At 68.1% G+C, this 53,735-nt stretch carries 61 protein-coding genes and 2 pseudogenes (1 of these 63 running past the window's edge); 50 read left to right on the top strand and 13 right to left on the bottom strand.

The window, feature by feature from the left end:
* The 30 genes and pseudogenes from ABE505_RS06360 to ABE505_RS06505 form a co-directional block, all read left to right on the top strand.
* A pseudogene (locus tag ABE505_RS06360) lies at window positions 1-109 on the top strand (elongation factor Tu); the annotation flags it as partial.
* 434 nt (window positions 110-543) lie between these two features.
* A complete protein-coding gene (rpsJ, locus tag ABE505_RS06365; protein ID WP_047137645.1) occupies window positions 544-855 on the top strand; it encodes a 30S ribosomal protein S10 in 312 nt (103 codons plus the stop codon).
* A gap of 11 nt (window positions 856-866) precedes the next feature.
* Window positions 867-1,520 carry a 50S ribosomal protein L3 gene (gene rplC / locus ABE505_RS06370; RefSeq protein ID WP_241945547.1) on the top strand — a complete coding sequence of 218 codons (654 nt, stop codon included), beginning with the start codon at window positions 867-869 and terminating at the stop codon, window positions 1,518-1,520.
* Between the two features lie 11 nt (window positions 1,521-1,531).
* A complete protein-coding gene (rplD, locus tag ABE505_RS06375; protein ID WP_346443300.1) occupies window positions 1,532-2,137 on the top strand; it encodes a 50S ribosomal protein L4 in 606 nt (201 codons plus the stop codon).
* Complete coding sequence (gene rplW / locus ABE505_RS06380) at window positions 2,134-2,433, top strand: 50S ribosomal protein L23 (RefSeq protein ID WP_183426252.1); 300 nt, start codon at window positions 2,134-2,136, stop codon at window positions 2,431-2,433. Before rplD ends, rplW begins: the two co-directional genes overlap by 4 nt.
* Window positions 2,434-2,443: 10 nt before the next feature.
* On the top strand, window positions 2,444-3,271 hold the full coding sequence (rplB, locus tag ABE505_RS06385) for a 50S ribosomal protein L2 (RefSeq protein ID WP_047137641.1): 828 nt from the start codon (window positions 2,444-2,446) through the stop codon (window positions 3,269-3,271).
* Window positions 3,272-3,277: 6 nt separating this feature from the next.
* Complete coding sequence (gene rpsS / locus ABE505_RS06390) at window positions 3,278-3,550, top strand: 30S ribosomal protein S19 (protein WP_047137640.1); 273 nt, start codon at window positions 3,278-3,280, stop codon at window positions 3,548-3,550.
* Window positions 3,551-3,560: 10 nt separating this feature from the next.
* Complete coding sequence (rplV, locus tag ABE505_RS06395; RefSeq protein WP_047137639.1) at window positions 3,561-3,953, top strand: 50S ribosomal protein L22; 393 nt, start codon at window positions 3,561-3,563, stop codon at window positions 3,951-3,953.
* Complete coding sequence (gene rpsC, locus ABE505_RS06400) at window positions 3,954-4,691, top strand: 30S ribosomal protein S3 (RefSeq protein WP_047137638.1); 738 nt, start codon at window positions 3,954-3,956, stop codon at window positions 4,689-4,691.
* A gap of 2 nt (window positions 4,692-4,693) precedes the next feature.
* Window positions 4,694-5,107 carry a 50S ribosomal protein L16 gene (gene rplP, locus ABE505_RS06405; protein ID WP_183426251.1) on the top strand — a complete coding sequence of 138 codons (414 nt, stop codon included), beginning with the start codon at window positions 4,694-4,696 and terminating at the stop codon, window positions 5,105-5,107.
* Window positions 5,107-5,295, top strand: coding sequence for a 50S ribosomal protein L29 (gene rpmC / locus ABE505_RS06410; RefSeq protein ID WP_047137636.1), 189 nt, complete (start codon window positions 5,107-5,109; stop codon window positions 5,293-5,295). Before rplP ends, rpmC begins: the two co-directional genes overlap by 1 nt.
* A gap of 10 nt (window positions 5,296-5,305) precedes the next feature.
* Window positions 5,306-5,566 carry a 30S ribosomal protein S17 gene (gene rpsQ / locus ABE505_RS06415; RefSeq protein ID WP_047137635.1) on the top strand — a complete coding sequence of 87 codons (261 nt, stop codon included), beginning with the start codon at window positions 5,306-5,308 and terminating at the stop codon, window positions 5,564-5,566.
* Between the two features lie 13 nt (window positions 5,567-5,579).
* A complete protein-coding gene (gene rplN / locus ABE505_RS06420) occupies window positions 5,580-5,948 on the top strand; it encodes a 50S ribosomal protein L14 (protein ID WP_047137634.1) in 369 nt (122 codons plus the stop codon).
* Between the two features lie 17 nt (window positions 5,949-5,965).
* Window positions 5,966-6,283 (top strand): 50S ribosomal protein L24, encoded by a 318-nt coding sequence (gene rplX / locus ABE505_RS06425; protein ID WP_047137633.1) that lies wholly within the window; start codon window positions 5,966-5,968, stop codon window positions 6,281-6,283.
* Between the two features lie 11 nt (window positions 6,284-6,294).
* Window positions 6,295-6,837 (top strand): 50S ribosomal protein L5, encoded by a 543-nt coding sequence (rplE, locus tag ABE505_RS06430; RefSeq protein WP_346443295.1) that lies wholly within the window; start codon window positions 6,295-6,297, stop codon window positions 6,835-6,837.
* Between the two features lie 9 nt (window positions 6,838-6,846).
* A complete protein-coding gene (gene rpsN, locus ABE505_RS06435) occupies window positions 6,847-7,152 on the top strand; it encodes a 30S ribosomal protein S14 (protein WP_346443294.1) in 306 nt (101 codons plus the stop codon).
* A 144-nt stretch (window positions 7,153-7,296) separates the two neighbouring features.
* Complete coding sequence (gene rpsH, locus ABE505_RS06440; protein ID WP_183426249.1) at window positions 7,297-7,692, top strand: 30S ribosomal protein S8; 396 nt, start codon at window positions 7,297-7,299, stop codon at window positions 7,690-7,692.
* Between the two features lie 15 nt (window positions 7,693-7,707).
* Complete coding sequence (rplF, locus tag ABE505_RS06445) at window positions 7,708-8,235, top strand: 50S ribosomal protein L6 (RefSeq protein ID WP_183426248.1); 528 nt, start codon at window positions 7,708-7,710, stop codon at window positions 8,233-8,235.
* A gap of 134 nt (window positions 8,236-8,369) precedes the next feature.
* Entirely contained in the window at window positions 8,370-8,726 is a 357-nt protein-coding gene (rplR, locus tag ABE505_RS06450; RefSeq protein ID WP_183426247.1) for a 50S ribosomal protein L18, read from the top strand.
* A 165-nt stretch (window positions 8,727-8,891) separates the two neighbouring features.
* On the top strand, window positions 8,892-9,431 hold the full coding sequence (gene rpsE, locus ABE505_RS06455) for a 30S ribosomal protein S5 (RefSeq protein ID WP_346443292.1): 540 nt from the start codon (window positions 8,892-8,894) through the stop codon (window positions 9,429-9,431).
* Window positions 9,424-9,621, top strand: coding sequence for a 50S ribosomal protein L30 (gene rpmD, locus ABE505_RS06460; protein WP_346443290.1), 198 nt, complete (start codon window positions 9,424-9,426; stop codon window positions 9,619-9,621). Before rpsE ends, rpmD begins: the two co-directional genes overlap by 8 nt.
* A gap of 4 nt (window positions 9,622-9,625) precedes the next feature.
* Window positions 9,626-10,060 carry a 50S ribosomal protein L15 gene (gene rplO / locus ABE505_RS06465; protein ID WP_183426245.1) on the top strand — a complete coding sequence of 145 codons (435 nt, stop codon included), beginning with the start codon at window positions 9,626-9,628 and terminating at the stop codon, window positions 10,058-10,060.
* A 6-nt stretch (window positions 10,061-10,066) separates the two neighbouring features.
* The gene (secY, locus tag ABE505_RS06470) at window positions 10,067-11,416 is read left to right on the top strand and encodes a preprotein translocase subunit SecY (RefSeq protein ID WP_241945554.1); all 1,350 of its coding nucleotides are present in this window, start codon (window positions 10,067-10,069) and stop codon (window positions 11,414-11,416) included.
* Window positions 11,417-11,893: 477 nt separating this feature from the next.
* Window positions 11,894-12,250 carry a 30S ribosomal protein S13 gene (gene rpsM, locus ABE505_RS06475; RefSeq protein ID WP_346443288.1) on the top strand — a complete coding sequence of 119 codons (357 nt, stop codon included), beginning with the start codon at window positions 11,894-11,896 and terminating at the stop codon, window positions 12,248-12,250.
* Window positions 12,251-12,262: 12 nt separating this feature from the next.
* Window positions 12,263-12,655, top strand: coding sequence for a 30S ribosomal protein S11 (rpsK, locus tag ABE505_RS06480; protein WP_047137623.1), 393 nt, complete (start codon window positions 12,263-12,265; stop codon window positions 12,653-12,655).
* 15 nt (window positions 12,656-12,670) lie between these two features.
* The gene (rpsD, locus tag ABE505_RS06485; protein ID WP_183426242.1) at window positions 12,671-13,303 is read left to right on the top strand and encodes a 30S ribosomal protein S4; all 633 of its coding nucleotides are present in this window, start codon (window positions 12,671-12,673) and stop codon (window positions 13,301-13,303) included.
* Between the two features lie 55 nt (window positions 13,304-13,358).
* The gene (gene rpoA, locus ABE505_RS06490; protein ID WP_047137621.1) at window positions 13,359-14,357 is read left to right on the top strand and encodes a DNA-directed RNA polymerase subunit alpha; all 999 of its coding nucleotides are present in this window, start codon (window positions 13,359-13,361) and stop codon (window positions 14,355-14,357) included.
* 185 nt (window positions 14,358-14,542) lie between these two features.
* A complete protein-coding gene (gene rplQ, locus ABE505_RS06495; RefSeq protein WP_346443287.1) occupies window positions 14,543-14,920 on the top strand; it encodes a 50S ribosomal protein L17 in 378 nt (125 codons plus the stop codon).
* 175 nt (window positions 14,921-15,095) lie between these two features.
* Window positions 15,096-15,620, top strand: a complete 525-nt coding sequence (locus ABE505_RS06500) for a disulfide bond formation protein B (protein ID WP_346443285.1) — start codon at window positions 15,096-15,098, stop codon at window positions 15,618-15,620.
* Window positions 15,621-15,668: 48 nt separating this feature from the next.
* Window positions 15,669-17,063, top strand: coding sequence for a 3-deoxy-7-phosphoheptulonate synthase class II (locus ABE505_RS06505; RefSeq protein WP_346443283.1), 1,395 nt, complete (start codon window positions 15,669-15,671; stop codon window positions 17,061-17,063).
* A gap of 645 nt (window positions 17,064-17,708) precedes the next feature.
* Here ABE505_RS06505 and ABE505_RS06510 read toward each other — a convergent pair.
* Genes ABE505_RS06510 through typA form a run of 3 tightly spaced genes read right to left on the bottom strand, consistent with a single transcriptional unit; the run spans window position 17,709 to window position 20,577 of the window.
* On the bottom strand, window positions 17,709-18,167 hold the full coding sequence (locus tag ABE505_RS06510; RefSeq protein WP_346443282.1) for a DUF2127 domain-containing protein: 459 nt from the start codon (window positions 18,165-18,167) through the stop codon (window positions 17,709-17,711).
* Window positions 18,167-18,751 (bottom strand): 2'-5' RNA ligase family protein, encoded by a 585-nt coding sequence (locus tag ABE505_RS06515; protein WP_346443280.1) that lies wholly within the window; start codon window positions 18,749-18,751, stop codon window positions 18,167-18,169. The genes ABE505_RS06510 and ABE505_RS06515 overlap by 1 nt, the downstream gene beginning before the upstream one ends.
* The gene (typA, locus tag ABE505_RS06520) at window positions 18,748-20,577 is read right to left on the bottom strand and encodes a translational GTPase TypA (RefSeq protein ID WP_346443278.1); all 1,830 of its coding nucleotides are present in this window, start codon (window positions 20,575-20,577) and stop codon (window positions 18,748-18,750) included. The genes ABE505_RS06515 and typA overlap by 4 nt, the downstream gene beginning before the upstream one ends.
* 153 nt (window positions 20,578-20,730) lie before the next feature.
* Between typA and ABE505_RS06525 the strand changes: the two genes are divergently transcribed.
* The 6 genes from ABE505_RS06525 (at window position 20,731) to prpE (ending at window position 26,536) form a co-directional block, all read left to right on the top strand.
* Complete coding sequence (locus tag ABE505_RS06525; RefSeq protein ID WP_346443276.1) at window positions 20,731-21,225, top strand: peptidylprolyl isomerase; 495 nt, start codon at window positions 20,731-20,733, stop codon at window positions 21,223-21,225.
* Window positions 21,226-21,275: 50 nt separating this feature from the next.
* Window positions 21,276-21,683: a hypothetical protein gene (locus tag ABE505_RS06530; RefSeq protein WP_346443274.1), complete on the top strand. Its 408-nt coding sequence runs from the start codon at window positions 21,276-21,278 to the stop codon at window positions 21,681-21,683.
* A complete protein-coding gene (locus tag ABE505_RS06535; protein ID WP_346443273.1) occupies window positions 21,641-22,057 on the top strand; it encodes a hypothetical protein in 417 nt (138 codons plus the stop codon). Before ABE505_RS06530 ends, ABE505_RS06535 begins: the two co-directional genes overlap by 43 nt.
* A 145-nt stretch (window positions 22,058-22,202) precedes the next feature.
* The gene (locus tag ABE505_RS06540; RefSeq protein ID WP_346443272.1) at window positions 22,203-23,402 is read left to right on the top strand and encodes an aminotransferase class I/II-fold pyridoxal phosphate-dependent enzyme; all 1,200 of its coding nucleotides are present in this window, start codon (window positions 22,203-22,205) and stop codon (window positions 23,400-23,402) included.
* A 69-nt stretch (window positions 23,403-23,471) separates the two neighbouring features.
* On the top strand, window positions 23,472-24,458 hold the full coding sequence (locus ABE505_RS06545; protein WP_346443270.1) for a malate dehydrogenase: 987 nt from the start codon (window positions 23,472-23,474) through the stop codon (window positions 24,456-24,458).
* A 176-nt stretch (window positions 24,459-24,634) separates the two neighbouring features.
* On the top strand, window positions 24,635-26,536 hold the full coding sequence (prpE, locus tag ABE505_RS06550) for a propionate--CoA ligase (RefSeq protein ID WP_346443268.1): 1,902 nt from the start codon (window positions 24,635-24,637) through the stop codon (window positions 26,534-26,536).
* A 75-nt stretch (window positions 26,537-26,611) separates the two neighbouring features.
* On the opposite strand, the gene ABE505_RS06555 is transcribed toward prpE, so the two are convergent.
* Window positions 26,612-27,802: a citrate synthase family protein gene (locus ABE505_RS06555; RefSeq protein ID WP_346458221.1), complete on the bottom strand. Its 1,191-nt coding sequence runs from the start codon at window positions 27,800-27,802 to the stop codon at window positions 26,612-26,614.
* A 128-nt stretch (window positions 27,803-27,930) separates the two neighbouring features.
* On the opposite strand from ABE505_RS06555, the gene prpB reads away from it, so the two are divergent.
* The 5 genes from prpB to prpF all read left to right on the top strand — a co-directional run bounded on the left by prpB (window position 27,931) and on the right by prpF (window position 34,436).
* A complete protein-coding gene (gene prpB / locus ABE505_RS06560) occupies window positions 27,931-28,815 on the top strand; it encodes a methylisocitrate lyase (RefSeq protein ID WP_346443265.1) in 885 nt (294 codons plus the stop codon).
* A 100-nt stretch (window positions 28,816-28,915) separates the two neighbouring features.
* Entirely contained in the window at window positions 28,916-30,079 is a 1,164-nt protein-coding gene (prpC, locus tag ABE505_RS06565) for a 2-methylcitrate synthase (protein ID WP_346443263.1), read from the top strand.
* Between the two features lie 49 nt (window positions 30,080-30,128).
* On the top strand, window positions 30,129-32,741 hold the full coding sequence (gene acnD / locus ABE505_RS06570) for a Fe/S-dependent 2-methylisocitrate dehydratase AcnD (protein WP_346443262.1): 2,613 nt from the start codon (window positions 30,129-30,131) through the stop codon (window positions 32,739-32,741).
* A 65-nt stretch (window positions 32,742-32,806) separates the two neighbouring features.
* Window positions 32,807-33,241 carry a DUF559 domain-containing protein gene (locus tag ABE505_RS06575; protein WP_346458269.1) on the top strand — a complete coding sequence of 145 codons (435 nt, stop codon included), beginning with the start codon at window positions 32,807-32,809 and terminating at the stop codon, window positions 33,239-33,241.
* 1 nt (window position 33,242) lies between these two features.
* Complete coding sequence (gene prpF / locus ABE505_RS06580) at window positions 33,243-34,436, top strand: 2-methylaconitate cis-trans isomerase PrpF (protein WP_346443259.1); 1,194 nt, start codon at window positions 33,243-33,245, stop codon at window positions 34,434-34,436.
* Between the two features lie 24 nt (window positions 34,437-34,460).
* Here prpF and ABE505_RS06585 read toward each other — a convergent pair whose 3' ends face one another.
* The 6 genes and pseudogenes from ABE505_RS06585 to ABE505_RS06610 form a co-directional block, all read right to left on the bottom strand.
* Entirely contained in the window at window positions 34,461-35,075 is a 615-nt protein-coding gene (locus ABE505_RS06585; RefSeq protein ID WP_346443257.1) for a glutathione S-transferase N-terminal domain-containing protein, read from the bottom strand.
* Between the two features lie 59 nt (window positions 35,076-35,134).
* A complete protein-coding gene (locus ABE505_RS06590; RefSeq protein ID WP_346443255.1) occupies window positions 35,135-35,620 on the bottom strand; it encodes a cell wall hydrolase in 486 nt (161 codons plus the stop codon).
* A gap of 485 nt (window positions 35,621-36,105) precedes the next feature.
* A complete protein-coding gene (locus tag ABE505_RS06595; protein ID WP_346443253.1) occupies window positions 36,106-38,142 on the bottom strand; it encodes an NADPH-dependent 2,4-dienoyl-CoA reductase in 2,037 nt (678 codons plus the stop codon).
* A 157-nt stretch (window positions 38,143-38,299) separates the two neighbouring features.
* Window positions 38,300-39,319 carry a zinc-binding alcohol dehydrogenase family protein gene (locus ABE505_RS06600; RefSeq protein ID WP_346443251.1) on the bottom strand — a complete coding sequence of 340 codons (1,020 nt, stop codon included), beginning with the start codon at window positions 39,317-39,319 and terminating at the stop codon, window positions 38,300-38,302.
* Window positions 39,316-39,708: pseudogene (locus ABE505_RS06605) on the bottom strand (aldo/keto reductase); the annotation flags it as partial. The pseudogene ABE505_RS06605 and the gene ABE505_RS06600, both read right to left, overlap by 4 nt.
* A gap of 28 nt (window positions 39,709-39,736) precedes the next feature.
* Entirely contained in the window at window positions 39,737-40,933 is a 1,197-nt protein-coding gene (locus ABE505_RS06610; RefSeq protein WP_346443249.1) for an MFS transporter, read from the bottom strand.
* Window positions 40,934-41,032: 99 nt separating this feature from the next.
* Between ABE505_RS06610 and ABE505_RS06615 the strand changes: the two genes are divergently transcribed.
* The 4 genes from ABE505_RS06615 to ABE505_RS06630 all read left to right on the top strand — a co-directional run bounded on the left by ABE505_RS06615 (window position 41,033) and on the right by ABE505_RS06630 (window position 44,973).
* A complete protein-coding gene (locus ABE505_RS06615; protein ID WP_346443247.1) occupies window positions 41,033-41,977 on the top strand; it encodes a LysR family transcriptional regulator in 945 nt (314 codons plus the stop codon).
* Between the two features lie 245 nt (window positions 41,978-42,222).
* The gene (locus ABE505_RS06620) at window positions 42,223-43,296 is read left to right on the top strand and encodes an OmpA family protein (protein ID WP_346443245.1); all 1,074 of its coding nucleotides are present in this window, start codon (window positions 42,223-42,225) and stop codon (window positions 43,294-43,296) included.
* Window positions 43,297-43,640: 344 nt separating this feature from the next.
* Window positions 43,641-44,126, top strand: coding sequence for a hypothetical protein (locus ABE505_RS06625; protein WP_346443243.1), 486 nt, complete (start codon window positions 43,641-43,643; stop codon window positions 44,124-44,126).
* Between the two features lie 73 nt (window positions 44,127-44,199).
* Complete coding sequence (locus tag ABE505_RS06630; RefSeq protein WP_346443241.1) at window positions 44,200-44,973, top strand: pseudouridine synthase; 774 nt, start codon at window positions 44,200-44,202, stop codon at window positions 44,971-44,973.
* Window positions 44,974-45,003: 30 nt separating this feature from the next.
* On the opposite strand, the gene kbl is transcribed toward ABE505_RS06630, so the two are convergent.
* The 3 genes from kbl to tdh form a co-directional block, all read right to left on the bottom strand.
* Window positions 45,004-46,197: a glycine C-acetyltransferase gene (gene kbl, locus ABE505_RS06635; protein ID WP_346443239.1), complete on the bottom strand. Its 1,194-nt coding sequence runs from the start codon at window positions 46,195-46,197 to the stop codon at window positions 45,004-45,006.
* A gap of 31 nt (window positions 46,198-46,228) precedes the next feature.
* Complete coding sequence (locus tag ABE505_RS06640; RefSeq protein WP_346443237.1) at window positions 46,229-46,789, bottom strand: hypothetical protein; 561 nt, start codon at window positions 46,787-46,789, stop codon at window positions 46,229-46,231.
* A 131-nt stretch (window positions 46,790-46,920) separates the two neighbouring features.
* A complete protein-coding gene (gene tdh, locus ABE505_RS06645; protein WP_346443235.1) occupies window positions 46,921-47,955 on the bottom strand; it encodes an L-threonine 3-dehydrogenase in 1,035 nt (344 codons plus the stop codon).
* 245 nt (window positions 47,956-48,200) lie between these two features.
* On the opposite strand from tdh, the gene ABE505_RS06650 reads away from it, so the two are divergent.
* From ABE505_RS06650 to ABE505_RS06670, 5 genes are all read left to right on the top strand, one after another.
* Window positions 48,201-50,285, top strand: a complete 2,085-nt coding sequence (locus ABE505_RS06650; protein WP_346443309.1) for a S46 family peptidase — start codon at window positions 48,201-48,203, stop codon at window positions 50,283-50,285.
* A gap of 166 nt (window positions 50,286-50,451) precedes the next feature.
* Window positions 50,452-51,063 (top strand): hypothetical protein, encoded by a 612-nt coding sequence (locus ABE505_RS06655; protein WP_346443234.1) that lies wholly within the window; start codon window positions 50,452-50,454, stop codon window positions 51,061-51,063.
* Between the two features lie 139 nt (window positions 51,064-51,202).
* Window positions 51,203-51,847, top strand: coding sequence for a histidine phosphatase family protein (locus ABE505_RS06660; RefSeq protein ID WP_346443232.1), 645 nt, complete (start codon window positions 51,203-51,205; stop codon window positions 51,845-51,847).
* The gene (gene folC / locus ABE505_RS06665) at window positions 51,844-53,118 is read left to right on the top strand and encodes a bifunctional tetrahydrofolate synthase/dihydrofolate synthase (protein WP_346443231.1); all 1,275 of its coding nucleotides are present in this window, start codon (window positions 51,844-51,846) and stop codon (window positions 53,116-53,118) included. The genes ABE505_RS06660 and folC overlap by 4 nt, the downstream gene beginning before the upstream one ends.
* A 57-nt stretch (window positions 53,119-53,175) precedes the next feature.
* A protein-coding gene (locus tag ABE505_RS06670; RefSeq protein ID WP_346443229.1) for an SPOR domain-containing protein crosses the window boundary here: on the top strand, window positions 53,176-53,735 show its 5' portion. It continues 424 nt past the right edge of the window; 560 of the gene's 984 nt are visible here — the first part of the coding sequence; it begins with the start codon at window positions 53,176-53,178; the stop codon falls past the right edge of the window.

The following is a 53,735-nucleotide window of genomic DNA, read 5'->3' on the forward strand; positions in this document are numbered from 1 at the left end:
GGTGGTCACGCTGATCAACCCGGTGGCGATGGACGAAGGCCTGCGCTTCGCGATCCGCGAAGGCGGCCGGACCGTCGGCGCCGGTGTCGTGGCCAAGATCATCAAGTAAGCCGATAGCCCACGCGTTGGGCTCCGACGCACGCGAGCGGACCGGTCCTCCGGTCCGTTCCGCTTTTCGCAGGGCAGGGGCTTGCGCCGGCCCTGCGGTACCCGCTAGAATGCAAGACCCTCGCGGGTCGGCTGATCCACGCCAGCCCGCGACATTGCGAAATGAGGTGCAGGATGCCCTCGTCTTCGCCAGACACGGAAATGTCGCGAGGCTGCGCTCCACCCGTTCCGAAGGTCTTCGGAGCACGATGGGATGGAGCGGGTTATTGCGTCTGCAATTCCAGGTCTGGGCGGATCGGGCGACCGGTCTGCCTTTCGTTTTTCCAGGGAAAGGCCCCGGGGCGCGGGTGAATGCTCCGGTCAGCCACGATTTCACAGGGGTTCCGCGCACCCAGCCGCGGGCCCGTCGCTCTTTTAACGAAGGATATTTCCGTCATGACGGACCAAAAGATCCGGATCCGCCTCAAGGCGTTCGATCATCGTCTGATCGACCGTTCGGCCAGCGAGATCGTCGAAACCGCGAAGCGGACAGGCGCCCAGGTGCGCGGCCCCATCCCGCTGCCGACCAAGATCGAGCGTTACACCATCCTCACGTCGCCGCACGTCGATAAGGATGCGCGTGACCAGTACGAGACCCGCACGCACAAGCGCGTGCTCGATATCGTCGACCCCAACGACAAGACCGTGGACGCGCTGATGAAGCTCGAGCTCGCGGCTGGCGTCGACGTCCAGATCAAGCTGACCTGAGGGCCGCCACCATGACCGCGAAGATTCATTCGTTGGGCATCGTCGGCCGTAAGGCCGGCATGAGCCGCGTGTTCACCGAAGACGGCAAGTCCGTGCCGGTGACGCTGATCGAAGCCACCCCCAACCGTATCACCCAGGTGAAGACCCCCGAGACCGACGGCTACAGCGCCGTGCAGGTCACCGCCGGCAGCAAGCGTGCCGTGCTGGTCAACAAGCCCGAAACCGGTCACCTCGCCAAGGCGAAGGTCGAAGCCGGCCGTGGCCTGTGGGAGCTGCGCGTGGCCGACGACAAGATCGCCGACTTCAGCGTCGGCGGCGAGATTCGCGCCGACATCTTCGAAGTGGGCCAGCTCGTCGACGTCCAGGGCGTCACCAAGGGCAAGGGCTTCCAGGGCACGATCAAGCGCTGGAACTTCAAGATGGGCGACGCCACGCACGGTAACTCGCTGTCGCACCGCCAGCCCGGTTCGCTGGGCCAGCGCCAGACGCCGGGCCGCGTGTTCCCGGGCAAGAAGATGTCGGGCCACATGGGTGCCGACGTCCAGACGACGCAGCGCCTGCAGATCGTCAAGGTCGACGCCGAGCGCGGCCTGATCGCGGTCAAGGGCGCCGTGCCGGGCGCGCCGGGCGGCGACGTGATCGTGCGTCCGTCGAGCAAGGCATAAGGAGTAGCACGATGGAACTCGCAATCAACAACAGCAGCAGCAAGCTGTCGGTCTCCGACGCCGTGTTCGGCCGCGATTTCAGCGAGGATCTGGTTCACCAGGTCGTCGTCGCCTATCGCAACGCCGGCCGCGCCGGCACCAAGGCCCAGAAGACCCGTTCGGAAGTCAGCGGCACGACCAAGAAGTCGAAGAAGCAGAAGGGCGGCGGTGCACGTCACGGCGCCCTGACCGCTCCGATCTTCGTCGGCGGTGGTGTGACCTTCGCGGCTAAGCCGCGCAGCTTCGAGCAGAAGGTCAACCGCAAGATGTACCGCGCGGCGATGTCGGCGATCCTGTCCGAGCTCAACCGCCAGGGCCGTCTGACGATCGTCGAGACGTTCGACCTGACCGAGACCAAGACCAGCGGCATGATCGCCAAGCTCAAGGAATTCGACCTGGGCAAGCGTCCGCTGATCGTGACCGAAGACGCGTCCGAGCACCTGTACCTGTCGGCACGCAACCTGCCGTACGTCGAGATCCGCGACGTGCAGGGCCTGGATCCGGTCGCGCTGGTCGGCGCCGATTCCGTGCTGATCACCACCGATGCGGTGAAGAAGATCGAGGAGTGGCTGGCATGAACGACGCCAAGCTCTATGAAGTGATCCGTGCGCCGCGCGTGTCCGAGAAGACCGCGCGCCTGCAGGAACTGTCCAACCAGTACGCGTTCGAAGTGTCGACGGTCGCCACCAAGGCCGACATCAAGGCCGCGGTCGAGAAGCTGTTCGACGTCAAGGTCGAGGCGGTCAACGTCGTCAACGTGAAGGGCAAGAACAAGTCCTTCCGTCAGCGCCAGGGCAGCCGCGGCGACTGGCGCAAGGCCTACGTGAAGCTGGCCGATGGCCAGTCGATCGACGTCATGAACGCGAAGGTCTGAGGAACCCCCGATGCCATTGATGAAATTCAAGCCCACGTCCGCCGGTCGCCGCTCCGCGGTCCGCGTCGTGCACCCCGAGCTGCACAAGGGTGCGCCGCACGCCGCGCTGGTCGAGAAGAAGAGCAAGTCGGGTGGTCGCAACCACCACGGCCGGATCACCACCCGCCACATCGGCGGCGGTCACAAGCAGCACTACCGCATCGTTGACTTCAAGCGCGACAAGGAAGGCATTCCAGCGCGCGTGGAGCGCATCGAGTACGACCCCAACCGCACCGCGCACATCGCGCTGCTGGTGTACGTCGACGGTGAGCGCCGCTACATCATCGCCCCCAAGGGCCTGAAGGCCGGCGACCAGGTGATCGCGGGTTCCGACGCGCCGATCAAGACCGGCAACACGCTGCCGCTGCGCAACATCCCGGTCGGCTCGACGATCCACTGCATCGAGATGAAGCCCGGCAAGGGCGCGCAGATCGCGCGTGCCGCCGGTGCTGCCGTCCAGCTGATCGCCCGTGAAGGCGTCTACGCGACCGTGCGCCTGCGTTCGGGCGAAGTGCGTCGGGTGCCGTCGGAGTGCCGCGCCACGATCGGCGAGGTCAGCAACGACGAGCACAGCCTCGAGAAGCTCGGCAAGGCCGGCGCCAAGCGCTGGCGCGGCGTCAAGCCCACCGTCCGCGGTGCGGCGATGAACCCGGTCGACCATCCGCACGGCGGTGGTGAGGCCCGCGCCGGACAAGGCAACCCGCACCCGGTCACCCCGTGGGGCGTGCCGACCAAGGGTTACAAGACCCGCCATAACAAGCGGACGCAGCAGTTCATCGTGCGCGACCGTAGGAGCTGATAGACCATGGCACGTTCACTCAAGAAGGGTCCGTTCGTCGACCACCACCTCATCAAGAAGGTCGAGGCCGCCGGCACCAACACCAAGAAGCCGATCAAGACCTGGTCGCGCCGCTCGATGGTCCTGCCGGAAATGGTCGGCTTCACGATCGCCATCCACAACGGCAAGAACCACATTCCGGTGCTCGTCAACGAGAACATGGTTGGCCACAAGCTCGGCGAGTTCGCCCTGACCCGGACGTTCAAGGGTCACGGCGGCGACAAGAAGTCGGGCAGGTAAGGAGCGCACAATGGACAAGGCAACGAAAGCCCGCCTCGAAGAGCAGAAGCGCGCTCGCACCGAGGTCAACAAGCGCACCGCGATCCTGCGGACCGCGCGCATCTCGCCCCAGAAGGCCCGCCTGGTCGCCGACCAGGTCCGCGGTCTGCCGGTCGAGCGCGCCGTCGGCCTGCTGAAGTTCTCGGACAAGAAGGCCGCGCACCTGATCAAGAAGGTCGTCGAATCGGCCATCGCCAACGCCGAGAACAATGCCGGCGCCGATGTCGACGAGCTGAAGATCGCCACCATCACGGTCGACGAAGGTCCGACGCTGAAGCGCTTCATGGCGCGCGCAAAGGGACGCGGTACCCGCATCCTCAAGCGCACCAGCCACATCACCGTCGTCGTGGGAGAGGGCAAGTAAATGGGTCATAAAGTTCATCCCACCGGTATCCGCCTGGGCATCGCCAAGGACTGGAACTCCAAGTGGTACGCCGGCAAGAAGGAATACGCCGAGTACCTGGCCGCCGACCTGAAGGTCCGCGAGATGCTGCGCAAGCGCCTGGCGCAGGCCGGCATCAGCAAGATCCTGATCGAGCGTCCGGCCAAGACCGCGCGCGTGACGATCCACACCGCCCGTCCGGGCGTGGTGATCGGCAAGCGCGGCGAGGACATCGAGAAGCTGCGCAAGGACGTGAGCCAGATGATGGGCGTTCCGGCGCACATCAACGTGACCGAGGTCCGCAAGCCGGAGCTCGACGCGCAGCTGGTCGCCGAGTCGATCGCGCAGCAGCTCGAGCGCCGCATCATGTTCCGTCGCGCGATGAAGCGTGCGGTCGGCAATGCGATGCGCCTGGGTGCGCTGGGCATCAAGGTCAACGTCGCCGGCCGCCTCAACGGCGCCGAGATCGCACGTTCGGAGTGGTACCGCGAAGGTCGCGTGCCGCTGCACACGCTGCGCGCCGACGTCGACTACGGCTTCGCCGAGGCCAAGACGACCTACGGGATCATCGGCATCAAGACCTGGATCTACAAGGGCGAGATCTTCGATTTCTCCCAGGTCGGCCAGGAGAAGCAGGACGACACGCCGCGCGGCGAGCGTGGTGACCGCGGAGACCGCGAGCGCCGTGGTCCGCGTCGTGAACGCGAGGCGAGGGACTAATCATGCTGCAACCCAAGCGAACCAAATACCGCAAGATGCACAAGGGCCGTAACGAAGGCCTGTCGTGGAGCGGCAACGCCGTCAGCTTCGGCGAGTACGGCCTGCGGGCCACCGCGACCGGCCAGCTGACCGCGCGTCAGATCGAAGCCGGTCGCCGGACCATCAGCCGTCACGTCAAGCGCGGCGGCAAGATGTGGATCCGCGTGTTCCCGGACAAGCCGATCACCAAGAAGCCGATCGAAGTCCGAATGGGCTCGGGCAAGGGCGGCGTGGAGTACTGGGTCGCCCAGATCCAGCCCGGCCGCATGATCTACGAGATCGAGGGCGTCGAGGAGACGGTGGCACGCGAAGCGTTCCGCCTGGCTGCCGCCAAGCTTTCGGTCACCACCCAATTCGTGACCCGGACGGTGCGCTGATGGCTACGACCAAGGAACTCCGCGAGAAGTCGGCAGAAGAGCTGCAGTCGCATCTGCTCGAGCTGCACAAGGAGCGTTTCTCGCTCCGCATGCAGAAGGCGACCGGTCAGCTGACCAAGACGCACGAAGCCCGTCGGGTGCGCCGCGAGATTGCGCGCGTCAACACCCTGATCGGCCAGAAGAAGTAAGGACCCGACCATGAATACCGAGAAGAAGCAGCGCACGGTCCAGGGCCGCGTGGTCAGCAACAAGATGGACAAGACCGTCACGGTGCTGGTCGAGCGTCAGGTCAAGCACGCCCTGTACGGCAAGTACATCAAGCGTTCGACCAAGCTCCACGCCCACGACGCCGAGAACGCCTGCCAGGAAGGCGATCTGGTGAAGGTCGTCGAGATCGCGCCGATGTCCAAGACCAAGAACTGGCGCGTGACGGAAATCGTCGCGCGCGCGGCCGAATAACGAGGAGCTCGAAATGATCCAGATGCAGAGCCACCTCGATGTGGCCGACAACAGCGGTGCCAAGGAAGTGATGTGCATCAAGGTGCTCGGCGGCTCCAAGCGCCGCTACGCCGCGATTGGCGACATCATCAAGGTGTCCGTGAAGGAAGCGATTCCGCGCGGCAAGGTCAAGAAAGGCGAAGTCTACGACGCCGTCGTGGTGCGTACCCGCAAGGGTGTGCGCCGTCCCGACGGTTCGCTGATCCGCTTCGATGGCAACGCCGCGGTGTTGCTCAACAACAAGCAGGAGCCGATCGGCACCCGCATCTTCGGGCCCGTGACCCGTGAGCTTCGTTCCGAGAAGTTCATGAAGATCGTGTCGCTCGCTCCCGAAGTGCTCTGAGCGGAGAGAACACGAACATGGCCAATCGAATCAAGAAGGGCGACCACGTCATCGTGATCGCCGGCAAGGACAAGGGCAAGCGCGGCGATGTGGTGCGCGTGGTCGGCGACAAGGTCGTCGTCTCCAACGTCAACCTCGTCAAGCGTCACACCAAGCCCAATCCGCAAGCCGGCCAGGCCGGTGGCGTGATCGAGCGCGAAGCTCCGATCCACGCTTCGAACGTGATGCCGTTCAACCCTGCCACCGGCAAGGGCGAGCGCATCGGAACCAAGAAGCTCGAGGATGGACGCACGCTGCGCGTGTTCCGCTCGAGCGGTGAGGCGCTCGACGCCTGAGGATGCTCAAAATGACGACCCGTCTGGAACAGTTCTACAAGGATGAAGTGGTGCCGAAGCTCATGGAGCAGTTCGGTTACGACAACATCATGCAGGTCCCGCGCCTGACCAAGATCACGCTCAACATGGGCGTGGGCGAAGCGGCCGCGAACAAGAAGGTGCTCGAGAACGCCACTGCCGACATGGCCAAGATCAGCGGCCAGAAGCCGCTGGTGACCAAGTCGCGCGTGTCGGTCGCCTCGTTCAAGATCCGCGACGGCTGGCCGATCGGCTGCAAGGTCACGCTGCGCCGCAACCGGATGTACGAGTTTCTCGACCGTCTGGTGAACGTCTCGCTGCCGCGCGTGCGCGACTTCCGTGGCGTGTCCGGCCGTTCGTTCGACGGCCGCGGCAACTACAACATGGGCGTGAAGGAACAGATCATCTTCCCGGAAATCGACTTCGACCAGGTCGACGCGATCCGCGGCATGGATATCGCCATCACCACCACCGCACGCACCAACGAAGAAGCCAAGGCACTGCTCGAAGCCTTCCGCTTCCCGTTCCGCAACTGAGGAAAGCACATGGCAAAGACGTCCATGGTCAACCGCGAGGTCAAGCGGACCAAGCTGGCTAAGCAGCATGCCGAGAAGCGTGCGGCGCTGAAGAAGATCATCAGCAGCCAGACCGCGAGCTACGAGGAGAAGATCGAGGCCGCGACCAAGCTGCAGAAGCTGCCGCGCGACTCCTCGCCCTCGCGCCAGGTCAACCGTTGCGCCCTCACGGGCCGCCCGCGTGGCGTGTACAGCAAGTTCGGCCTGGGCCGCAACAAGCTGCGCGAAGCCACGATGCGCGGCGACGTGCCGGGCCTGCGCAAGGCCAGCTGGTAATCGAGCGGGCGGGGTACGGGTCTGGCGTTCCGGCGCCGGGCCTGTACAATACCGCCCCTCACGCTGTACCCCGGCCGGGCCACCGGTCGGTTCAAAACTAGAATTCGCGAAAGCGGATATCGGTGCACTCAGAAGGTAATCATCATGAGCATGACTGATCCCATCGCCGACATGCTGGTCCGCATCAAGAATGCGGCAGCGGTCGGCAAGCAGACGGTGAAGATGCCGTCGTCCAAGATCAAGGTCGCCATTGCCACCGTCCTCAAGGACGAGGGGTACATTGGCGATTTCCGCGTGACCGAGAACGGCGCCAAAGCCGAGCTCGAGATCGTCCTCAAGTACTACGAAGGCCGCCCGGTGATCGAGCGCCTGCAGCGCTTCTCGCGTTCGGGCCTGCGTCAGTACCGCGGCAAGGATGCGCTGCCCAAGGTCCTCAACGGGCTCGGCATCGCCATCATCTCCACGTCGAAGGGCATCATGACCGATGCGCAGGCGCGCCAGCAGGGCGTCGGCGGTGAAGTCCTGTGCTTCGTGGCCTAAGGGAGTAAGCGCACAATGTCCCGCGTCGCCAAGAAGCCCATCGCCCTGCCCAAGGGCGTCGAACTCAACATCCAGCCCGAGCTGGTCAGCGTCAAGGGCCCGAAGGGCACACTGTCGCTCGCCAAGCCGGCGTCCATCGAGGTCAAGGTCGAAGACGGCACTGCGCTGCTGTCGGCCGCCGACCCGTCGCAGATCGCCCTGACCGGGACCCTGCGCGCGATCGTCGCCAACATGGTCCACGGCGTGTCCGAAGGTTTCGAGCGCAAGCTCGAGCTCGTCGGCGTCGGTTACCGTGCCGCGGTCCAGGGCAAGGACCTGAACCTCTCGCTCGGGTTCTCGCATCCGGTCGTGTTCCAGGCGCCCGAAGGCATCACCCTCAGCACCCCCACCCAGACCGAGATCCTGGTCCAGGGCGCGGACAAGCAGATGGTCGGCCAGGTCGCGGCGAAGATCCGCGGATTCCGTCCGCCGGAGCCCTACAAGGGCAAGGGTGTGAAGTACTCCGACGAAACCATCATCCGTAAGGAAGCCAAGAAGGCGTAAAGGCCGGGAATCGGGATGGGAAAATCCGGCTGCACGCCAGGCACCGTCAGGTGCGCGCCTGCCCCGCCGCGTTTTCCCACGCCCCAAGCCCGACTTCTGTGTCCAGGCCGATCCGCTTCCACGAGGTCACCATCATGAGCATCAAGAACACCGCCCGCCTGCGTCGCGCCAAGTCGACCCGTGCGCGCATCCGCGAACTGGGCGTGCCGCGCCTGTCGGTGCTGCGCACCGGCCAGCACATCTACGCCCAGCTGTTCAATTCGGACGGCTCGAAGGTCCTGGCTTCGGCCAGCACGACCCAGAGCGATGTCCGCGAGGGTCTGAAGAACGGCAAGAACGCCGACGCCGCAGCCAAGGTCGGCCGCGCCATCGCCGAGAAGGCCAAGGCTGCGGGCATCGAGCGCGTCGCGTTCGATCGTTCGGGCTACCGCTACCACGGTCGCATCAAGGCACTGGCCGATGCTGCGCGCGAGGGCGGCCTGCAGTTCTGATCCAAGCTGTCGGCGCCGCGCCTGATGCGCGGCGTCGCCTGACGCGCCGGCACGCGATGTGTCGGACGCCCGCGGCCTTCTGTGCCGCGTCCGCGTTCCACCGCACCAGACCACAACGCCAAGCGGCCTAAGCCGTACATCATTTCTCCAATACAGGCATCCAAGATGGCAAACGAAAGGGATAACCGCGGGCGCGACCGTAATCGCGACCGCGAAGAGCTCGACGACGGCATGATCGAGAAGCTGATCACGGTCAACCGCGTCAGCAAGACCGTCAAGGGCGGTCGCCAGTTCACGTTCACCGCGCTGACGGTCGTCGGCGACGGCAACGGCAAGGTCGGTTTTGGCTACGGCAAGGCGCGCGAAGTGCCGGTCGCGATCCAGAAGTCGATGGAGCAGGCCCGCAAGAACCAGAAGTCGGTCGATCTCAACGGCAGCACGCTGTGGCACACGGTCAAGTCGCGCCACGGTGCGGCGAACGTGTTCATGCAGCCTGCCTCCGAGGGTACCGGCGTGATCGCCGGTGGCGCGATGCGCGCCGTGCTCGAGGCGGTCGGCGTGAAGGACGTGCTGGCCAAGGCGGTGGGTTCGCGCAATCCGATCAACCTGGTGCGCGCGACGATCCGCGGCCTGTCGGAGATGCATTCGCCGGCGCAGATCGCGGCCAAGCGCGGCAAGAAGCTGGAGGACATCACCCATGGCTAAGAACGAAGCCGCTGGCGGCACCGTCAAGGTGCGCCTGGTGAAGGGTCTGCGCGGCTCGCAGGCCAAGCACCGTCTGTCGGTCAAGGCGCTGGGCCTGAGCAAGCTCAACGACGTGCGCGAACTGAAGGACAGCCCGCAGGTCCGTGGCCTGATCAACAAGGTCCACTATCTGGTTCGGGTCGAGGAGTAATCACATGAAGCTCAACACTCTCAAGCCCGCACCGGGCGCCCGCACCGAGCGCACCCGCGTCGGTCGCGGTATCGGCTCGGGCCTCGGCAAGACCGCCGGCCGCGGCCACAAGGGTTCGTTCGCGCGTTCGGGCAAGGGCAAGATCAAGGCCGGCTTCGAAGGCGGCCAGATGCCGCTGCGCAAGCGCCTGCCGAAGGTCGGCTTCCGTTCGCGCCTGAAGAACGACACCGCCGAGGTCTTCCTGTACCAGCTCGAAAAGCTCGAAGGTACGGTCGATTTCGCCGCGCTGCGTGCCGCCAAGCTGGTGCCGGCGACCGCCAAGCGCGCCAAGATCGTCAAGAACGGCGAGATCGGCAAGGCGCTGACCTTCAAGGGCCTGCTGGCCACCGCTGGCGCCCGTGCGGCGATCGAAGCGGCTGGCGGCAAGGTCGAGGAGTAATCGCCGATGTCGCGGAGCGGCAGCGCAATGGGCGGGGTTGGCGCCGGGCTCGGTAAGTTCACCGAGCTCCGCCAGCGCCTGCTGTTCGTGCTCGGGGCCCTGATCGTCTATCGCATCGGGTGCTTCATCCCGGTCCCGGGCGTCAATCCCGAGGCCATGCTGCAGCTGATGGAGCAGCAGGAAGGCACGATCGTGGACATGTTCAACATGTTCTCCGGTGGTGCGCTGTCGCGCTTCAGCCTGTTCGCGCTGAACGTGATCCCGTACATCTCCGCGTCCATCGTCATGCAGCTGCTGGTGCAGGTGGTGCCGAGCCTGAAGGCCATCCAGAAGGAAGGCGAGTCGGGCCGTCGCCGCATCACCCAGTGGTCGCGCATCGGCGCAATCCCGCTGGCGATCTTCCAGTCGGCGGGTATTGCGGTGGCGTTGCAGAGCTCGGGCGCCAACAACGGCATCCCGGTCGTCTACTCCCCGGGCATGGGCTTTGTGCTGACCGCGATCGTCGCGCTCACCGCCGGCACCATGTTCCTGGTCTGGCTGGGCGAGCAGGTCACCGAGCGCGGTATCGGCAACGGCGTGTCGCTGATCATCTTCGCGGGCATCGTTGCCGGCCTGCCGGGTGCGGTGTTCGGCACGATCGAGTCGCTGCGCAATGGCGACATGAGCCCGATCGCGGCGATCCTGCTGGTGGCGGTCGTGCTGGCGGCGACGTTCTTCGTGGTGTTCGTCGAGCGTGGCCAGCGCCGGATCACGGTCAACTACGCGCGCCGCCAGGGCGGTCGCAATGCGTATATGAACCAGACCTCGTTCCTGCCGCTCAAGCTGAACATGGCGGGCGTGATCCCGGCGATCTTCGCCTCCTCGATCATCATGTTCCCGGCGACGGTTTCGACCTGGTTCGGCGAGGCGGGCTCGGCGACCTGGCTGCAGCGCCTGGCGCAGGCGATGTCGCCCGGCGAGCCGCTGTACGTGCTGCTGTTCGGCGGCCTGATCGCCGGTTTCGCGTTCTTCTATACCGCGCTGGTGTTCAACTCGCAGGAAACGGCCGACAACCTGAAGAAGTCCGGTGCGTTGATTCCTGGGATCCGACCGGGCAAGGCGACGGCCGACTACATCGACGGCGTGTTGACCCGTTTGACCGCGGTCGGCGCGGCCTATCTGGTACTGGTCTGTCTGCTGCCGGAGTTCATGCGCGCCGAGTTCGGCAGTTCATTCCACTTCGGCGGGACGTCGCTGCTGATCGTCGTGGTCGTGGTGATGGATTTCATCGCCCAGGTCCAGTCGCATCTGATGTCGCACCAGTACGAAAGCCTGCTCAAGAAGGCCAACCTCAAGGGCGGCTCGCGCCCCCGTTGAGGTCTGGAAGTCCGGTGTCGCCCCGCAGGCTGGGGCGGCATGGGACCCCGGCCCCGCCGCCTGCGTGCGGTGGGCGCCGGTTGGTGGTATGCTGCTTGGCTGCCGCCGGCGCTTCGTGCGCTGGCACAGATTCTTCGCGGTCCGGGACTCTCCCCGGCATCGCACGTCTCGCCCGGCAGGGCGGGGCACGGGTTCCGGACACACGCGCCGGGACCCAGGATGGGCGACTCGCGCGGCGGTCTCGGGCGCGAGTGGTGCAGGGTGATCCGCACGCCAGAGTAGCGCGCGGGGCAGTTCGGGGAGTCGTCCCCGGTTGCCGCCCCGGTACCGTCGCCGGAGCATGGGCACACTCCCCATGCCGGGTCGAGCCGCTGTGTCGGGGCACGACTTCAAGAAGGTCCGAGGCCTTGCTATCATTTCATGTTCCCTTTTGTCGGGATTGAACCCCCGGCAGCCCCAACAGTTGGAGATCCGCGCATGGCGCGTATTGCAGGCGTGAACCTGCCTGCCCAGAAGCATGTCTGGGTCGGGCTTCAGAGCATCTACGGCATCGGCCGTACCCGGTCGAAGAAGGTCTGCGAATCCGCGGGCGTCGAGGCCACCACCAAGATCCGCGACCTGTCGGAGCCGGAAGTCGAGCGCCTGCGCGCCGAGGTCGGCAAGTACGTGGTCGAGGGCGATCTGCGTCGTGAGATCGGTATCGCGATCAAGCGTCTGATGGACCTGTCGTGCTACCGCGGCCTGCGCCATCGTCGCGGCCTGCCGCTGCGCGGCCAGCGCACCCGGACCAATGCCCGTACCCGCAAGGGTCCGCGCAAGGCCATCAAGAAGTAAGGAATCCTATTCATGGCCAAGCCCTCCGCAACCAAGACCAAGAAGAAGATCAAGCGCGTCGTCACTGACGGCATCGCGCATGTCCACGCTTCGTTCAACAACACGATCGTCACGATCACCGACCGCCAGGGCAACGCGCTCTCGTGGGCGACCTCCGGCGGTGCCGGCTTCCGCGGTTCGCGCAAGTCGACCCCGTTCGCAGCCCAGGTGGCTGCCGAGAAGGCCGGCAAGGCCGCGCTCGACTACGGCGTCAAGTCGCTGGAAGTTCGCATCAAGGGCCCGGGTCCGGGTCGTGAGTCGGCCGTGCGTTCGCTCAACAACGTGGGCTACAAGATCATCAACATCATCGACGTGACGCCAATCCCGCACAACGGGTGCCGTCCGCCGAAGAAGCGTCGCGTCTAAAGGAGCGATCAAGAAATGGCTCGTTATATCGGTCCTACCTGTAAGCTCGCGCGCCGCGAAGGCGCCGACCTGTCGCTCAAGAGCCCGACGCGTGCGTTGGATTCCAAGTGCAAGCTCGAGCAGAAGCCCGGCCAGCACGGCGCCGGCAACACCCGTCGCGGCAAGCTGTCCGACTACGCCACCCAGCTGCGCGAGAAGCAGAAGGTCAAGCGCATCTACGGCCTGCTGGAGCGTCAGTTCCGCAACTACTACAAGAAGGCCTCGACCAAGAAGGGCAACACGGGTGAAAACCTGCTGCAGCTCCTCGAGACCCGCCTGGACAATGTCGTCTACCGCATGGGCTTCGCCGTCACCCGCCCGGCCGCGCGCCAGCTGGTGTCGCACCGCGGCGTCACCGTCAACGGCCAGCCGGTCAATCTGCCGTCGTACCAGGTCAAGGCCGGCGACGCGATCGCGCTGTCGGAGAAGGCCCAGAAGCAGCTCCGCGTCCAGGAAGCACTGACGGTGTCCTCGTCGATGGACCTGTCGCCGTCGTGGGTCGAGGTCGACTCGAAGAAGTTCAGCGGCGTGTTCAAGGCCGTGCCGGACCGTGGCGACCTGCCGGCAGACATCAACGAAGCGCTGATCGTCGAGCTGTACTCGAAGTAATTCATTCAGGCCTCCGCGCCCCCCGGCGCGGACGGTCTCCAGGAGACACACAAACATGACGGCTACCGCCAACCAGGTACTGCGTCCCCGTGGCCCGCAGATCGAACGCCTTGCCGGCAACCGTGCAAAGGTCGTGATCGAGCCGCTGGAGCGCGGTTACGGGCACACGCTGGGCAACGCCCTGCGTCGCGTGCTGCTGTCGTCGATTCCGGGCTTCGCGATCACCGAAGTCGAGATCGACGGCGTGCTGCACGAGTACAGCACCATCGAGGGCCTGCAGGAGGACGTGCTCGAAGTCCTGTTGAACCTGAAGGACGTCGCGATCCGCATGGGCACCGGCGAGAGCGCGACGCTGTCGCTGTCGAAGTCGGGCCCGGGTGTGGTGACCGCCGCCGACATCAAGACCGACCACAACGTCGAGATCCTCAACGGCGAGCACGTGATCTGCCATCTGACCAAGGATGCGTCGATCAACATGCGCCTGAAGATCGAGCGCGGTTTCGGCTACCAGCCGGCCGCCGCCCGTCGTCGTCCCGACGAGGAGACCCGCGCGATCGGTCGCCTGATGCTCGATGCGTCGTTCTCGCCGGTCCGCCGCGTCGCCTATGAGGTCGAGGCCGCCCGCGTCGAGCAGCGCACCGACCTCGACAAGCTGGTCATCGACATCGAGACCAACGGCACGATCGATGCCGAGGAAGCCGTGCGCACCGCCGCCGACATCCTCACCGAGCAGCTGTCGGTGTTCGGCGACTTCACGCACCGCGACCGCGGTGCCGCCAAGCCGCAGACCCCGGGAGTCGATCCGATCCTGCTGCGCCCGATCGACGATCTGGAGCTGACGGTGCGTTCGGCCAACTGCCTCAAGGCCGAGAGCATCTACTACATCGGCGACCTGATCCAGAAGACCGAGGTCGAGCTGCTCAAGACGCCGAACCTGGGCAAGAAGTCGCTCACCGAGATCAAGGAAGTGCTCGCGCAGCGCGGCCTAGCCCTGGGCATGAAGCTCGAGAACTGGCCGCCGGCCGGCGTCTCCAGCCACGGCATGCTTGGCTGATGCAACACGCGAAAAGGCGCGTCCTCGAAGGACGCGCCTTTTCGCACATCGCCAGACGGGCTTCGAGGCCCGCGGCGATCGCCGGTGACGGATTGCCGGCTTCGGACCATCCGCAGTCCAAGTCACAACGCCAGGATGGCGACAACGATGTCCAACGACCCACCATTCACTGAAGGATCCATCCCATGCGCCACCAGAAAGCCGGTCGCAAGTTCAACCGCACCAGCGCCCATCGCGAAGCGATGTTCCGCAACATGGCCGCCTCGTTGATCAAGAACGAGCTGATCAAGACCACGCTGCCCAAGGCCAAGGAACTGCGTCGCGTTGCAGAGCCGCTGATCACGCTGGCCAAGGTCGACGGCGTCGGCAACCGCCGCCTCGCGTTCGCGCGTCTGCGCGACAAGGAAGCGGTCGGCACCCTGTTCACGACCCTTGGCCCGCGCTACCAGTCGCGTCCGGGTGGCTACCTGCGCATCCTGAAGGCGGGCTTCCGCGCCGGCGACAACGCGCCGATGGCCTACGTCGAGCTGGTCGATCGCCCGCAGGCCGACGCCGCCGAGTAAGGCTGGCCGATCGGGCATCGCCCGGTCCTTGCCGTTTGGAAAGCCCCGGCCATGCCGGGGTTTTCTGCGTTTTGGGCGCGCTCGCGCGGCGACGGCCCGTCGCTTTGCGCAGCAGGCCTTTGGCTTTCGCCGCTGCGGCGAGATAATCGCCGACGTCCCTTCCTGGCCCATCTCCATGAATCCACTGCGCTGGTCGTTCCGCACCCTGATGCTCGCCGGCGGTGTCGCCTGCTTTGCGCTGATCGGCTTTGCGATCTACTCGCAGCTGCAGTGGGGATTGCAGCCGTGTCCGTTATGCATCTTCCAGCGCATCGCGTTCGCGGCGCTGGGCCTGGTGCTGCTGGTCGCCGGGGCGCATGCGCCCAAGGGGCAGGGCGGACGCCGCATCTACGGCCTGCTGGGCCTGGCGGCGGCCGCGGTCGGTATCGGCATCGCCGGGCGCCATGTCTGGCTGCAGATGCATCCGCCGGGCTTCGTGACCTGCGGTGCGCCGTTCGCCTTCATGCGCCAGACCATGGACACGCCGACGCTGATCCAGAAAGTGCTGACCGGCAGCGGCGATTGCGGCACGATCGACTGGACGTTCCTCGGTCTGTCGATGCCCGCCTGGAGCCTGCTGTGGTTCGTATTGCTGGGTGCGGTCGCGGTGTATGCCGCATGGCGCCCGCGCCGCGGCGCCCATGCGCGCGGCCGAAATTGACGCGGCGCAGCAAACTGCGATGATGTGCGCTCGCACGAGGATGTTCCCATGCCCGCTTCCGCCGAACGCAGCCTGCGCCCTGTGACCCTGCCCGACGAATGGGCCCCCGAAAGCTGGCGCAGCCGTCCCGCTGCGCAGCTGCCCGTTTATCCCGATGCCGAGGCGCTGGGCGAAGTGCAGGCCGAACTGCGGGCGTTGCCACCGCTGGTGACCTCCTGGGAGATCCTGAGCCTGAAGCAGCAGTTGGCCGAAGCGCAGGACGGCCAGCGCTTCGTGCTGCAGGGGGGCGATTGCGCCGAGCACTTCGGCGACTGCACCTCGGAGATCATCTCCAACCGCCTGAAGGTGCTGCTGCAGATGAGTCTGGTGCTCGTGCACGGGATGCGTCTGCCGGTGGTGCGGGTCGGGCGGTTCGCGGGCCAGTACGCCAAACCGCGCTCGGCCGATACCGAGGTGCGCGATGGCGTCGCCCTGCCGAGCTATCGCGGCGACGTGGTCAACGCGCCGGCATTCACCGCGCAGGCGCGCACGCCCGATCCGCGCCGCATGATCAAGGCGCATGCGCGCTCGGCGATGACCATGAACTTCGTTCGCTCGTTGATCGACGGCGGTTTCGCCGACCTGCATCACCCCGAGTACTGGGGGCTGGATTGGGTGGGGCATTCGCCGCTGGCCGAGGAGTACCAGCGCATGGTCTCGGGGCTGGGCGATGCGGTGCGTTTCATGGAAACGCTGGCCGGTACCCAGGTGCACACGCTCAAGCGCGTCGATTTCTACACCTCGCACGAAGCGCTGCTGCTGCCCTACGAGGAGGCGCAGACGCGCCAGGTCCCGCGCCAGCGGGGCTGGTTCAATCTCAGCACGCATTTTCCGTGGATCGGCGTGCGCACCGCAGCGCTCGACGGCGCGCACGTCGAGTACTTCCGCGGTTTGCGCAATCCGATCGGGGTCAAGGTCGGCCCGACCTCGACGCCGGACGAGCTGTTGCGCCTGATCGACCTGCTCAATCCCGACGACGAGCCGGGGCGCCTGAGCCTGATCCACCGCATGGGCGCGACCAAGATCGCCGAGCGCTTGCCGGCGTTGCTGGACGCGGTCCAGCGCTCCGGCCGCCGCGTGCTGTGGATCTGCGACCCGATGCACGGCAATACCGAGTCGACCCGCAACGGCTTCAAGACCCGGCGGTTCGACAACATCCGCAGCGAGATCGAGCAGGCGTTCGATCTGCACGCCGCGGCCGGCACCCGCTTGGGCGGCGTGCATCTGGAGTTGACCGGTGAGGACGTCACCGAGTGCATGGGCGGTGCGCGTGCGCTGACCGAGATCGATCTGGAGCGCGCCTACAAGAGCCAGGTCGATCCGAGACTCAACTACGAGCAGGCGTTGGAGACGGCGATGCTGATCGTGCGCAAGCGCGCACAGGTCGGCCGCGCGGTGGGGTGAGTCGCGTTGGCGGCTGCGTGAGTGCAGTATCCGCGTAGAGCGGCATCCCTAAAGGAGAGGCGGTTGCCGTCCGAAGAGCACCTCGGGCGTCATCGTCAGTCGCCCTGAGGGGGGCGTGCTCAATGACGAGAAATCGGATTCGACTTCGACGAAGTCGTAGACACTCGCGGCGACTGCCGACCAGCAGGCTCGGCTCCGGACGGGCATCGGCCTGCCGGCCGGAAGCCGCTTTTCCCTCGGTCAAGGCCGCTTTGCGGCCCGGCCCGGCGCAGCGCGCCGTGCGTTCGTGCGGGCGCGCGGCAGTGCCGCGCAAGCAGTCCTCACTCACCCTGCCTTGACTCGGGCGCGCGCCATCCATGGCGCGCTCGGCGCGGCCACCGGCCGCCAGTCCGCTGCCGACGGCTTTCAGATCGTGCTTTCGTCAAGAACGAGCGCATTTGCTTGCTTGAAAGAAGGGGTGATCCCCGAGCCGCAGTGCGTTGTGCCGGCTGGGGGTTGCGCAGAGCGGGCCATGGATGGCCCGCGGCGGCGAGTCAGCCATGGATGGCTGCCGAGCCGAGGAGTAACCCCCGGCCGGCGCAACGCTGTTTCCGAAGTCGAGTGCGAGACGCGGCCGCAGCAATCAGTCCGCGCTGCGAGGTTGCTTCAGCCGCCCGCGCGTCGCCGGTACAGATCGCGCGCCAGTACCAGCACGATCAGCAGATTGAGCAGGAACACGCCCCAGGTCATCCAGTCGGGGTGGTGCCAGAGCGCGTAGATCTCGAACGGCAGATACGCGGCGGCGCCGATGACGCCCAGCCACGACGCCCAGGCGCGGTGCCACCACAGGCCCCAGCCTTCGAGCAGGCGCATGGCCGCGTAGATCAAAGCGACGGCAATCGCGATATGCAGTGTCTGCGGTGTGATTGCATCGAGCAGATCCATGCCGAAGCGATCGGCATCCGCGCCGAAGCGCGCGAGCACGCGTTCGACCTGGTGCTGCAGCGCGTCGGGCCCGATCGCCGCGAGGCCGGCGGCGATGACCAGGGCGATGGTGCCCTTGCCGGCCTCGAACAGGGCGATCGCACGCAGGCCGTTGTGGGGAGGTGTGATGTCGTCGGCCATCAAAACAGCGCGTCCTGGCGAGGCGGCGGGGGCAGGGAGGCGCCGGTCAGCGGCCAGCCGCCGAGCGCTTCGTAGCGACCGCCGGGATTGAACAGCAGTTCGAAGGTGTCGACCGTCAACGAGCCGATGTCGCAGTCTACGGCGTCGAGCCAGGGCTGCGCGTCGAGTCCCTTCGGCAGATAGGCCATCGTCACGTGCGGCTGGGTCGTCACCTGCGCCGGCGTGATGCCGCAGCGGCGGATCGCATCACGCGTCGCATCGCACAGCGCCTGCACGGCCAAGCAGCGGTGCGGCAAGGCCACGACGGCGCCGGACTGGCGCCAGTAGACGAGCCGCTGGAGGGTGAGCGTGTGCGGCGGGATGCGGGCTGCGGCAGCTGCGAACGCGTCCAGCAGTGCCGGCGTCGCAAGATGGCCTACGTCGTGGCCGATGAAGCAGAGCGTGGCATGCCACTGGTCGGCGCGCCGCAGTTGCAAAGAAGGCGCGCCCGATGGGCGCGCCTCCTGCAGACGTTGCGACAGCGTCGCGAGCGCCGCCCGACCGCCGGCGCCGGGCCGCCACCCCGGGAACAGCGCCTGGCTCACGCGGCGCGGGAGGCGCGCTTGCGGTCGCTCTCGGTCAGCAGCTTCTTGCGCAGCCGGATTTCCTTCGGGGTGACTTCGACCAGCTCGTCGTCCTCGATGAAATCCAGAGCCTGCTCGAGCGAGTACTTCAGCGCCGGGGTCAGCTTGATCGCGTCGTCCTTGCCCGAGGCGCGGACGTTGGTCAGCGGCTTGCCCTTGATGACGTTGACCGTCAGGTCGTTGTCCTTGGAGTGGATGCCGACCAACTGGCCCTCGTAGACATTGTCGCCTTCGGCCGCGAACAGCCGGCCGCGTTCTTCCAGCGGGCCGAGCGAGTAGGCCGGCGTCATGCCCGGCGCATTGGCGATCATCACACCGTTGTTGCGCTTGGCGATCGGGCCGGTCTCCTTCGGGCCGTAGTGGTCGAAGACGTGGAACAGCAGGCCCGAGCCCTGGGTCAGGGTCTTGAACTCGTTCTGGAAACCGATCAGGCCGCGCGCCGGGATCATGTAGTCCAGGCGCACGCGGCCCTTGCCGTCGGGCTCCATGTTCTTGAGCTGGGCCTTGCGAGTGCCGAGCTTTTCCATCACGCCGCCCTGGTGCTGCTCCTCGATGTCCACCACGAGCTGCTCGACCGGCTCCATCAGCTGGCCGTCGATCTCCTTGATGATCACTTCCGGGCGCGACACGGCCAGCTCGTAGCCTTCGCGGCGCATGTTCTCGATCAGCACCGACAGGTGCAATTCGCCGCGGCCCGAGACCAGGAACTTGTCGGCGTCGGCAGTCTCCTCGACCTTCAGCGCGACGTTGTGCAGCGTCTCGCGCTCCAGGCGCTCGCGGATCTGGCGGCTGGTGATGAACTTGCCGCCGCTATGCTCCTTGCTGCCGGCGAACGGCGAGTTGTTGACCTGGAAGGTCATCGAAATCGTCGGTTCGTCGACGGTCAGCGCCGGCAGCGCCTCGGGGGTGTCGAGCGCGCAGACGGTGTCGGAGATCGACAGGTCCTGCACGCCGGCGATCGCGACGATGTCGCCGGCCTGCGCCTCCTCGACCTCCACGCGCTCCAGGCCCAGGAAGCCCAGCACCTGCACGACCTTGCCCTGGCGCTTCTTGCCTTCGCGGTCGACGACGCTCACCGGCATGTTCTTCTTCAGCTTGCCGCGTTGGATGCGGCCGATGCCGATCAGGCCCACGAAGTTGTTGTAGTCGAGCTGACTGATGCGCATCTGGAACGCGCCGTCGATGTCGACATCGGGGGCCGGCACGTGCTGCATGATCGCCTCGTAGAGCGGGGTCATGTCGCCCGAGCGGACGCTGTCGTCCAGGCTGGCGTAGCCGTGCAGCGCCGAGGCGTAGACGATCGGGAAGTCGAGCTGCTCGTTGGTCGCGCCGAGCTTGTCGAACAGGTCGAACACCTGGTCGATGACCCAGTCGGGGCGCGCGCCGGGGCGGTCGATCTTGTTGACGACGACGATCGGCTTGAAGCCCATCGCGAACGCCTTCTGGGTCACGAAGCGCGTCTGCGGCATCGGCCCGTCCATCGCGTCGACCAGGATCAGCACCGAGTCGACCATCGACAGCACGCGCTCGACCTCGCCGCCAAAATCGGCGTGCCCGGGGGTGTCGACGATGTTGATGCGGTTGCCCTGCCAGTTGATGGCGGTGTTCTTGGCCAGGATCGTGATGCCACGCTCCTTTTCCTGGTCGTTGCTGTCCATCACGCGCTCGGCGAGCACGGTGCGTTCGGACAGGGTGCCCGACTGCTTGAGCAGCTGGTCGACGAGGGTGGTCTTGCCGTGGTCGACGTGGGCGACGATGGCGATGTTGCGCAGGCGTTCGAGAGACATGGGCAAGGCCGCACCTGGCTTGGACCTGGCGCGCTAGGGCAGTGGAGGAAGCCGGCTATCATACCTTGTCGCGCGCCGCGCGCGACAGGCGGCTTGAAATCGGCCATTGGGGCCGCATCCAGCCTGTCGGACCACCCCAACCCAGGATTCCCGATGTCCCTGCACGCCGTATTCGATACCGACCGTGGCCAGATCCAGGTCGAGCTGTTCGCCGACAAGGCCCCGCTGACCGTCGCCAACTTCGTCAACCTGGCCAAGCGCGGCTTCTACGACGGGCTGAACTTCCACCGCGTCATCGCCGATTTCATGGTCCAGGGCGGCTGCCCCGAGGGTTCGGGCCGCGGCGGTCCGGGGTATCGTTTCGAAGATGAAACGAACAACGGCGTCAAGCATGAACGCGGCGTGCTGTCGATGGCCAATGCTGGGCCCAACACCAACGGCAGCCAGTTCTTCATCACCCACATCAAGACCGACTGGCTGGACGGCAAGCACACCGTGTTCGGCAAGGTGACCCAGGGCCTGGACGTGGTGGACGCGATCAAGCAGGGCGACGTCATCAAGTCGGTGAAGATCGAAGGCGACGCCGAGGCCGCGCTGGCCGCCAAGGCCGATCGCGTCGCGGAGTGGAACAAGACCCTCGCGGCGTGATGCAATCGGCAGGCCGGCGCATCGCCGGCCTGCCTGCTGCGAGGGACGCCATGACATCGTCTGTCCGCCTGCGATCCCTCGCGCTGCTGCCGGCCCTGCTGCTGGGCCTGGTCGCATGCGACCGCCCGTCCGACGGCGCGCAACTGGCCCCGTCCACCGGGTCTCCGGTGGCGCCGCAGCCTCAGGACCCGGCCTTCGAGCAGAGCCTGGAGGGCATCTGGCGTACCGGCAGTGCGCAGGGCGATGATGCGCAGACGGTCTACGCCATCGAGTACCAGGCGGGCTCCGGCCTGCGGATCCTGCGCGACGGTGCCTGGCTCGACGGCACCGTCGAGGACGTGGATCTCGACAATCAGACACTGGCCTTCCACATCGCGCGCGCATCCGGGCCAGCGAGACCGCCACGCTGCGCAAAGTGCGCGATCCGGCCGCCGGCGACGGCTTCACGCTGCGCCTGACCTGGGCGCAGGGGCAGACCGAGGAGCTGGGCTTCGTGCGCCGCCTCACCCCGCGCGATCGCCAGGAGATCACGCTCGCCGTCTCGCAGGCCGACCAGGTCCCGGCGGTGGCCTGCGAGACCGACGCCGCGCAGGGCAGCCTGCGCGCGACGCTCGTCTGCAACCACGACGAATTCGCCGCGCTCGACCGCAACCTGCATGCGCAACTGGTCGAACTGTCGGCGCGCTACCCCGACGGCGACCGCACCGCGGCGGTGGTGGTCCAGCAACTCGACGCTTGCACCACGCCGGCCTGCCTGCGCGAGGTCTATGCGACGTGGCAGGCCTACTTCGACGAGAACTACGACCTGGGCGACGTGCTGGACTACCTGTAGGCGCCAACAGTCTCCCTCCCGACGCCCGCGCGCCTTGGTCAGAGCGGCGACGTGGCGCGGCCGGGACGGGGCGCCGTGATACCATTTCGCGCCGGAAAAACCGCTCTCCAGCCGCCGGCCAGCCCTCCCCGAACGAGGTTGTGCGATGCTCCAGCTCGCTGCGCGCACCGGTCGCGCCAAGCCCAGCGCCATCATGCAGGTCGCCGAGAAGGCCAAGCGTCTGAAGGCCGAGGGACGGGACATCATCAGTTTCTCGATCGGCGTGCCGAACTTCCTGCCCGGCCCGCACGTCTACGCCGCCGCGCGCGACGCGCTCGATCGCGACAGCGGCCAGTACGGCAGCAACCGCGGCGGCGATGCGCTGCTCGACGCCTTCATCGGCCACCTCGACCGGATCGGCCTGCCGGGCTATACGCGCGCCCATTGCGCCAGCGGCATCGGCGCCAAGCACATCCTCTACACGCTGGCCGAAGTGCTGCTGGACGAAGGCGATGGTTTCGCGTTCGCCACGCCGTACTGGACGACCTATCTCGACATCGCGCAGATCGTCGGCGCCGATATCCGGCTGCTGCCGTGCCCGCCGGAGCAGGACTACAAGCTGACCCCGGCCCAGCTCGACGCCGCGCTGGCGCAGCAGCCCAAGGTCTTCCTGTTCAACAACCCATCCAATCCGACCGGCATGGTCTACAGCCAGGCCGAGATCGCCGCGCTGGCGGATGTAATGGCGCGCCATCCCGATACCTGGATCGTCACCGACGACATCTACAACGCGATGGTGTTCGACGGTATCGGCTATCACCACTTCGTGCAGGCCCGTCCCGAGCTGCGCGAGCGCACGATCTTCGTCGATTCGTTGTCCAAGACCTACGGCATGCCGGGTTGGCGCGTCGGCCTGCTGGCCGGCCCCGAGCGCGTGGCGACCGCCTTTGCGACGATGAACTCCAACCACATCACCAACGTGCCGGAGGTCGTGACCGCGGCCGCGGTCGCCGCGCTGTCCGGCCCTCAGGATGTGCCGACGGCCAAGTGCGCCGAGTTCCAGGCGCGCCGCGACGTGGTGATGGCCGCGCTGGCGCAGATTCCGGGCGTCGTGTGCCCCAAGCCTGCCGGTGCGTTCTATGTGTTCCCCGATGTCAGCGTCGCGTTCGGCAAGTCGCATGGCGACTCGCGCATCGAGAACGATGTCGACCTGTGCAATGCGCTGCTCCAGGCCAAGGGCGTGGCCTGCGTGCCCGGCTCGGCCTTCGGCGAGCCGCGGGCGTTGCGTATCAGCTATACCTGCCCGGAGGCGCAACTGGTGCCCGGGCTGACCCGCATCCGCGAGTTCTTCGCGGAATTGACCTGAGCCGACGGCGCCGCCGCCCGGTTCGTCCCCACCCACGTGACCGTTCGATTTGATATGAGAGGAATGACGATGAAGAAGCCCGTCCGTGTTGCCGTGACCGGCGCCGCCGGCCAGATCGGCTATGCGCTGCTGTTCCGGATCGCCTCCGGCGAGATGCTGGGCAAGGACCAGCCGGTGATCCTGCAGCTGCTCGAACTGCCGATCGACAAGGCGCAGGCCGCGCTCAAGGGCGTGATCATGGAGCTGGAGGACTGCGCGTTCCCGCTGCTGGCCGGTACCGTCGGGACCGACGATCCGGAGGTCGCGTTCAAGGACGCCGACATCGCGCTGCTGGTCGGTGCGCGTCCGCGCGGCCCGGGCATGGAGCGCAAGGACCTGCTGCTGGAAAACGCCAAGATCTTCACCGCGCAGGGCGCCGCGCTGAACAAGGTCGCCTCGCGCGACGTCAAGGTGCTGGTCGTCGGCAACCCGGCCAACACCAACGCCTACATCGCGATGAAGTCCGCCCCCGACCTGCCGGCCAAGAACTTCACCGCGATGCTGCGCCTGGACCACAACCGCGCGCTGAGCCAGCTCGCCACCAAGGCCGGCGTGGCCGTGGGCGAGATCGAGAAGCTGATCGTCTGGGGCAACCACAGCCCGACCATGTACCCCGACTACCGCTTCGCGACCGTCGGCGGCGCCTCGCTGAAGGACAAGATCGGCGACGATGCCTGGAACGCCGACACCTTCATCCCGCAGGTCGGCAAGCGCGGCGCGGCGATCATCGAGGCGCGTGGCCTGTCGTCGGCCGCGTCGGCCGCCAATGCCGCCATCGACCACGTGCGCGACTGGGTGCTCGGCTCGAACGGCAAGTGGACCACGATGGGCATCCCGTCGGACGGCTCGTACGGCATCCCCGAGGGCGTGATCTTCGGCTTCCCGGTGACCACCGAGAACGGCGCGTACACGATCGTCCGCGACCTGCCGATCGACGACTTCAGCCAGAAGGCCATCGACAAGACCCTGGCCGAGCTCGAGGAAGAGCGTTCGGGCGTTGCGCACTTGCTGGGCTGACCGGCACCGCGTTCGCCTCGCAAGGCCGGCCCTCGGGCCGGCCTTGTCGTCTCCGCCGCAGCGCGAGCCAGACGGCCGCCAGGCCCTGATGCGCGCGCGTACTAGACCAACGTCGTAGCGCGGTCGGTGCACCGCACGGACTAGCCTTCAGGCTCCTCCCATCCGAAGGCAGGGCCATGCGTTACGACGAGTTCCATCGCCGCTCCATCGAAGATCCTGAAGGGTTCTGGGGCGAGCAGGCGCAGGCGATCCACTGGCACAAGGCGCCCGAGCGGATCCTCGACGATTCCAAGCCGCCGTTTCGCAAGTGGTTCGTCGGCGGTCTGACCAATCTCTGCTACAACGCGGTCGACCGCCATCTCGAGACCGGCGGCGACCGCCTCGCGCTGGTCGCGATCTCGAGCGAGACGGGGCAAACGCGCGAGCTCAGCTATCGCCAGTTGCACCGCGAGGTCGTCGACTTCGCCGCGGTCCTGGTCGCACTCGGCGTCGGGCGCGGCGACCGCGTGGTGATCTACATGCCCAACATGGCCGAGGCGGTGTTCGCGATGCTCGCCTGCGCGCGGATCGGCGCGGTGCATTCGGTGGTCTTCGGCGGCTTCGCCGCGCACAACCTGGCGCTGCGCATCGACGACGCCAAGCCCGCGCTGCTGATCGCGGCCGATGCCGGCAGCCGTGGTGGCAAGGTCATCCCCTACAAGCCATTGGTGGATGCGGCGCTGGCGCAAGCGACCTCGCCGCCGCCGCGCGTGCTGATCGTCGACCGCGGGCTTGCGCCCGGCGGGTCGCGGGTCGAGGGACGCGACGTCGACTACGCCACGCTGCGCGCCGCGCATGCCGGCAGCGACGTGCCGGTCGAATGGCTGGAGTCCAACGAACCCAGTTACCTGCTCTACACCTCGGGCACGACCGGCAAGCCCAAGGGCGTGCAGCGCGACGTCGGCGGCTACGCGGTTGCGATGGCGCTGTCGATGTGGGCGATCTACGACGTGCGTCCGGGCCAGGCGATGTTCTCGACCTCCGACGTCGGCTGGGCGGTCGGCCACTCCTACAACGTCTATGGCCCGCTGATCGCAGGTGCCACCGCGATCCTCTACGAAGGCCTGCCGACGGCACCCGATGCCGGCATCTGGTGGAAGATCTGCGCCGACTATGGCGTGCGCACGATGTTCTCCTCGCCGACCGCGATCCGCGTGCTGAAAAAGCAGGATCCGAAGTTCCTGCGCCAGTACGACCTGTCGGCGCTGCGGTATCTGTTTCTGGCCGGCGAGCCGCTCGACGAGCCGACCGCGACCTGGATCAACGCGGGCCTGGGCGACACGACGATCATCGACAACTACTGGCAGACCGAGACTGGTTGGCCGGTTCTGGCGCTGATGCCCGGGGTCGAGCTGAAGCCGGTGAAATTCGGCTCGCCCGGACTGCCGACACCGGGCTACGACCTGCGCGTGATCGACGAGGCGACCGGCGAGCGCGTGCCGCCGGGCACCAAGGGCGTGCTGGTGATCCAGCCGCCGTTGCCGCCGGGCTGCATGACCACGGTGTGGAACGACGATGCGCGGTTTTTGTCGAGCTACTTCTCGCACTTCAAGGCGCTGGTCTACAGCTCGTTGGACTGGGCGATCCAGGACGAGGACGGCTACACCTTCATCCTCGGGCGCACCGACGACGTCATCAACGTCGCCGGCCATCGCCTGGGCACGCGCGAGATCGAGGAGTCGGTGGCCAGCCATCCGGCCGTCGCCGAGGCTGCGGTGATCGGCGTGGCCGACGAGATCAAGGGGCAGGTGCCGATCGTGTTCGCGACGCTCAAGCAGGCCGCGTCCGACCCCCAGGCCCAGCATGCCACCGCCGGAGAGATGATGCGCACGGTCGCCGATCAGCTCGGCGCGGTGGCGCGGCCCGCACGGGTGTACGTGGTCGGTGCGCTGCCGAAGACGCGTTCGGGCAAGCTGCTGCGGCGCTCGTTGCAGGCCCTGGCCGAATCACGCGACCCCGGCGACCTGTCGACGCTGGACGACCCGAACGCGCTGGAGGAGGTGCGCCGGGTGCTCGCGCGCGGCGCCGATGCCGGATAAGCGTGGCCGCGTCCTTGCGTTGACGTCGACGCGACCCGTGGCGCGCGGCCGTGGCCAGCCCCGGCTGCCGCGCGCTCACTCCGGCTCGACGCCGGTGTAGCGCGCGCGGGGCCGGATCAGCCGGCCCAGCGCCTGCTGTTCCAGCGCGTGCGCCAGCCAGCCCGATAGCCGCCCGGCGGCGAACATCGCCAGCGCCGGCGTCGCCGGCAGGTCGTGGACGAAGCAGATCGCCGCCAGCATGCCGTCGATATTGGGCGGTCGGCCGCTGGTCTCGGCGGCCGCGGCGATGACGGTCTCGACCTGACGCATCCGAGGCGTGTCGCCGAGCGTGGCGCGCAGCCGCGCGAGCACATGCGCCGCGCGCGGGTCGCCCTCGGGATAGAGCACGTGGTGGAAGCCGGGCAGGTCGTCGCCGCGCTGCCAGCGCTCGGCGATGTAGCCGGCGGGCGAGGGCGCATCGCAGGCTTCCCGAATCAGCGCATGCGCACGCGCGGTCGCGCCGCCATGGCGCGGTCCCGACAGGGCGGCCAGACCCGCGCAGACCGTCGCGTGCAGGTGCGCGCCGGTGGACGCGACCACGCGCGCGGCGAAGGCCGAGACGTTGAGTTCGTGATCTGCGCACAGCACCAGGGTGGTCCGGACCAGATCCGCGAAGGCCGCATCGCCCGGGCGCCAGGCCTCGGCGAGCACCACGTGGACGGGCCGCGCATCGGGCGGGCCTGCGACCAGCAGCGCCGCATTCTGTCGCAGCAGCGTCGCCGCGATGCCACGTTTGGCGGCAGGCGCGGCGCTCAGGGAGTGGCGCAGGTCGGGCGCGAGCAGTGGCAGGACCGCCATCGCGCGTTCGATCGGCGGCAGGGTGGCATCGCCGGCGATCGTCGCGACCCGCGCCGGCCAGGGGTCGACGGCGGCATCGAACGGATCGCTGTCGCCGCAGTCCCACAGCAGCCGCGCCGTGTCCTCGAGCGTCGCCCCGGCCTCGACCATCGCCACCGCCGAACGCCCGCGGTAGTAGGGGCTGTCGGGCCGGATCAGCGAGATCCGCGTCTCCATGACCGGCAGGCCGCGGTCGAGGCTCTGTGCCGCGCCGCGGGCCGCGCCGCGCCCGGCGCGCTTGCGCTGGCGCAGGCGCTCCACGTCCTGGCGCAGATAGACGCGGCTGCGATGGTCCAGCCCCGGACGCGATTCCAGCAGGCCGCGGCTGACGTAGGCGTACAGGGTCGCGGTGCTGATGCCGAGTGCCGCGCAGGCCTCGGCGGCGGACATCAGATCGCCATCGTTCGCATTCACTGTGAATTCCGATGTATTGATTGATTCGATCAAGATTGATCAACCATTCGTACAGTGACACATTGCGCGTCATCGCGGTACACCGCAGTCCCGGAGTCGCATCGATGAGCACCCTGTCCGCTGGCGCCCGGTTCCGCGCCGCCCTCGCCGCCGAGTCGCCGTTGCAGGTGATCGGCGCGATCAACGCCAACCATGCGCTGCTCGCCCAGCGCGCCGGGTTCCAGGCGATCTATCTGTCGGGCGGCGGCGTCGCCGCCGGTTCGCTGGGACTGCCGGACCTGGGCATCAACACGCTCGAGGACGTGCTGATCGACGTGCGCCGGATCACCGACGTCTGCGATCTGCCGTTGCTCGTCGACATCGACACCGGGTTCGGGCCGAGCGCCTTCAACATCGAGCGCACGGTCAAGTCGCTGATCAAGGCTGGCGCTGCGGCCTGCCATATCGAGGACCAGGTGGGCGCCAAGCGCTGCGGCCATCGGCCGGGCAAGGAGATCGTGCCGCAGGGCGAAATGGTCGATCGGGTCAAGGCGGCGGCCGATGCCAAGACCGATCCCGATTTCTTCCTGATCGCGCGCACCGATGCGATCCAGGTCGACGGCGTGGATGCCGCGATCGAACGCGCGATCGCCTGCGTCGAGGCCGGTGCCGATGGCATCTTCGCCGAGGCGGCCTATGACCTCGACACCTACCGCCGGTTCGTCGATGCGGTGCAGGTGCCGGTGCTGGCCAATATCACCGAGTTCGGCAAGACGCCGCTGTTCACCCGGGACGAGTTGGCCTCGGCGGGGGTGGCGATCCAGTTGTTCCCGCTCTCGGCGTTCCGCGCCGCCAACAAGGCGGCCGAGCTGGTCTATACCGCCGTGCGCCGTGATGGCCACCAGCAGAATGTCGTCGATGCGATGCAGACCCGCGAGGAGCTCTACGAGCGCATCGGTTACCACGCCTTCGAACAAAGGCTCGACGCGCTGTTCGCGGCAAATAAGTAGGCACCTGCCCAATGTCCTGCTGCGCTTGCCGGCTGGCGCGCGCAACAGGCGTTGAACAGGTTCCACGCGACTCCATCCAGGCATTCACCGGAGATCCCAGATGAGCGAGACCACTGCCACCACCGCCCCCGGCTTCAAGCCGAAGAAGTCCGTCGCGTTGAGCGGCACCGCCGCCGGCAATACCGCGCTGTGCACCGTCGGCCGCAGCGGCAACGACCTGCACTACCGCGGCTACGACATCCTCGATCTCGCGCGCACCAGCGAGTTCGAAGAGATCGCCTATCTGCTGGTCCACGGCAAGCTGCCCAACGAGGCCGAGCTGCGCGGCTACAAGGCCAAGCTCAAGTCGCTGCGCGGCCTGCCGGCGGCGGTCAAGGCGGCGCTGGAAGAGCTGCCGCCCTCCGCGCATCCGATGGATGTCATGCGCACCGGCGTGTCGGTGCTCGGTTGCGTGCTGCCCGAATCGGCAGACCACAACCATCCGGGCGCGCGCGACATCGCCGACAAGCTGATGGCCAGCCTCGGCTCGATGCTGCTGTACTGGTACCACTGGAGCCACAACGGCCGGGTCATCGACGTGGAGACCGATGACGACTCGATCGGCGGGCACTTCCTGCATCTGCTGCACGGCGTCCCGCCGCGCGAGTCGTGGGTCCGGGCGATGCACACCTCGCTGATCCTCTACGCCGAGCACGAGTTCAATGCCTCGACGTTCGCCAGCCGGGTGATCGCAGGCACCGGCAGCGACCTGTATTCGTGCATCGCCGGCGGCATCGGCGCGCTGCGCGGACCCAAGCACGGCGGTGCCAACGAAGTCGCCTTCGAAGTGCAGAAACGCTACGACACGCCCGACGAGGCCGAGGCCGACATCCGCGCGCGCGTGGAGAAGAAGGAAGTGATCATCGGCTTCGGCCACCCGGTCTACACCGTCAGCGATCCGCGCAACGTGGTCATCAAGGACGTCGCGCGGGAACTGTCCGACGAGGTCGGCAGCCGCAAGATGTACGACATCGCCGAGCGCCTGGAGACGGTGATGTGGGACATCAAGAAGATGTTCCCCAACCTCGACTGGTTCAGCGCGGTGAGCTACCACATGATGGGCGTGCCGACGGCGATGTTCACCCCGCTGTTCGTCATCGCCCGCACCGCCGGCTGGAGTGCGCACGTCATCGAACAGCGCATCGACGGCAAGATCATCCGTCCCAGCGCGCACTACACCGGTCCGGAGGACCAGCCGTTCGTGCCGCTGGCCGAGCGCAAGTAAGCGCCCATCCGCCTTCGGCATCAAACGTCCTTCTTCGAAGTAGCCAGCCATGAACAGCCAGCACCGCAAGCCCCTTCCCGGTACCGACCTCGACTGGTTCGACGCGCGCGAGGCGGTCGAGGCGCTGTCGCCCGGCGCCTACGCCCGCATGTCCTACACCGCTCGGGTACATGCCGAGAACCTCGTACGGCGCTGCGATCCGGCGCTGCTCGACGATGCGCTGCGGCAGCTGATCGAGCTGCGTCGCGATCTCGACTTCCCGTGGTATCCGGCGCGCGTGGTCTGTCACGACATCCTCGGCCAGACCGCGCTGGTGGACCTGGCCGGTCTGCGCGATGCGATCGCCGAGCAGGGCGGCGACCCGGCCAAGGTCAATCCGGTGGTGCCGGTGCAGCTGATCGTCGACCATTCGCTGGCAGTGGAGTGCGGCGGCTTCGATCCCGATGCATTCGCCAAGAACCGGGCGATCGAGGATCGGCGCAATGCCGACCGCTTCGACTTCATCGACTGGACCAAGCGCGCGTTCCGCAACGTCGAGGTGATTCCGCCGGGCAACGGGATCATGCACCAGATCAACCTGGAGAAGATGTCGCCGGTGATCTACACCCAGCATGCGGCGGATGGGCGTGGCGTCGCGTTTCCCGACACCTGCGTCGGCACCGACAGCCACACCCCGCATGTCGACGCGCTGGGAGTCATCGCGATCGGTGTCGGCGGCCTGGAGGCGGAGAACGTGATGCTCGGGCGCGCGTCGTGGATGCGCACGCCCGAGATCGTCGGCGTGGAGCTGGCGGGTCGGCCCGGTCCGGGCATCACCGCGACCGACGTGGTGCTGGCGCTGACCGAGTTCCTGCGCAAGTCGAAGGTGGTCGGCGCGTATCTGGAGTTCCGCGGCCCGGGCGCGGCCGCATTGACCATCGGCGATCGCGCGACGATCTCCAACATGGCGCCCGAGTACGGCGCAACCGCGGCGATGTTCTTCATCGATGACAACACGCTCGACTATCTGCGCCTGACCGGCCGCGACGACGCCCAGGTGCAGTTGGTGGAGACCTATGCCAAGGCAGCTGGCCTGTGGGCCGATGCGCTCGACGGCGCGCAGTACGAGCGCACGCTGCACTTCGACCTGTCGAGCGTCGTGCGCAACATGGCCGGCCCTTCGAATCCGCACAAGCGGGTCGCGACCCGCGACCTCGTCGCCAGCGGCATCGCCGGCGCGTGGGAGATGCCCTCCGACGGCACGATGCCCGATGGCGCGGTGATCATCGCCGCGATCACCAGTTGCACCAACACCTCCAACCCTCGCAACGTGATCGCCGCCGGCCTGCTGGCGCGCAACGCGAACGCGCGCGGTCTGCTGCGCAAGCCGTGGGTCAAGACGTCGCTGGCGCCCGGGTCGAAGGCGGTCGAGCTGTATCTGCGCGAGAGTGGCCTGCTGCCCGAACTCGAGCAACTGGGCTTTGGCATCGTCGCGTTCGCCTGCACCACCTGCAACGGCATGAGCGGTGCGCTGGACCCGGCGATCCAGCAGGAGATCATCGATCGCGACCTCTACGCCACGGCGGTGCTCAGCGGCAACCGCAACTTCGACGGCCGCATCCATCCCTACGCCAAGCAGGCGTTCCTGGCCTCGCCGCCGTTGGTGATCGCCTATGCGATCGCCGGTACGGTGCGCTTCGACATCGAACAGGACGTGCTGGGGATCGATGCCGACGGCAACGCGGTCACGCTCAAGGACATCTGGCCCTGTGATGCGGAGATCGATGCGGTGGTCAAGGCCAGCGTCAAGCCCGAGCAGTTCCGCAGCGTCTACGGCCCGATGTTCAAGCTGCATGTCGATACCGGCGAGCGCGTCGCGCCGCTGTACGACTGGCGGCCGATGAGCACCTACATCCGGCGCCCGCCGTACTGGGAAGGCGCATTGGCCGGCGAGCGCACGCTGCGCGGCATGCGTCCGTTGGCGGTCCTGGGCGACAACATCACCACCGATCACCTGTCGCCGTCCAACGCCATCCTGGCCAGCAGTGCGGCCGGCGAGTACCTGGCGAAGATGGGCGTGCCGGAGGAGGACTTCAATTCCTACGCCACCCACCGCGGCGATCACCTGACCGCACAGCGGGCGACCTTCGCCAATCCCAAGCTGGTCAACGAGATGGCCGTCGTCGATGGCCAGGTCAAGCAGGGCTCGCTGGCGCGGATCGAACCCGAGGGCCAGGTCGTGCGCATGTGGGAGGCGATCGAGACCTATATGGCGCGGCGCCAGCCGCTGATCATCGTGGCCGGCGCCGACTACGGTCAGGGCAGCTCGCGCGACTGGGCCGCCAAGGGCGTCCGCCTGGCCGGTGTGGAGGCGATCGTGGCCGAAGGCTTCGAGCGCATCCACCGCACCAACCTGATCGGCATGGGCGTGCTGCCGTTGGAATTCGAGCCCGGGACCACGCGCCTGACGCTGGGCATCGATGGCACCGAGACCTTCGATGTGATCGGCGAGCGCACCCCGCGCGCGATGCTGACCCTGGCGATCCACCGCAAGGACGGCACGCAGCTCGCGGTCCCGGTGATCTGTCGTCTCGACACCGCCGAAGAAGTCTCGATCTACGAGGCCGGCGGCGTGCTGCAGCGCTTCGCGCAGGATTTCTTGGAGTCGTCAAAGGTCGCATGATCTGAGCCCTTCTTCCCTGGCGGGACTACGTGCCCGCCGGGGTAGAGGGGTTGGGGAGCGGGGGAGTGGATCAACGCGCATTTGCCAAGACGCTGTGTCGAAACATGACCGGAGCCGAGCTCGTGCTCTGGCGTCATCTGCGCGCCCACCGATTCGATGGACAGAAGGTCAGACGCAAGCAGCCGATCGGTCCTTACGTTGTCGACTTCGCGCATTTCGGTGCGCGTCCGATCATCGAGGCCGATGGCGGACAGCACGTCGAATCACCGAAAGACGCAGTTCGCGACGCGTGGTTGAATGAGCAGGGCTTCCAGGGACTGCGCTTCTGGAATGACGACATCCTCAAGCGTCCCGAGTCGGTGTCGAAGCGATTTGGAATGCGTTGCGGGAAGCCCCCCCTCTCCCCCGGCTCCTCTCCCACAAGGAGACAGGGGAGACAAGCGCAATCCGATTCCTTTCCCGTGAGCGGGAGAGGCAACAGAAGCAGAGCGAGTGAATGACATGACCGATTCCCCGCAACTCCGCATTCCCGCCACCTACATGCGCGGCGGCACGTCCAAGGGCGTGTTCTTCCGGCTCCAGGACCTGCCGGCCGCGGCGCAGGTGCCGGGCGCGGCGCGCGATGCGCTGCTGATGCGCGTGATCGGGTCTCCCGATCCGTATGCCAAGCACACCGACGGCATGGGCGGCGCCACGTCGTCGACCAGCAAGTGCGTGATCATCGCCACATCCACGCAGCCCGGTCACGACGTCGACTATCTGTACGGCCAGGTGGCGATCGACACTGCGTTCGTCGACTGGAGCGGCAACTGCGGCAATCTGAGTACGGCGGTTGGTCCGTTCGCGATCGCCAACGGCTTCGTCGATCCTGCGCGCATCCCCCAGGACGGCACCGTCGCGGTACGCGTGTGGCAGGCCAACATCGGCAAGACCATCGTGGTCCACGTGCCGGTGGCAGGGGGCCAGGTGCAGGAGACCGGCGATTTCGAACTCGACGGGGTGACGTTTCCGGCCGCGGAGATCGTGCTGGAGTTCGTCGATCCTGCCGACGAAGGCGACGGCGGCGGTGCGATGTTCCCGACCGGCCATCTCGTCGACGACCTCGAAGTGCCAGGTGTCGGGACGCTGCGCGCGACGATGATCAATGCCGGTATCCCGACGATCTTCATCGACGCCGCGGCGATCGGCTACACCGGCAGCGAACTGCAGGACGCGATCAACGGCGACGCGCAGGCGCTGGCGATGTTCGAGACGATCCGCGCGCACGGCGCGCTGCGCATGGGGCTCATCGGCGATCTCGCCGAGGCGTCCAAGCGCCAGCACACGCCGAAGGTCGCATTCGTGGCGCCGCCGCACGATCACGTGGTGTCGAGCGGCAAGGCGATCGCCACGGGGGACATCGACCTGCTGGTGCGCGCGCTGTCGATGGGCAAGCTGCATCACGCGATGATGGGCACGGCCGCCGTCGCCATCGCCACGGCGGCCGCGATTCCCGGCACGCTGGTCAGCGACGCGGCCGGCGGCGGGGCGCGCACGTCGGTGCGCTTCGGACATCCGTCGGGCACGCTGCGGGTCGGTGCCGAAGCGGTGCAGGTCGACGGCCGCTGGACGGTGGCCCGGGCGATCATGTCGCGCTCGGCGCGCGTGTTGATGGAAGGCGCGGTCCGCGTGCCTGCCGACACGCTGCCCGGCTGAGGCCGGGCAGCGCCGTGCCGGGGGCTAGAGGATGCCTTCGGCCGCCATCGCTGCGCGCACGTCCGGATCGGCCAGCATCCGCGCATCGAAAGCGTGCAGATGGTCGAGGCCGCCCAGGTCCAGTTTCAGGCGCTTGGCCCACTGCAGGGTCACGAACAGGTAGGGGTCGGCGATCGAGCGGGCGCCGACGAGGAAGTCGCGGCCTGCCAGCTGCGCGTCGAGGCGTTCATACAGGCCGCGGACCTTCCCCATGGCCTGCTTGCGCGTGCGGTCGATCGCGTCGGGATCTTCGAGGTACTTGGTACTGCCGAACAGCGGGTGAAACGCAGGATGCAGGTCGGCATTGAGCAGCCCGAGCCAGCGATTGACCTCGGCCCGGCCTTCTGGCGTGCCATCTCCACCCAGCCCGGCTTGCGGAAAGCGGTCGGCCAGATAGTTCAGGATCGCCGCGTTCTGGGTCAGCGCCCAGTCGCCGTCGACCAGCACCGGGACCGCACCGGCGGGATTGAGCGCCAGGAACGGCGGCGCTTTCATTGTCGTCGCGTCGACGACACGTACCTCGAACGGTGCACCGATCCAGCGCAGCGCGATGTGGTCGGCCAGCGAACAGGCGCCGGGCTTGGTGTAGAGCGTGAGCATGCAGCCTCCGGACTCGGGACGGGCGGCCATCATGCGCCCGGCGCGAGCTGCCGAACACCTCAGCCGCGTGCGGTCGTCGTCACGGGAGCGGCAGGCTGGGGACGCAGCCGCTGCACGCGCAGGAACGTGTGGTCGCCGATCGTCGCCACCGGCGGCGCGTGGCGCCATGCCGGGGCGGCGATGCCGTGCGCCATGAAATGGCTCGCACCGGGCACGATCTCGCGGCGCTCGGCGCGCGGCAGCGACCAGTTGCGCTCCGAGGCGAGGGCGACGTTGACCGCACGGGTCCACGCGCTGGTGTTCGCCAGCCGGGTCTGGGGCGAGAGGATGGTCGGTGCGAACTGCTTGCGCGCGGTGACGACCTCGCACATCGACTCGCCCCACAGCCCGCTTTCCTGGCGGCGCAGTGCGACTTCGGCGACGGCTTCCTGTCCGCGGACCGACTGGTCGCGGGCTTCGAGATAGACCGTCGTGCTCAGACAGAGCGAATCGGCGGCCGGCGGTGGCAGCACGGAGGCCAGCCACATCACCCATTCCAGTTTCATCGTTGACTCCTTGCTCCGTTGCGCCGTGTCGCGCCGTCTGATACCCGAAGGCAGGAGCGGCGGCGACGTCGGCATGGCGTCTTGGGGAGGGCGGCGACTCTATGGCGCTTTCGCCCGGGCTCCGAACCGCGGGATCGCGGCCGGGCCGGTGTTCCGCCAAGGCGGGCGGAACGAGTTGGCGGCACGGTATCGGTGGTTTTTCGAATCGAACGTGAATACGCGGCACTGGTGCCGATCGCCGATCTGTGGCTGGACAGGGCGGAAACGGGGCCGTATTCAGCTTCAAGCGCCGCCGGAAGCGGTATCGCTTGCGATCCATATTCCTGAACTGTCGTTCAGGTTCGTCAAGGGGCGTCGTGCGGAACAGGCCCGCGTTCAGTCCGCCCACGGGTGCCCATCCCGCAGCAACCACCCACCGCGCAGTCGAGCATCGGCGATTGGGAGGCGTCGAGGGCGCATGTCGCCGCCCCGCGCACCAAGGGCCGCTACAGACGCGCTGCCAACGCGCTCGCCTGGGCGATCGCGCGCTTGGCGTCGAGCTCGGCGGCCACGTCCGCGCCGCCCACCAGGTGCACGACACGGCCGGCCGCCTGCAGCGCGTCGAGCAGGTCCCGTCGCGGCTCCTGGCCCGCGCACACCACCACGTGGTCGACCGGCAGCAACTGCTCGGTGCCGTCCACCCGGATGCGCAGGCCGTCGTCATCGACGCCCAGATACGCGACGTCGCCCAGCATCCGCACGCCCTTGGCCTTGAGCGTACTGCGGTGGATCCAGCCGGTGGTCTTGCCGAGTCGGGCGCCCGGGCGGCCAGGACTGCGCTGCAGCAACCAGACGTCGCGCGCCGGCGGCGACGGCGCGGCCGGGACCAGCCCGCCTGGTTGCTCGAAGCTCGGGTCCACGCCCCATTCGCGCATCCACGTCGCCGGATCGAGGCTGGGCGACGTGCCGTTGCCTTCGACCAGGAACTCGCCGACATCGAAGCCGATGCCACCAGCGCCGATGATCGCCACCCGCGCGCCCGGCACGACCCGACCTTCGAGTACGTCGACATAGCCGACGACCTTGGGATGGTCGTGTCCGGGGATGTCGATCGCGCGCGGGCGTACGCCGGTCGCGAGCACGACGACATCGAAGCCGGCGAGGTCGCTCGCCGTCACCGGGGTCGAGAGCCGCAGGTCGACCCCGGTCTCGGCGATGCGCTGGCCGAAGTAGCGCAGCGTCTCGTTGAACTCCTCCTTGCCGGGAATGCGCCGTGCCAGGTTGAACTGGCCGCCGATCGCTTCGGCCGCATCGAACAGCGCCACGCGATGGCCGCGCTGGGCGGCGACGGTCGCGCAGGCCAGCCCGGCCGGGCCGGCGCCGACTACCGCAATGCGCAGCGGCGCGGCCGCCGGGACGTAGTTGAGCTCGGTCTCCGCGCACGCCCGCGGATTGACCAGGCAGCTGGCGGTGCGGTTCGCGAACACGTGGTCCAGGCAGGCCTGATTGCAGGCGATGCAGGTATTGATGCGTGCGGGCGTGCCGGCGCGCGCCTTGGCGACCCAGTGCGGATCGGCCAGCAGCGGCCGTGCCATCGAGACCATGTCCGCGCCGCCGGCCGCGAGCACGCGCTCGGCGACATCGGGCATGTTGATGCGGTTGGTCGCGACCAGCGGCAGCTTCACATGCGGGCGCAGCTTGGCGGTCACCCCGGCGAAGGCCGCGCGCGGGACCGAGGTGGCGATCGTCGGCACCCGTGCCTCGTGCCAGCCGATCCCGGTGTTGAGCAGCGTTGCCCCGGCAGCCTCGATCGCGCGGGCCTGCTGCACGATCTCGTCCCAGCCCGACCCCTCGGGTACCAGTTCGAGCATCGACAGGCGGTAGATCAGGATGAAGTCGTGCCCGGCGGCCTCGCGCACGCGGCGCACGATCTCGGTCGCAAAGCGCATGCGCTGCAGCACATCGCCGCCCCAACGGTCCCGGCGGCGATTGGTGCGTGCGCTCAGGAACTGGTTGATCAGGTAGCCCTCGCTGCCCATGATCTCGACGCCGTCGTAGCCGGCCTCGCGCGCGAGCTTGGCGGCGTGGGCGTAGGCATCGATCGTGCGTTCGACCCCGCGTGCGCTCAGCGCCCGGGGCGTGAAGGGGTTGATGGGGGCTTTCAGGCGGCTCGGCGCGACCTGCAGCGGGTGGTAGGCGTAGCGGCCGGCATGCAGCAGCTGCAGGCAGATCTTCGCGTCATGGGCGTGCACCGCGTCGGTGACCGGGCGATGGCGCCGCGTTTCCCATCGCCACGACAGCTTGCCGCCGAACGGCTTGAGCCAGCCGGGGATGTCGGGCGAGAAGCCGCCGGTGACGATCAGCGCCACGCCGCCCTCGGCACGCTCGGCGAAGTAGCGCGCCAGCTTCGGGAAGTCGGCGGCGCGATCCTCCAGCCCGGTGTGCATCGAGCCCATCAGCACCCGGTTGCGCAGCGTCGTAAAGCCCAGGTCGAGCGGGGCGAGCAGGTGCGGATAGAGCGTGGAGTCGGCGGGCTGGCCCATGACTGGCGGCATGACATGGATACGCTGGCGTATGGATGCCGCAGGGTGCCGCGACCGGCGCCGCGGCGCAAGCGCCGCGGCGTCTCGGTTGCACGCCGAGCAGGCCGGACAAGGCCGGCCGGTCACTGGCGCCTGCGGCGTGGCGCGAGGCCTGCGATCAGCGCCAGCCGGCGACGGCGACCTTGCCGATGGTCGCGCCCGACTCGAGCAGCCGGTGCGCTTCGCGCAACGTGTCGGCACCGATCGGCGAGAGCGTGCGGCCGAGGGTGCCGCGCAGTCGGCCAGCATCGACGAGCGCGGCGACGCGCGCCAGGATGCGCCCGTGCGCATCCATGTCGGCAGTGCGGAAGCGCGGCCGCGCGAACATGAATTCCCAATGGATGCCGATGCACTTGGCTTTGTAGGGGTCGCCGATCTTCAGCGCGCCCGCTGGTTCGACGATCAGGCCGACGTGCCCCTGCGGCGCAAGCAGCTCGCCCAACGCATCCCAGTAGCGATCGGTATCGGCGAGGTTGAGCGCCGCGTCGACCTGGGTGTGGCCGAGCGCCTGCAACTGCGGCGCCAGCGGCTGGCGGTGATCGATCACGTGGTCGGCGCCGAGGTCCCGGCACCAGGCGATGCTGTCCTCGCGCGAGGCCGTGGCGATCACGGTGAAACCGGCCAACTTGGCCAGCTGGATCGCGATCGAACCCACGCCGCCGGCGCCGGCGATCACCAGCAGCGTCCTGCCGGCGCCGCCGTCTTCGAATGCATAGGGCATGCGTTCGAACAGCAGCTCCCAGGCGGTGATCGCGGTCAGCGGCAGGGCTGCGGCCTGCGCGAAGTCCAGCGTGCCGGGCTTGCGCGCCACCAGCCGCGCATCGACCACTTGGAACTGCGCGTTGCTGCCCGGTCGGGTGACATCGCCGGCGTAATAGACCGCGTCGCCGATCGAGAATCCGGTCACCTGATCGCCGATCGCCTCGACCACGCCGGCCGCGTCGTAGCCCAGCACGCGATGCGGTGCACCCTCCGGCAGCGGGGCCTGACGCAGCTTGGTGTCGACCGGATTGACCGCAACTGCTTCGATGCGCACGCGCAGGTCCTGCGGGCCGGGCGCTGGCAGCTCGAGGTCGAGTTCGACGAGCGCGTGCGGATCGTCGATCGGCAGCGGACGGGTGGTGGCGATGGCTTTCATGCGGGACTCTCCTGATCGGGGGCGGGGACTGGCGCCGGGCTGCGCTCGGCGAACTGCCCGTTCCAGTAAGGGTAGTGGGGATAGGGCGCCGGCACCGCGCTCGCGGCGTCCAGCCGGGCGATGTGCATCGGGTCCAGCGACCAGCCGGCTGCGCCCAGGTTCTCGCGCAGTTGCGCCTCGTTGCGCGCGCCCAGCCGCGCCGTCGAGACCCCGGGGCGCTGCAGCGGGCCGTTCAGCGCGATCTGGGGCACGCTGCGACCGGCGTCGGCGGCAACCGCGTCGAGCGCGTCGACGATCCGGTACCGCCGCGCGTCGTCGACCGGTGGGGCGAATGCGGGGGTCGCATGCACCCGACTGCCGGCCGGCAGCGGCTGGCCGCGACGGATCCGCAGCACGAGGGGCGATGTTGCGGGGGCATCAGCACGGCTGGATGGCGGCTGAGCGTGCACGTCGGAGCGCGATTGCCGACACGGCGACACCGGCCAGCGTGACCAGCGCCCCGGCCGTGCCCAACCGCTCCAGACCCCCGCCATGGCCGACGACGAGGCCGCCGAGCCAGGCGCCCGCCGCGTTGCCGAGGTTGAACGCGCCGATGTTGAGGCTCGAGGCCAGGTTGCGGCCGTCGTCGCCGGCGCGCTGCAGCACCCAGGCCTGCAGCGGCGCGACGGTCGCGAATGCGGCGACGCCGAGCAGGCCGGTGGCGACCACCATCGCCGGGGCCTGATGCATCGCGGCGCCGAGAAGCGCGAGCACGGCGGCGAGCGCGAGCAGCGTGGCCGGGATCGCCGCCGCCGGTGCGCGGTCGGCGAAGCGGCCGCCGAGCAGGTTGCCGGCGATCATCCCGACCCCGAACACCAGCAGCACCGGCGAGACCGCGCGATCGGACAAGCCGCTCACCTGCACCAGGACCGGTTGGATGAAGGTGTAGACCGTGAACACGCCGGCATACCCCAGCGTCGTCGTCAGCAGGCCGAGCACCACCGGCGGCCGCGACACCGCCGCGAGCGCACGACGGACGCTGCCGGACGCAACGGTCGCGCGGTCGGCTGGCACCAGCGCCGCGATCACGAGGGTCGCCAGCCCGCCGATCGCGGCGACCGCCCAGAATGTGGCGCGCCATCCCGCATGCAGGCCCAGCCACGCGCCGGCCGGCACGCCGAGCAGGGTGGCGACAGTCAGGCCGGTGAACATCACCGAGATCGCGCGGGCGCGCCGCTCCGCCGGCACCAGGCCTGCGGCGACCACCGCGCCGACCCCGAAGAAGGTGCCGTGGGCGAGCGAGGTGACCACGCGCGCGGCCATCAGCCAGCCGTAGTCGGGCGCCAGCGCGCAGGCCAGGTTGCCGAGCGTGAACACCGCCATCAGGCCGACCAGCACCGCCTTGCGCGGCAGCCGGTCGGTCGCGAGCGTGAGCAGGGGCGCGCCGACGAACACACCCAGCGCATAACCGGAGATCAGCAGGCCGGCCGCGGGCAGGCTCACCTGCAGATCGGACGCGACCTGGCGCAGCAGGCCCATGATCACGAACTCGGTGGTGCCGATGCCGAACGCGCCGATGGTCAGTGCATACAGCGCCGCCAGCGTGCGGGAGGACGGAGGGGAAGAACGTGGCATGGTCGCGGCCGATAGGGGGGAGCGGCCATTCTCGAAAGCGACGATCCGGTGGAACAGGTTTAGGATCGACAAATACTTTCAACCGGAAATTGAAGATCGATGGCGCGGCTCGACGACATCGCCCTGTTCCTGCGCGTGCTCGATCTGGGGTCGATCAGCGCGGCCGCGCGCGCCCTGGACCTGTCGCCGGCCGTGGCCAGCCAGCGCCTGAAACGCCTGGAGAGCACGCTCGGCGTGCGGCTGCTGCATCGGACCACACGCCGGCTCCACCCCACTGCCGAGGGCCGCGCACTGGCTTCGCGCGGGCGCGCGCTGGTCGACGACCTCGACAGCCTCGCCGCGGGTCTGCGCGAGAGTGGCGGGCGGGGCATTGCCGGCACGTTGCGGGTGACGATGTCGGCTTCGTTCGGACGCCAGCACGTCTCGCCGCTGCTGCCGCGATTTCTGGCCCGGCATCCCGAGCTGCGGCTGAGCGTGCACATGAGCGACCAATTGGTGGACCTGGTCCGGGCGGGCTTCGACCTGGCGATCCGGATCGGCGAACTGGACGACTCCCGACTGGTCGCACGCCCGATCGCTGCCAACGATCGCGTGCTCGTCGCTTCGCCCGACTACCTGCACCGGCGCGGACATCCGCACATGCCTGCCGACCTGGTCGCTCACGACTGCCTGCTGCTGGTCGGCAGCCGCGGGCGCCAGGACCGGTGGCCGTTGCTCGACCGCGATGGCGTCCGCACCGAGGTCGCGGTGTCAGGGCGCATGGAAAGCACGCTCGGCGAGATCCTGCGCGATGCCGCGCTCGCAGGCGAGGGCATCGCGATGCATTCGGTGTGGCATGTCGCCGATGATCTGTGTGCGGGGCGACTGAGCCGTGTGCTGCCGGGATACGCCCCGCCTGCGACCGGTATCCATGCAGTCATGCCCGAGCGCCGGCTCGTCCCGCCGCGCACCCGCGCATTCGTGGATTTCCTGGTCGAGGAACTGGGCCGCTCGCCGCCCTGGGCGGCAGCTGCCGAACACGCCGCCGCGCTGGACGCCAGGTAAGCGTTAAGGGCGTCTTGACGCCACGCCGACACCGAATCCAGACAATGCGCGCCGTTGGAAGTTCCCGCAGTAGCCCAAGGCTGGATGAACGGTAAGGCGTTGTTCCGTTGGAATCTTTCAACCGTTAGGTTAGTGTTAACGACGCCTTCACACAGCTGACTTTAGGCTATGTACCAAGGCGTGTGCGTTTGACGCCTCAAACCGATGCCATGACGCATTCCCCCTAGAACAGGAGCTGATACAACATGAATAAGAAACTCCTCTGCGCCGCGCTGCTCGGCGGCCTCGGCTTGGTGCAGGCCGCCAATGCCCAGGAGTTCGACGACCGCTGGTATCTGACCGGCTCCGTCGGCTACAACTTCCAGGCCGAAGATCGCCGCACCGACGACACCCCGTTCGTTACCCTCGGTTTCGGTCGTTTCATCAGCCCGAACTGGTCGATCGACGGTGAACTGAACTATCAGAACCCCGGTTTCGACAGCAGCGTCGAGGGTGCGAACCCCGACCTGAATTGGAGCCAGTACGGCGCCTCGATCGACTTCCGCTACCACTTCATCTCCGAGGGCCGTGGCTGGAACCCCTACCTGCTGGCCGGCGTCGGCTATCAGCGTTCGGAAGAGGAGTTCAACGCGTTCCCGAGCCCGAACTCGCCCGGCGAGCGTAAGGACGGCAACTTCGCTGCCAAGGTCGGTGCCGGTCTGCAGACCACCTTCGACAAGCGCGTCGCCGTGCGCGCCGAAATCGCCTACCGCGCTGATTTCAACGACAGCAGCATCGCCGCCAACGGTCCGCGTGACTGGGCCGGCTACCCGCACAACGCCAACGAGAGCTACTTCGGCGACGTGCTGGCCTCGGTCGGTGTCGTGGTGCCGCTCGGCCCGCCGCCGGCGCCTCCGGCTCCCCCGGCTCCGCCGCCGCCGCCGCCGGCTCCCGCCCCGGCTCCGCCGCCGCCGGCTCCGATCACCATCGATCTGAACGGCGTGAACTTCGACTTCGATCGTTCGACGCTGCGTCCTGACGCGGTGGCGATCCTGAACGAGGCCGTCGAGATCCTGCGTCGCTACCCCGAACTGCGCGTCGAGGTTGCAGGCCACACCGACTCCAAGGGTACGGACGCCTACAACCAGCGCCTGTCGGAGCGCCGTGCGAAGGCCGTGTACGACTTCCTGACCAGCAACGGCATCACTGCCGATCGCCTGGTCGGTCCGGTCGGCTACGGCGAGAGCCGTCCGATTGCGCCGAACACCAACCCGGATGGTTCGGACAATCCGGAAGGTCGCGCGCGCAACCGTCGCACCGAGCTGAACGTCCAGAACTAAGTCTGGCGCCAGCGAAGCAATACGAAGAAGCCCGGCTGATGCCGGGCTTCTTTTTGTCTCTTTTCCCACTGCGGAATGGGAAGACTCGCGCGCCACTGCCGCGCGATGCACGTGTGTTGCGGGCTGCCGATCCGGTCCTCGACGGCGAAATGGAGGGTCGGCGCCGCACGCGCCCATGCGCCGAACGTTTTGATCGAGTGCACAGACGTCCCGGTCCTGCGGCGCGATCGCTGTAGGTGGGGCAGACACTCACCGAAGTGAATGCGCGAAAGCAGAATTTCCCTTGTCGGGCCGTAACTTGGCGCATACACTTCAGGCCAATTCGACTCCGGGGACCTCTGCCCATGCGCGCCATCGTGTTGACGACCCTGCTGGCCCTTCCGTTCGCCGGCCACGCGGCGGACTGCGCCGATCTCGATACGCGTGCTGCGCGCCCGTTGCAGACGACCGCACTGATGCCGCTGTCGCCGGAACTGGCGGCGCCCAGTTATCGACTCGGCACGACCGCGGTGCTGTCGCGTGCCTACGACGACGCGCAGTCGGTCGATCAGGTGCTGCTGCGCATGGAGATCGAGCGCTGCCAGAATGTCGCGATGGCCGCCGCAGCGGCGGGCGTGGTGAAGCCGGGCGATCCGTCGGCCTACGTCAAGCAGACCGAGTTCGACAATACGCCGTACCGGTTCAACATGACCCAGAGCGGCAAGCGCATGACCGCCGACGATTTCGATGCCTGGCTCAAGGCCAATGGTTACAGCGTCGGACGCCGCGTGGACCCCAACGCGCCGGTCGAAGCGGCGGCAGCCCCGGCGACCCCGACGCCGACCGAGTGAGCGTCGCGCACCCCGATGCATCGATGACGACGGCCCGCGCGAGCGGGCCGTTCGTCCATGCGGCCGCAGGGCGATGAGCAACCGGCCATTGCGCGGCCACGCAACGCCTCGTTACGGGATTGCGCGCATCCTGTCCAAGCGCGGCCTGTGCTCGCGCAGTGAGGCCGAACGCTGGGTGCGCGACGGGCGCGTCCGCATTGGCGGGCGTGTGGTCCGAGATCCCGAGTATCCGGTTGCACTCGACGAGGCACGCGTCGTCATCGATGGCGTGACCATGTCCGGTGTTGTGCACCGCTACCTGATGCTCAACAAGCCGCGCGGTCTGGTGACGACGGCTCGCGACGAACGCGGACGCGACACGGTCTACCGTTGTTTCGATACTGCGTCGCTGGGATGGATTGCCCCGGTCGGGCGGCTCGACAAGGCCAGCGAGGGCCTGCTGTTGTTCACCAGCGATCCGGCATGGGCGGCTGCGATCGCCGACCCCGAGCGCGGTCCCAGCAAGACCTATCACGTGCAGATCGATACGCGACCCGACGCCGCGCTGCTCGCCGGCCTGCATGCCGGCGTCGAGGATGCCGGCCAGCAGTTGCGCGCCGCATCCGCCCGTGTGCTGCGCGAAGGCGCGCGTAACGCATGGCTGGAGATCGTGCTCGACGAAGGCCGCAATCGGCAGATCCGTCGTCTGCTGGGCGCACACGAGGTCGGCGTGCTGCGTCTGGTGCGCGTTGCGATCGGGCGCGTGGGCCTGGGGGAACTGGCCAAGGGGGCCTGGCGCGATCTTGCGCCCCACGAAGTCGAACGTCTGGCGCCGCGTTCGGCGCCAGCCGCCGTCAAGCCGGACTAGCGTCGGCTCGACCTATACGCGCGCCGCGGCTCAGCCCGGCAACACGCCCAGTTCGCGGCCGATGCGGGTGAACGCGTCGATCGCCTGGTCCAGATGGTCGCGCGTGTGCGCGGCGCTGATCTGGGTACGGATCCGGGCCTGGTCCTTGGGCACCACCGGGAAGAAGAATCCGATCGCGTAGATCCCTTCCTCGAGCAAGCGCTCGGCGAAGCGCTGCGCCAGCTTGGCGTCGTAAAGCATGACCGGGCTGATCGGGTGAGTGCCGGGGCGCACGTCGAAGCCGGCCGCGGTCATCCGCTCGCGGAAGTAGCGGGTGTTCTCGACCAGCCGTTCGCGCAGTTCACCGGCCGCATCCAGCATCTCGAAGGCCTTGATGCCGGCGGCGACCACATGCGGCGGCAGCGAGTTGGAGAACAGATAGGGGCGCGAGCGCTGGCGCAGCAATTCGATGACGTCGGCCTTGGCGGTCGTGAAGCCGCCCAGCGCACCCCCCATCGCCTTGCCGAGCGTGCCGGTGATGATGTCGATCTTCTCCAGCACGCCCTTGACCTCGGCCGAGCCGCGGCCGGTGGCGCCGAGGAAGCCGGTCGCATGACACTCGTCGATGTGCACCAGCGCGTCGTACTTGTGCGCCAGGGCGGTGATCTCGTCGAGCGGCGCGATGAAGCCGTCCATCGAGAACACGCCGTCGGTGGTGATCAGGATCGTCTTCGCGCCGTCGGCGCGCGCCTGCTTGAGTTGCGCCTCCAGGTCGGCCATGTCGCAGTTGGCGTAGCGATAGCGCTTGGCCTTGCACAGCCGCACGCCGTCGATGATCGACGCATGGTTGAGCGCGTCGCTGATGATCGCGTCGTCCTCGCCGAGCAGCGGCTCGAAGAGCCCGCCATTGGCGTCGAAACAGGCCGCGTAGAGAATCGTGTCCTGCTTGCCGAAGAAGTCGGCGATGGTCTTTTCGAGCTGCTTGTGCAGGTCCTGCGTGCCGCAGATGAAGCGCACCGAGGCCATGCCGAAGCCATGGGTGTCGAGCGCGTCCTTGGCAGCGGCGATGATATCCGCGTGATCGGCCAGGCCCAGGTAGTTGTTGGCGCAGAAGTTCAGCACCGTGCGCCCGTCGGCGAGCGTGATCTGCGCGGACTGCGGGCCGGTGATCACGCGCTCGGACTTGAACAGGCCGGCGTCGCGGATCTCGTCGAGGGTGGCGGCGTAGCGGTCGGTCAGGGACATCGGGCGATCCGGAAGAGACGATGCGCGCAGTTTACCCGGCAGGCGCGTGCGCGCCGCCCGGGTGTGTCGTGCACCACGTGTCCCAGGCCGTCTGCAAGGCAGCGATATCGCTCGGCAGCCCATGGGCCGCGCCGGTGTCGGCAAGCCAGGATTCGAAATCCACGCCCCCCGCGATCGCCTCGCTGATGGTGCCGAGGATGTGAGGCTGGCGGCTCGTCTGCTCGAGGAAATCGGCAAACAGCATCGATTGCGCGTAGAACAGGCTGGCGGAGAGCGCGCCGTCGCCGGACATCGTCATCACCTGAATGCCGGACTGGGTCTGGACGCCGCTCGATTGCATCAGCGCCTGCCGTTGCGCCACGACCGGGTGCGTCTGTGTCAGAAACTGCGCGAGTGGAAGGATGGCCGGTGACGCTGTCCGGAGGGCGGCGAAGAAGCTGCGTTCGTACTGGGCACGGGCGGCCTGACCTTCCATGCGCACAGCGGCGGCTTCATCCAGCCAATCGGGCGCGGGCGTGCCGTACTGGCCGTCGACGGGCTCGGCGTCGGGCCAGTAGGCGGCGCGGTACTGCGCATGGCCGAGCTCGTCCATGTCGCATGCGCCACCTCCCGTGGTGATCTCGATTCCAGCGAGCCTGCAAAGAATCGAAGATACCCGGATGTGCCAGAGGTCATGCAGCGGCTGTGCGCCCGGACTTGCCGGACGCGCGCCTCAGACGCCGCTCAAGTCCAGTTGAGGACGACCTTGCCCGACTTGCCCGATTCCATCAGGTCGAAGCCCTTCTGGAACTCGTCGACCGGCAACTGGTGGCTCAGCACCTTGCCCAGCGGGAAGCCCGAGAGCACCAATTGGGTCATCTTGTACCAGGTCTCGTACATCTTCCGGCCGTAGATGCCCTGGACGGTCAGGCCCTTGAAGATGATCCGATCCCAGTCGATGCCCGCGCCCTTGGGCAGCAGGCCGAGCAGGGCGACCTTGCCGCCGTGGTACATGCAGTCGAGCATGTCGTTGAACGCGCGCGGGTTGCCGCTCATCTCCAGGCCGACGTCGAAGCCTTCCATGTGCAGGTCGGCCATGACCTCCTTGAGCGAGGTCTTGCTGACGTTGACCACGCGCGTGGCGCCCATGTCGGCGGCCAGCTTGAGGCGGTAGTCGTTGACGTCGGTGACCACGACGTTGCGCGCGCCGATGTGCTTGCAGATGCCTGCCGCCATCACGCCGATCGGGCCGGCGCCGGTGATCAGCACGTCCTCGCCGACGACGTCGAACTCCAGTGCGCAGTGCGCGGCGTTGCCGTAGGGGTCGAAGAAGGCCGCCAGCTCGGACGGGATCTGGTCGGGGATCGGCCACAGGTTGGTCGCCGGCATCGCGATGTACTCGCCGAACGCGCCGTCGCGGGTCACGCCGATGCCGACGGTGTTCGGGCACAGGTGCGGCTTGCCGGCGCGGCAGTTGCGGCAATGCCCGCAGACCAGGTGGCCCTCGGCCGACACGCGCTGGCCGACCGTGTAGCCGGTGACCGCCGAGCCCAGCTCGACGATGCGGCCGACGAACTCGTGGCCGATGACCAGCCCGGGCTTGATCGTGCGCTGGCTCCACTCGTCCCACAGGTAGATGTGCAGGTCGGTGCCGCAGATCGCGGTCTTCTCCAACTTGATGAGCACATCGTTCGGGCCCGGGGTCGGCACTGGCACCTCGTCCATCCAGATGCCTTTGGTGGCTTCGCGCTTGACCAGCGCCTTCATCGTCCGGGTCATCGTCGTCGTGCCTGCAGGCAGAAAAAGAGCGGCGATTATACGGGCCGCGGGATGACGGCCCCTGCTGCACCGCACCGTCGCCGCGCGGGGCGACGGGTGCCGGGGGTTGGCCGCTCGGCGGTGGCACGTTCTAGACTTGGCGCCCCGAAACGACCGACAGGACCACCATGCGCCATCCGCTTCTGGCCGCGACGCTGCTGGGCGTCTTCCTCAGCTGCAGTCATTCGTCCGTCGCCGGGGAGGGGATGTGGGTCCCGCAACAACTGCCGGAGATCTCGCCTGCGCTGCGCAAGGCGGGTCTTCGGCTCGACGCCAGCCAGCTGGCCGACCTGACCGGCGACCCGCTGGGCGCGGTGGTCTCGCTGGGCGGCTGTACGGCCAGCTTCGTTTCCCCGCAGGGGCTGGCGATCACCAATCACCACTGTGCCTACGGCGCGATCCAGCTCAACTCCACGCCCGAGAAGAACCTGATGCGCGACGGCTTCAACGCCGCAGCGCTCGGCGACGAGATTTCGGCCGGCCCCAACGCCCGCATTTACGCGCTCGACAGCATCCAGGACGTCACCGCCGAGGTGCGCGCGGCGATCGACGCGGCCGCCGACGGGCTGGGGCGGACCGCGGCGCTGGATGCGATCGAGAAGTCGCTCGTGGCCCGCTGCGAGGCCGATCCAGGCTATCGCTGCCGGCTCTACAGCTTCCTGGGCGGCAACAGCTACCGATTGTTCCGCAACCTCGAGATCCGCGACGTACGGCTGGTCTACGCGCCGGCCGGCGGCATCGGCAGCTTTGGCGGCGACGTCGACAACTGGATGTGGCCGCGCCACACCGGCGATTTCGCGTTCTACCGCGCCTACGTCGGCCGCGACGGTCGCCCGGCCGAGTACGCCCCCGATAACGTGCCTTACACCCCGCGGCGGTTCCTGCGACTGGCCGACAAGGCGCTGCGCGAGGGCGATTTCGTGATGGTGGCCGGGTACCCGGGGCGCACCAGCCGGTACGCATCGGCCGGCGAGTTCGCCGAGACGGTCGCCTGGCGCTACCCACAGGTCAGCCGCCACTACCGTGCGCTCATCGACCTGGTCGAGGCGCAGGGCAAGCAGGACCCCGAGATCGAGGTGCGCTACGCCAGCGCGGTGCGCGGCTGGCAGAACACCCTGAAGAACTACGAGGGCCAACTGCAGGGCTTCGAGCGCATCGGTGCGCTTGCCCGCAAGCAGGAGGAAGCGGCGGCGGTGCAGGCCTGGCTGCAGGGCCGCGGGGAGGCAGGGCAGCCGGCGCTCGAGGCCCAGGCACGCATCGCCGCGCTCGAGGCCCAGGCGCAGGCCACGCGTGAGCGCGACCTGGTGCTGTCGCTGCTCGACAACAGCGGCGTGCTGTCCACCGCGGTGCGCCTGTACCGGCTGGCGATCGAGAAGGAGCGGCCCGACGCGATGCGCGAGCAGGGCTATCAGCAGCGCGATCTGCCGGTGATCGAGGGCAGCCTGCGGCAGATGGACCGGCGCTATGTGCCGGCGATGGACCGCGCGCTGACCCGCTATGCCTTGCAGCAGTACGTGCAGTTGCCGGACGGCCAGCGGGTCGCGGCAATCGATCAGTTCCTGGGCGGCAGCGACGCGGCGGCGATCGAGCGCGCGCTCGACCGGCTCGAGCGCAGCCGCCTGGGTGACAGCGACGAGCGCCTGAAGTGGTTCGCCGCCGACCGCCATGCGTTCCTGCGCAGCACCGACCCCGCGCTGCAGTACGCGGCCGGTGTCGTGCCGGAGTTGGTGCGGATCGAACAGGAGGCCAAGGCCCGCGCCGGCGACCTGTTGGTGCTCCAGCCGACTGTGCTGCAGGCGGTCGCCGACTATCGCGCCAGTCGCGGCGAAGCGGTCTACCCGGACGCCAATTCCTCGCTGCGCATCACCTTCGGCAACGTCACCGGCTATACCGATCGCACGGGCCGCACGCAGACCCCGTTCACCCGGCTCGAAGAGATTCCGGCCAAGGCGACAGGGGCCGAGCCGTTCGACGCGCCCAAGACCCAGCTCGACGCGATTGCAGCCGGTCGCCATGCTGGCCTGGCCGACCGGCGCCTGCGCTCGGTGCCGGTGAACTTTCTGGCCGATCTCGACGTGACCGGCGGCAATTCCGGATCGCCGGTGCTCGACGCCGACGGCCGCCTGACCGGGCTGCTGTTCGACATGACCTGGGACGCGGTGGTGTCGAACTGGGTGTTCGACCCGACGATGACGCGCACGATCTCGGTCGATCAGCGCTACATTCGCTGGGTGATGCAGGAGGTCGATCCGGCGCCGCGGCTGCTCCGGGAGATGGGCGCAGCGCGCTGAGCGCGCGGGCCTCGTGACGCCGGATGCTCCGCCGGTCCGCTGAGCGATCGGCCGAGCCGGCGACGCCGGCCGTCTGCGCCTGCGTCCCACCTGGGATGCCGGCGAGTGCGCCAGCACGCGACCGGTGAGACAGCCGCGCGATCTGCTTGGAAGCGCAAGGAAACGAATGCAGCAATCGTCTTCGGCCATTCCCGTCAAGGTCTTCACCCGCTGGCACCAGTGGTCGACGCCGCTGGGCATCGTGCTGGCATCGACGGCCTTCATCGGCATCGTGTTCGGGTTGAACCAGCCGCTGTTGGCGATCGGGGTTGCGGTCGTCGCGCTCGTGGTCCCGCCGCTGGTCGCCTTTCTGGGCTTCCCTATCCGCGATGACGCGCGGATCGAGCCGGAGGGCATCGTCTTCGCGCGTCGCGCCGCCGTGCGTTTCGCCGACATCGCACAGTGGGGCACGGACGATTACTTGACGCTGGTCCGACGCGGTGCCCCCACCGTCCTGGTGAGCGCTCTCGACGGACCGGGCCGGGCGCGCCTGCTCCGGGAGTTCCAGGCTGCGTTCGAGGCCTGGCAGGCGCGCCGACCCGTGGTCGAACGACCGGCCGCGCGCACCCATTTCCACGGCGGTGCGCGGGGGCGGCTCGTGGGGCTGCTGATCCTGGCGCTGGGCATCACCTGCGGGGTGATGGCGTTGCGCCTGCGCGAACCGAGCGTCGCGCTTGCGTTCACGGGCGGGCTGGGCGGCCTGTTCGGCCTGGTCATGATGCTCGGACGACGGGTCTGAGCGCTGCGCGTCGCCGCGCAGTTCGGCACGATCGCTCGCGGATTCCGAGCGCCGGGCGTGCGCGTGGTGCGGGCCTCGACAGGTAGACTGTCGCGCCGCGCCCAGCTGTGCAGGCGCGCCGCATTGTCGAGGACCGCGCATGAGAATCCTGCTTGCCCGCCATGGCGAAACGCCGTGGAACGCCGAAGGCCGCTACCAGGGACAGGAGGACATCCCGCTATCGCCGGTCGGTGAGCGCCAAGCGACCTTGCTCGGTGCGCGGCTGGCGGACGTGCGCATCGACCGGGCGGTCAGCTCGCCGCTGTCGCGTGCGCACCGCACCGCGCGCCTGGCCCTGGGCGTGGACCGCGAAGCCCTGCTGACCACCGATCCCGGCCTGGCCGAGATCGCGCACGGTACCTGGGAAGGCCTGCTTGCGGCCGAGATCGGCGAGCGCGACCCCGAGCGCCTGGCGGCGTGGCGCGACGCGCCCGACACCGTGCAGATGCCGGGCGGCGAATCGTTGCAGCAGGTGCTCGATCGCGCGTGGCCGGCCTTTGCGCGTGCGCTTGCAGGCCTGGGGCCGGACGACACGGCGCTGATCGTCGCGCACGACGCAGTCAATCGCGTGATCCTGTGCCGCGTGCTCGGTCTGCCGCTCGCGCGGCTGTGGACCTTTCGCCAGGCGCCGACCACGCTCAATCTGCTCGAAGGGCCCGATGTCGATCGCCTCGACGTGGTCCGCCTGAACGATTGCGCGCACCACACTGCGCTCTTCGGCGAGGCGGTCCACCGCGCGCTATGACCGCATCCGCATCGCTCGCGGACTGGCTGGCGCGCCTCGAGGCGCGGCATCCGGTCGAAGTGGAACTGGGGTTGGATCGCGTTGCCGCGGTCCACGCACGGCTCGACTGCGGCCGGCCCGCCACCCGCGTCATCACCGTGGCCGGCACCAATGGCAAGGGCTCGACGGTGGCCCTGATCGAGGCCGCGGCGCGCGCCGCCGGCTGGCGCGTGGGCGCCTACACCTCGCCGCATCTGCTGGCCTACAACGAACGCGTGCGCATCGACGGCGTCGATGCCGACGATGCCGCGCTGGTGGCAGCGTTCGAGGCAATCGAGGCCGTGCGCGGCGATACACCGCTGACCTATTTCGAGACCGGCACCCTGGCCGCGCTGTGGCTGTTCGCGCGCGCGGAGCTGAACCTGGCGATCCTCGAGGTCGGACTCGGCGGCCGTCTGGATGCGGTCAATCTGGTCGACGCCGATGTCGCGGTCGTCACCACGGTCGATCTCGATCACCAGGACTGGCTGGGTAACGACCGCGAAGCGATCGGCCTGGAGAAGGCCGGCATCGCGCGCCCGTGGCGGCCGCTGGTGCTTGGCGACGACGACCCGCCGGCGAGCGTGCTGCGGCATGCCTACCGCATCGGCGCGGTCGCGATCCGCGCCGGCAGCGATTTCCTGTTCGCGCCTGCGCGCGAGGGGCGCTGGATCTGGCGCGAGGTCGGCTATGAGGTCGACCTGCCGCTGCCCGCGCTGGCCGCGCCTGTGCAACTGCGCAACGCCGCGGTCGCAGTGGCGGCGCTGCGTGCGCTCGACGCCGACGTGCCCGATGCCGCTCTTGCGGCGGGCATCGCCGACGCACATGCCGCTGCGCGGCTGCAGCGGTTCGAGCGCGGCGAGGTCGAGCTCGTCGTCGATGTCGCACACAACCCGCAGGCCGCCCAGGCGCTGGCGCAGTGGCTGGGCGCCGCGCCCGCGCAAGGCAGGACATGGGCGGTCTATGCCGCCCTGGCCGACAAGGATGCGATTGGCGTCGTCGCGGCGCTGGCGCCTGCAGTCGACGGCTGGTGGCTGGCGGGGCTGGCCGATGGCGGCGCGCGCAGCCAGTCGGCCGATGCGCTGCGGACGCGGTTGGCGGGCACCGCCGCTGGGTACGCCCCGATGGCGGCCGACGTGGGCGGCGCGCTGGATGCGGTGCTGGCGCAGGCGCGGCCGGGCGACCGGGTTCTGGTGTTCGGCTCTTTCCATACCGCTGCCGCCGCGCTCGCGCGGTTGCAGGGTCCGGGTTAAGGCCCCGGTGGCCCCGGTGCGTATAATCGCTGCGTTCCCTCCGCCTGCGCCCTCTGCATGACGCCTGGACTCAAACAGCGCCTGATCGGTGCCGCCGTGTTGATCGCGCTGGCGGTGATCTTCTTGCCGATGCTGGTCAAGGGCCCGGCGCCCGCGAGTGGCCTGCCCGACATGCCGCTCGAGCTGCCGGATGCGCCGAACGGGCAGTACAAGACCGTCGATCTGCCGCTGGTCGCGCCGTCGCCCGCTCCGGCAGGCGGCGTCCTTGCCGAAGGGACCCCGCGGCCCCCCGCTGCGCCGGCATCCGCCGCTACGCCGAGCACGGGCGATGCGCTGCCGACCGTGGAGACCGGCGCGCAGAGCGAACCGCTGCCACCGACCACGGCCGGTGGCGGCTACGCGGTGCACTACGGCGCGTTCGCCAGCCAGGCCGATGCCGAGGCGATCCTGCGCCAGCTCCGCCAGGCGTCGCTGACCGGCTATCGCGAAGCGTTCACGCTCAACGGCCGGGCGGCGCAGCGCGTGCGGCTGGGGCCGTATGCGAGCCGTGCCGAGGCCGAGATCGTGCGGTTGCGCGCGGCCCAGGTGCGCGACGACGTCAATCCGCGTGTGGTCGC

The organism is Luteimonas sp. TWI382, assembly GCF_039674545.1.
Lineage (GTDB): Bacteria > Pseudomonadota > Gammaproteobacteria > Xanthomonadales > Xanthomonadaceae > Luteimonas.

What these genes read in the sequence shown, in the direction of transcription:
- rplC (WP_241945547.1), top strand. Translation starts at nt 867, where the DNA reads ATGACCGCGAAGATTCATTCGTTGGGCATCGTCGGCCGTAAGGCCGGC.
- ABE505_RS06595 (WP_346443253.1), bottom strand. Translation starts at nt 38,142, where the DNA reads ATGGGCCAGCCCGCCGACTCCACGCTCTATCCGCACCTGCTCGCCCCG.
- acnD (WP_346443262.1), top strand. Translation starts at nt 30,129, where the DNA reads ATGAACAGCCAGCACCGCAAGCCCCTTCCCGGTACCGACCTCGACTGG.
- ABE505_RS06585 (WP_346443257.1), bottom strand. Translation starts at nt 35,075, where the DNA reads ATGCTCACGCTCTACACCAAGCCCGGCGCCTGTTCGCTGGCCGACCAC.
- rpsE (WP_346443292.1), top strand. Translation starts at nt 8,892, where the DNA reads ATGGCAAACGAAAGGGATAACCGCGGGCGCGACCGTAATCGCGACCGC.
- rpsN (WP_346443294.1), top strand. Translation starts at nt 6,847, where the DNA reads ATGGCAAAGACGTCCATGGTCAACCGCGAGGTCAAGCGGACCAAGCTG.
- rpsK (WP_047137623.1), top strand. Translation starts at nt 12,263, where the DNA reads ATGGCCAAGCCCTCCGCAACCAAGACCAAGAAGAAGATCAAGCGCGTC.
- rplR (WP_183426247.1), top strand. Translation starts at nt 8,370, where the DNA reads ATGAGCATCAAGAACACCGCCCGCCTGCGTCGCGCCAAGTCGACCCGT.
- rpsD (WP_183426242.1), top strand. Translation starts at nt 12,671, where the DNA reads ATGGCTCGTTATATCGGTCCTACCTGTAAGCTCGCGCGCCGCGAAGGC.
- rplQ (WP_346443287.1), top strand. Translation starts at nt 14,543, where the DNA reads ATGCGCCACCAGAAAGCCGGTCGCAAGTTCAACCGCACCAGCGCCCAT.
- rpsJ (WP_047137645.1), top strand. Translation starts at nt 544, where the DNA reads ATGACGGACCAAAAGATCCGGATCCGCCTCAAGGCGTTCGATCATCGT.
- rpsQ (WP_047137635.1), top strand. Translation starts at nt 5,306, where the DNA reads ATGAATACCGAGAAGAAGCAGCGCACGGTCCAGGGCCGCGTGGTCAGC.
- rplW (WP_183426252.1), top strand. Translation starts at nt 2,134, where the DNA reads ATGAACGACGCCAAGCTCTATGAAGTGATCCGTGCGCCGCGCGTGTCC.
- rplD (WP_346443300.1), top strand. Translation starts at nt 1,532, where the DNA reads ATGGAACTCGCAATCAACAACAGCAGCAGCAAGCTGTCGGTCTCCGAC.
- ABE505_RS06650 (WP_346443309.1), top strand. Translation starts at nt 48,201, where the DNA reads ATGTGGGTCCCGCAACAACTGCCGGAGATCTCGCCTGCGCTGCGCAAG.
- typA (WP_346443278.1), bottom strand. Translation starts at nt 20,577, where the DNA reads ATGTCTCTCGAACGCCTGCGCAACATCGCCATCGTCGCCCACGTCGAC.
- prpE (WP_346443268.1), top strand. Translation starts at nt 24,635, where the DNA reads ATGCGTTACGACGAGTTCCATCGCCGCTCCATCGAAGATCCTGAAGGG.
- rplE (WP_346443295.1), top strand. Translation starts at nt 6,295, where the DNA reads ATGACGACCCGTCTGGAACAGTTCTACAAGGATGAAGTGGTGCCGAAG.
- rpsS (WP_047137640.1), top strand. Translation starts at nt 3,278, where the DNA reads ATGGCACGTTCACTCAAGAAGGGTCCGTTCGTCGACCACCACCTCATC.
- rplV (WP_047137639.1), top strand. Translation starts at nt 3,561, where the DNA reads ATGGACAAGGCAACGAAAGCCCGCCTCGAAGAGCAGAAGCGCGCTCGC.
- ABE505_RS06500 (WP_346443285.1), top strand. Translation starts at nt 15,096, where the DNA reads ATGAATCCACTGCGCTGGTCGTTCCGCACCCTGATGCTCGCCGGCGGT.
- ABE505_RS06510 (WP_346443282.1), bottom strand. Translation starts at nt 18,167, where the DNA reads ATGGCCGACGACATCACACCTCCCCACAACGGCCTGCGTGCGATCGCC.
- ABE505_RS06640 (WP_346443237.1), bottom strand. Translation starts at nt 46,789, where the DNA reads ATGGACGAGCTCGGCCATGCGCAGTACCGCGCCGCCTACTGGCCCGAC.
- ABE505_RS06610 (WP_346443249.1), bottom strand. Translation starts at nt 40,933, where the DNA reads ATGCCACGTTCTTCCCCTCCGTCCTCCCGCACGCTGGCGGCGCTGTAT.
- ABE505_RS06525 (WP_346443276.1), top strand. Translation starts at nt 20,731, where the DNA reads ATGTCCCTGCACGCCGTATTCGATACCGACCGTGGCCAGATCCAGGTC.
- ABE505_RS06615 (WP_346443247.1), top strand. Translation starts at nt 41,033, where the DNA reads ATGGCGCGGCTCGACGACATCGCCCTGTTCCTGCGCGTGCTCGATCTG.
- rplP (WP_183426251.1), top strand. Translation starts at nt 4,694, where the DNA reads ATGCTGCAACCCAAGCGAACCAAATACCGCAAGATGCACAAGGGCCGT.
- folC (WP_346443231.1), top strand. Translation starts at nt 51,844, where the DNA reads ATGACCGCATCCGCATCGCTCGCGGACTGGCTGGCGCGCCTCGAGGCG.
- prpC (WP_346443263.1), top strand. Translation starts at nt 28,916, where the DNA reads ATGAGCGAGACCACTGCCACCACCGCCCCCGGCTTCAAGCCGAAGAAG.
- rpmC (WP_047137636.1), top strand. Translation starts at nt 5,107, where the DNA reads ATGGCTACGACCAAGGAACTCCGCGAGAAGTCGGCAGAAGAGCTGCAG.
- rpoA (WP_047137621.1), top strand. Translation starts at nt 13,359, where the DNA reads ATGACGGCTACCGCCAACCAGGTACTGCGTCCCCGTGGCCCGCAGATC.
- rplO (WP_183426245.1), top strand. Translation starts at nt 9,626, where the DNA reads ATGAAGCTCAACACTCTCAAGCCCGCACCGGGCGCCCGCACCGAGCGC.
- rpsC (WP_047137638.1), top strand. Translation starts at nt 3,954, where the DNA reads ATGGGTCATAAAGTTCATCCCACCGGTATCCGCCTGGGCATCGCCAAG.
- ABE505_RS06590 (WP_346443255.1), bottom strand. Translation starts at nt 35,620, where the DNA reads ATGAAACTGGAATGGGTGATGTGGCTGGCCTCCGTGCTGCCACCGCCG.
- rplB (WP_047137641.1), top strand. Translation starts at nt 2,444, where the DNA reads ATGCCATTGATGAAATTCAAGCCCACGTCCGCCGGTCGCCGCTCCGCG.
- rplF (WP_183426248.1), top strand. Translation starts at nt 7,708, where the DNA reads ATGTCCCGCGTCGCCAAGAAGCCCATCGCCCTGCCCAAGGGCGTCGAA.
- ABE505_RS06545 (WP_346443270.1), top strand. Translation starts at nt 23,472, where the DNA reads ATGAAGAAGCCCGTCCGTGTTGCCGTGACCGGCGCCGCCGGCCAGATC.
- ABE505_RS06540 (WP_346443272.1), top strand. Translation starts at nt 22,203, where the DNA reads ATGCTCCAGCTCGCTGCGCGCACCGGTCGCGCCAAGCCCAGCGCCATC.
- rplX (WP_047137633.1), top strand. Translation starts at nt 5,966, where the DNA reads ATGGCCAATCGAATCAAGAAGGGCGACCACGTCATCGTGATCGCCGGC.
- ABE505_RS06530 (WP_346443274.1), top strand. Translation starts at nt 21,276, where the DNA reads ATGACATCGTCTGTCCGCCTGCGATCCCTCGCGCTGCTGCCGGCCCTG.
- ABE505_RS06505 (WP_346443283.1), top strand. Translation starts at nt 15,669, where the DNA reads ATGCCCGCTTCCGCCGAACGCAGCCTGCGCCCTGTGACCCTGCCCGAC.
- prpB (WP_346443265.1), top strand. Translation starts at nt 27,931, where the DNA reads ATGAGCACCCTGTCCGCTGGCGCCCGGTTCCGCGCCGCCCTCGCCGCC.
- ABE505_RS06655 (WP_346443234.1), top strand. Translation starts at nt 50,452, where the DNA reads ATGCAGCAATCGTCTTCGGCCATTCCCGTCAAGGTCTTCACCCGCTGG.
- ABE505_RS06660 (WP_346443232.1), top strand. Translation starts at nt 51,203, where the DNA reads ATGAGAATCCTGCTTGCCCGCCATGGCGAAACGCCGTGGAACGCCGAA.
- ABE505_RS06620 (WP_346443245.1), top strand. Translation starts at nt 42,223, where the DNA reads ATGAATAAGAAACTCCTCTGCGCCGCGCTGCTCGGCGGCCTCGGCTTG.
- ABE505_RS06630 (WP_346443241.1), top strand. Translation starts at nt 44,200, where the DNA reads ATGAGCAACCGGCCATTGCGCGGCCACGCAACGCCTCGTTACGGGATT.
- tdh (WP_346443235.1), bottom strand. Translation starts at nt 47,955, where the DNA reads ATGACCCGGACGATGAAGGCGCTGGTCAAGCGCGAAGCCACCAAAGGC.
- prpF (WP_346443259.1), top strand. Translation starts at nt 33,243, where the DNA reads ATGACCGATTCCCCGCAACTCCGCATTCCCGCCACCTACATGCGCGGC.
- rplN (WP_047137634.1), top strand. Translation starts at nt 5,580, where the DNA reads ATGATCCAGATGCAGAGCCACCTCGATGTGGCCGACAACAGCGGTGCC.
- rpsM (WP_346443288.1), top strand. Translation starts at nt 11,894, where the DNA reads ATGGCGCGTATTGCAGGCGTGAACCTGCCTGCCCAGAAGCATGTCTGG.
- ABE505_RS06600 (WP_346443251.1), bottom strand. Translation starts at nt 39,319, where the DNA reads ATGAAAGCCATCGCCACCACCCGTCCGCTGCCGATCGACGATCCGCAC.
- kbl (WP_346443239.1), bottom strand. Translation starts at nt 46,197, where the DNA reads ATGTCCCTGACCGACCGCTACGCCGCCACCCTCGACGAGATCCGCGAC.
- ABE505_RS06625 (WP_346443243.1), top strand. Translation starts at nt 43,641, where the DNA reads ATGCGCGCCATCGTGTTGACGACCCTGCTGGCCCTTCCGTTCGCCGGC.
- secY (WP_241945554.1), top strand. Translation starts at nt 10,067, where the DNA reads ATGTCGCGGAGCGGCAGCGCAATGGGCGGGGTTGGCGCCGGGCTCGGT.
- rpsH (WP_183426249.1), top strand. Translation starts at nt 7,297, where the DNA reads ATGAGCATGACTGATCCCATCGCCGACATGCTGGTCCGCATCAAGAAT.
- rpmD (WP_346443290.1), top strand. Translation starts at nt 9,424, where the DNA reads ATGGCTAAGAACGAAGCCGCTGGCGGCACCGTCAAGGTGCGCCTGGTG.
- ABE505_RS06555 (WP_346458221.1), bottom strand. Translation starts at nt 27,802, where the DNA reads ATGTCCGCCGCCGAGGCCTGCGCGGCACTCGGCATCAGCACCGCGACC.